This is a genomic window from Streptomyces sp. NPDC002671 (assembly GCF_053592475.1).
Genome location: NZ_JBSFVU010000018.1, coordinates 113,887 through 171,557 on the forward strand (window position 1 = coordinate 113,887; position 57,671 = coordinate 171,557).

Here is a 57,671-nt window from a genome sequence, read left to right on the forward strand (position 1 = left end):
GCCCAGGGCGTTTCCGCCAGGAAGCAGCCGCGAGCGGCCCGTGGCGGTGTCGGTGACCACCACCTTGTCGCTCTTGAGGTCCGGGGAGCTCATGTCGATCACCGCCGCGTGGCCGGCCGTCGAGTCCAGGGCCGCCCGTCCCTGGGGGAGCACTTGGGAACTGCGGCCCGTAGGAGCCATGTCGCGCGGGCCGTCCAGCTGACGCAGTGCCTTTCCGGTTGCCGCGTCCCGGAGGCGGATGGCGCCCGAGGTGTCCATCTCGGCCACCTGCCGGCCGTCCGGCGAGAACTGCAACAGTGCGGCGGGGTCGGGAATTTGGAGGGGGTTCGGCGCCGGCGGCCAGGTGCCCGTGATCCGGAACCCCTGGGACGGGGAGAGGATCTTGGCACTGCCGTCCAGCGCGGACATCACGATGACTCTGCTGTTGTCGTCCTGCCACAGTACGGACGCATAGCCCTGGCCGCCCGTCAGCTGCCCGTTCGACGAGAAGGACTTCCCGCCGGCGCCGGGTGGATCCAGCCCCAGGAGAGTGAGCGTGTTCCCGAAGCCGTCGATGACCGCTCCGGAACGGCCGTTCGGGGACAGGGCGACACGCGGTCCCCCACAGCCGTTGCACGAAGTGGGGATCGTCGTTCCCACTCCCGTCGCGACCCGGGAGTACTGCCCGAGATCCCACAGACTCACCATGTCGCCGGAGGCCGAGAGCAGCCTGGTCCCGTCCCTGCCCAGGAAGGCGAGAGCGCCCTGGGAGACAGTCCCGGCCCCGGTAAGGGAGATGGGTGCGGAAGGTGTCTGGCCCGATGCGGCGGTCCGCGACACGTAGATGGTGCTGCCCACGGCCTCGCCGGCCCAGGAGCCGTCACGGCTGAGCGCCAGCGCCGTCGCCGGATGACCGGCCTGGGTCCGCGCCAGCAAGGCCGGCTTGTCGACGTCGGGCGCGCCCTTGGACGGCCAGATCGGCAGTGTCGGGGATCCGTTGGTGTAGGTGAAGTAGCTGCCGTCCGGGGCGAGGGCGGATGCCTGGTAGGTGACACCGAAGCTGACGGTGCTTCCGGCAGTCCGGGCGAGTGCCGGCAGGGACGTCCGCTGCCAGGAACCGTAGGCGCTCTCGAAGGCCATCACGTTCGCGTCGTCGGAGAAGGCGAGGGCCGTGGCGTCCGAGTCCATGTGGAGCTTGAGGTGCCGGGTGCTCCCCGTGGTCCGGTCCAGCACCCACAGCGTGGGCGGGGCGGCGTACACCCCGGTCGTCGTTGTCACGGCGATGAAGCGTCCCGACGGTGAGACCGCTACTGCCGTGGGGTGCTGCCCGGCAGGTGTCTGCGGGGCCGTGGTCCGACGCGCGGTCGCCCAGACCCGGACCGTGTTGTGGTCGATCGCGGCGACCGTGCCACCGTCGGTATCGGCCGCGAGGGAGGTGACGGATCCGGGCAGTCGGCCGAGTCGCCTCTCCCGGCCGGCCGTCGTCCCGGTGAGCGTCCATTGCCTCACTTCGCCCTGCCGGGTTCCGGCGAGCGCGATATGTCCGTCCGTCGAACTCGCGAGCGCGGAGACCGGACCGCCTGCCTGAACGCTGCCCGCCAGATGAGGGCTGGCGGTGACGCTCTGGAACAGTGCGGTGCGGGTCAGCGGATCGGGGTGGTAGCGGTATGCCTGCACTGCGAACAGCTCGGCAAGCGTGACGTCGCTCGGGAGCAGGCTCAGCGACACCTCGGCGAGTCGATGCGCGGTGGTCAACCGCTGAGTGGCTGCCGCATCCTGCTGCGTCACCACCACTGCGGTGGTGGTGGCGGTGGCCACGAGGGCCAGGGCAATGGCCAGCCGGCCGGTGCGGAATCTGCGGGCGTACCGGTCGGCCTGTCGCAGGGTCGCGGCGAGTTTCACCTCGCCGGGCTCGGGCGCCTGGGTGACGTCGAGCCGGTTCGCTTCGGGTGCCACGAGCCGTAAGCCCTTACGGCGTGCGGCCAGCAGCTTGGCGTTCATGTCGCTCACCTGGAGGAGGCGCCCGCCTCCGTCGAGTGCGCCGGTCACTGCGGTCCGCGGTCGCAGCCCGTAGAAAGCACGGCGAAGCGAGGCCATGCTGGGCCGGCGCGACGGTGGGTATCGCAAGAGGTCGCGCAGGCCGAGCGCGAAGGCTGCGCCGAGGGAGGGGTCCTCGATCTGCGCAGGAGGCAGTGGATCGTCGGATACGACGAGCCGCCACAGCACGCAGCGCCCCTCGCGCCGGGAGCCGACCGCGTTCCATGCGTGGCCCAGCGAGTCGGCGAACTGCCCGTTCGGGCTGCGCACCCCCGCCATCGCCCGGGGATCGGGATACAGCCCAGCGGGGCCCGCAGGGAATTCACGCAGTTCCAGAACGCCGGTGACGCCTTCCTCCGCCTCCGCCGTGTCCTGTCCGGTCGGACCGGCAGATCGCCCGAACACCACCGGCACGCTGACGACGGGCCGCCTGCGCGGTTCTGCCCCTGCCATCAGTAGCGCGGCGAGCACCAGCACGCTCGTCGGACCCGTCCGTTCCGGGTGCTCGACCGTGGTGTCGCAACGGGCCTCAATCCGCTCGATGACGGCTTTGAGTCCTCCCGCGACGCGCGGTGAAAGCCTTTCAAGGCCCTTGCCGGACAGCTGCGCCGGCCCGGGCGCGGCGTCCGCCGAGACCAGCCTGCTCTGCTGCCACGCCTCCGCCAACAGGTTCAGCGCCCCGTCGCGTCCCCGGTCGTGTCCCCCGTCCCGGTCTTCGGCTGCGGTCAGGGCTCTGCCCAGCAGCCACGCGTGGTCAGCCGTCGTCACCGAGTCCGTCGCGCGGCCCGGCACCGTGTCGTTGAGCCAGGCACGAAGGTCCTCGCCGCGGCCGTCGGACAACCAGGACGGATCGGTGAGAACTGCTTCGCTGCAGTACTGCCACCACAGCTGTCGTGCACCGAGCAGCTCCTGCACTACGGCCTGCGGGCTCGTCGCACCCTCGACCACGCGCTCGAGCGCTGCCCGATCCGGCAACGAGACTCGCCGGTCGCTCGACGTCGTCACGACAGCTCACCGTCGATGGCCCTGCGCAGCTCGTCACTGACGAGTTCCCGCACCTGCCGCCAGGCATCGCGGGTTGCCTCGTTGAGCGCCGCGCGAACCGAGGCGGCAACCGTCTGGGCGTCCCAGGCGGTGCTCGAGGCCACCGGAGCCGGAGCATGGGCCGTCCACTCCGTGGACGCCGGGCCGACGGTGAAACCAGGGAGTCGGACCAACGAGGCGGGAGGTCCGAACCGCCGCTGCACCACGGGCACGAGCAGCACCTGCTCACTGCCGCTCGCCGTTGTGTACCGGACCGAGGACACGAGCGGCCGGGCGGCATCGACGCCGTGCAGGACCAACTCCAGCCTGTACTCGGGCCGGACGGTCCCCTGACTGCGCAGCAGGAACCGGGCTCCGCCATCAGGGGACGACGCTTCGAGGATCACGGCGTCACCTCCGGCAGCGGTCAGACCACCGGCTCCCGCCAGCGGAGGCAGCGCGAACCACCCCGGTTCGAGTCGGCCTGCAGGCACCTGGCTCCGGGTGCTCTGCGGGGACGACGGCCTCGCGGAGCCGGCCGGTGCCTCGGGCGTCGGCACCGTGCCGAGGGTCGTGGGAGGCAGGTCCCGGCCGATGAACGACGCCCAGAACCGTTGCCGCAAGGTGTATCCGTCGCGTCCGCGTCCCACTGTTCGCCGGCGGTGCGGCCGGCCCCTGCCGAGGAACGACCTCCAGCTGCGCTGGGCGAGCGAACCGGCGCTCATGAAGCTGTCTCCTCGCGGGCCGGGAGACTCTCCGGAGAACCAGGAGAATCAGCAGGGGACGTCGAGCCGCTCGGCTCTCCGCCGTCCCCGCCGCGGAGGGCACCGGCCACGGTGGTCGCGCTGCCCAACTGGGCAAGGAGCGCGGGCGCGGAGGCGCCCACCGTCACGGCCGCGTACACACCGGTGACCTCGGCATGCAGCAGCCACGCGGCAGCGCCTCCCAGCGCCACGCGGAAGAGCGCGGCGAGCGAGTCCGCGAGCGGATCGACGAACTCGCCGATGGGCGGTAACCGGTCCGCCGCTGCTCTCGCCGCGTGCCGCGCCTGCTGCCAGGCATGCAGCCGCCCGAAGGTGACGACAGCCTCGACGATCAGCCCTCCCCCCGCGCCGCAGACCGTGGCCTCGAACCACGTCAGCATGAGCCCCCGTCCCTCGCCGGCGATCGACACGCGTCGGTCCACACGCGGTGGCTCGCGAGGCCGGCATCATGTCCACACTCACCCGGGACGAGCCCAGGCCCGACCGGAACGACAGCCGACTCTTCTCCCTGGCCACACAGGTCAATGTGCCCCTGCCGCCTCCACACCACATCCGGTCTGCTCGAGAAATGCACGAACCATCCAGGGAAAAGGCACACTTGCGCCGGCCGGACGGGGGGCCCTGTAGAGCTGGCCATGCGCGCCGCTCTGCGTGTCAGTCGGCCTGTCCGATTCCGCCCCTTGCTCTCGCCACTGCTCCAGCCGGGCGGAACGCGTGGCCAGTCGTGGGACACAGCATGCCCCGCGGCAGTTTGGACACCTCTGACGGGTACAAGAGCCTTGGACCGGATTTCGGGTGATGCCGACAAGGGTGCTTTGCGGCCGGGAGTCCTGGCCGCGATACACAGCCGGCGAGTACGTGTTACCGGCGTTGGCACACGAGTCGGCACATGGAGGCGGGTTCATGGGTGGACCAGGCGGCACAGGGCCACAGCCGCCCCCGGTGATCAGGTGGGTGCGGTACGACAGCGGCGTGCTGGCTGTCTCCTGGAGCGGGCCGGCAAAGCCGAGCCCCGTGCCGGCGTATGTGGTGCAGGTATTGAACGGTGAGAGCACGGTGGCAGAGGCCTGGGCCGGGTCGGGGACCAATGCCGCACTGCCGCTCGACGTGACGCCTGGGCAGGCCTACCAGGCCCGCATCGGGATGTACATCGGCAATTCGGGGCCTGAGCTCTCTCCGGAGGTCGCGATCGTCACCGACACCGTCGCGGTCGAGCGGGCCGAGACGGACCCGGTGACCGGCGCCCTGACGCTGTCCTGGAAGGCCGCGGACACCGACGACTTCCTGGTCCGGCTCGTGGTCAACGGCACCGCGCCGGATCCGGAAGTCCCAGTCGCCGGCGGATCCTTCGTCGTCAAGCAGCCACCTCCGACAGGCTCGACGGTGGCGGCCACTCTCGCTCGGATCCGGACCGGCGAGAACCTGGTGTCCATCGGCCCGCACGGCCCCGGGTTCGCGGCGCCGACGGAGCGGCCCGAACTGCTCGAAGCCGAGTTCGACGCCGGCCTGCTCTCGGTGGCCTGGACCGGCGTCCCCACCGCGGACGCCTACTGGGTCACCGTGCTGAACGACCGCGGGGTGTTCTTCCCGGCCACGGAGGTTCACGCGCCCGCGACCACGGTCGAGCTGGAGCCCGGCATCGTCGGCCCCGGCACGTACCGCGTCGTCGTCCAGGCCGTCAACAACGCGGGCTCCGGGCCGCCGTCGGCACCGCTCCAGATCCGGCTCACAGCGCCGGGCGTCACGCGGGTGACGTCGGACGCCGCGACGGTCTCGATCGACGTGGTGCCGCCGGACTTCGCACCCACCGCGTACGACGCCGTGCTCTTCCGCGACGGCGTGCCGGTCCGCCGGGAGACCCTGGGCCCCGCGCCGACGCTGTCACTCACCGTTCCCGAGCCGCTGCCGCGCGGCGCGGCGTACGCGGTGTCGGTCCGCGGGCGGGCCGGGCGCTCGGCCGGCCCGACGGTGACGGCCCCGGTCGTGGCGGCCACGCCGACCGTCGCGTCGGTGGTCTGCGACACGGACCTCGTCGTGGCCGCGACTGCCGGCGAGCTGTCCGAAGGCGTGCCGATCGAGGCGGTGCTGTACGTCGACGGCGTTCCGGGCACGCCTCAGCGGGTGGACCCGGACGGCATCGCCGTGTTCACCGTGCCGGTCGGCGACGTCGCCGTCGCCGTCCGCGGTGTCGACGGCGTGGCAACCGGGCCGTGGTCCGTGCCGCTCCCGGCGCCCACCGAACCGGTCGGCCTCACCTTCGCCCGCGCCGACGGCGGCCGGGTCGCCCTGGCCTGGAGCGGGCCGCCGGACGGGACCTTCCGCGCCGTCGTGGGCGACACCGCTCTCCTGAAGCAAGGCCAGACCGCCGATCTGCCGCTCACCTCAGGCCGGGCCACCGTCACCCAGGTCGCCGGCGTGGCGAGGGGACCGGTGGCGTCCCTCGACCTGGTCACGGCCGGCCCCCGGCTCACCGGCGTGGCCGTCGGCGCCGGGCGGAGCGTGACGCTGGCGTGGACGCCACCGCAGTCGCCGGCGCTGACCGGCGTGCAGCCCGTGGTGCGCTGGGACGGCGCCGAGGTCGAGCTCGCGGTCCAACCGGGCACCGGCGCTCCGATCGTCCTGGCGCTGCCGGACGGCATCCCCAACACCGCCACGATCGCGCTGCGGGGACTGGCCGGCGTCGCCGTCGGCCCACCCGGTGACGCCGCCGCGCTGCTCACCGTCGCGCCGACCGGCCTCAGGGTGGCGTACGACGGCGCCGACCTGCGCGTGTCCTGGGACGCGCTGCCCTCAGCGCTCGTGGACGGGTACCGGGTCAGCACGGTCGTCGGCAAGACCGTGACCACGCTCGGCGACACGAAGGCGACCCGCGGCAGCTGGCCGGTGGAGATCGGGGACACCTCCACCACGGTCGTCGTACGGGCGCTCGCCGGTCTGGCGGCCGGGGCACCGTCGCAGCCCGTCCCGGTGTTCACCGAGGCACTGTTCGCAGGCCCTTCGTACGTCGCGCCGCAGCTCGGTCCGACGCTGACGGCGACCGACATCACGCTCGGGCTGCCGGAGCTGTTCCTGACCCGGCAGACCGGCACCATCGAGCTGCCGCTCGGCTTCACCCTGACGCCGGGCGACTCCGGGCCGTACGTGTACACGTTGCTGATCCCGGCGACCAGCCCAGTGTGGAAGTTCACCGACCGCCCCGACGTGATCGCGCGGTGGGCCGCGCTGCTCGCCCAGCTCCAGCCGGTCGGCATCACTCCGTACGGGGTCGCGGCGCTCACCGAGGCGGTGTCGCGTTCGATGCCACAGACGTTCGACGAAACGCTGTACTTCGCCTACGGACTGCGGTTCGACCGCGGCTACTTCGACCTGCGCCCGGGCATCGTGATGCGCGTCGAGTACGAGGGCTACCAGATCGCGCCGGGCGCCCAGGGCAACCCGTTGTCCGGGTTCATCACGGCCGGCGTCGCCGACTACGAGGTGGCGTCCTACGACAACTCGGGCACCTGGACCAACGGCCTGGACGCCTTCCTCGCCGAGCTCGCGCGGCAGAACGGCGTCGACGTGCCGAATCCGTCGGGGCCGCCCACGGGGCAAGGGCAGCTGTACGGCAGCGCGGGCGCGTTCGACCTGTTCGCGAAGGCACTACGGCTGCCGTACGCGCGCCTGGTCTACCCGAGGACGCTGCTGCCGACGACCACGCCGGGTTCGCTGTGGCCCCAGCAGAACGCCGTTCTGCTGGCGGCCACCACGCTCGGTGCGCTGGACGCGGCCACCGAGAACGTCCGCCGGCAGGACCCGCCCGGCGGTGGCGTCGCCGCGGCCTACCTGCGCGGTCGCGCGGTGGTCCGCGCGATGGTGCGGATCAGCGTGAACGGCGCACCCCGGCTGGTGCCGGTGGGGACGACGCTCGGCAACGTGCTCGCGAGCGAGGGCCGGAGGCCGTCGGACGTCCCCGTGCCGCTGAGCGGTGTGACGATGCACCGGCCGCGTACAGCGGCGGCGGTGGCCGACGGGAAGGCCGGCGACTGGCTGGTCGTCCCTGGCTGGCAGCCGCGCGACCCGGCCGTGCTCAAGTTGCCGCTGCTGCACGGTGATCGTCTCGATCTCGCCACGGGTCTCGGCTGATGAGCGAGCCCACGTTCACCCGTGCCGGAGACACACCGCTCTACTGGGCGGACCCGACGGACCGCGTTGCGGCCTTCCTGGCCTCCGACCCGGGAGCGCTCGGCGACCAACCGACGCTGACCCGGACGTGGGCGGACAGCCGTGGTGCGTACGTCTTCCTCGGCATGCCGGCCACGGACTCGGCTGGGTTCCTGGCAGCGCTGCGGACCTGGCTCGACTACTACGCCCCCCAGGGGCCACCGCGCTTCCTCTGGGTCGCCGACCCGACGGCGCCGCCGACCGCGTGGGTGACGACCGTGCTGACCGTCCGGGCGGGCCGGGACGGGACCTGGGCGGTGGACGGGGCAACCTTCCAACTTGCTGACTACCGGCTCGCGTTGGCCGAGGGCGGGGTGGTCGCTCCCGCGGACACGGCGGCGGGCTGGGGCTTCGCCGTCGCCGACGGGGCCGACTGGTCGGCCGTCACGCTGTACTCGCCGACGGCCCGGTTCCCCGCGCGGCGCACGACCACGCTGCTGTGCATGGCAGCCGGGCACACCGGTGCGTGGCGGTTCGTCGTCGACGCACCGGCCGGCAGCGGGGACGCGTTCGCCGGGCTCGGCGCCGGCCTGCGCTTCTTCACGCCCGGGGACGAGGGCCTCGTCAAGACTGTCCGGTTCGGCGTCGTCCGCCAGCCGGAGGACGTCGGCCTGGAGTTCCACACGCAGATCGATCCGCTGCGGCCACTGGACGGCGAGCGCACCTCGCTGGGCTTCTTCGCACGCACGACGGGCGAGGGCGATCCACCGGCGCTGCCGTCCGGGTACGCCACGGTGCTCGGCCACGGCGTGGACCTGCGCCCGCTCGCCGCCGGAACGAGTACGGCGCGCCCGGCCCGGCTGGTGTTCGACCTCGCTCCGTATCTCTCCGACGAGAAGGCGAACGCCGGCTACTACCTCGTCCCGGACGGGCCGTTCGCCGTCGAGGCCGCGACCGCGGGCTCCCGCGTCATCTGCGGCATGTCCGGTCTGGAATACCTCGGTCTGCCCGCCGAGGGCTGCACGCTGGCGTTCCTGCCCGGGCAGCCGGCCTACGCGCCGCTCGGCCCGGCCCGGACCGGCGCCGACTCGCTCACGTCACACGGGACGACGTCATGGGTGTCGGTCGAGTCGGCCGCCGACTCCGACGTCGTCACGTACTACAGCCAGCCGGAGGACGCGCCGCTGTACACAGTCGGCGAGGAGGCTGCGGCAGGCGGGGTCGACCTGCTGGACTTCTGCGAGGTGCCGGCCTCGACCGCGACCCAGGCTCCCTTCCCGATGGCGCCGTTCCACGGGCTCGCCGACGACGCGGTTCCCGACGCGGTCGCCGTCGAGCAGCTGGCGATCGCACCGACCCGCCGCGCGGTGCTGTTGCCCGGGGAGGGCGGCGAACCGGCACCGGAGGCCGAACAGGTTGTGGCCGTGACGCCGCAGGGGCTGGCCGTGGGGCTGGCACCCGACTTCAGCTGGAGCTGGCTCGGCATCGGCCACGACGGCGGCGCGGCGGCGAAGCCGGACCTGCGCTTCACCACGGTCACCGGCCGGTTCCGGAAGGCGATGCAGACCAACAACCTCTTCCTGGTCCTCGGCAACCCGGCGGAGTTCAACCAGTTCGGCTCGGTCGCGTACGAGCTCACCACGGCGACGCTCGACGTCATCGCCACCATCCCCGTGGACCACGGCGGCGTGCCGGCGAATGTCCTCAACGCGGTACGCAACGCGATGCACGACACCGAGTACGACACCCGAACCGCATTCATCGCCGCACTGGTCGATGCGTGTCCCGGGATCACCGAGGCGGAGCAGCTCGTCTTCCTGCGCTACGGCGGCCGGCTGACGCCGGTCGCCGGGGGCTGGCCGTTCCGGCTCTCCCCGGACAGCTGGCGGGAGTCGACGTACCTCGTCGTCAAGTTCGTACTGGGCCGCTGCATCGCCGACCTGGTGGAGGACGTGTCGACCTGGGCCTGGCCCGAGGCCGCCTCCCGTACCGGCCGGCCGGCGGACGCCCAGGAAGCGATCCGCGGTGTCATCAAGGCGGCGCGGGACGCGCCAGCCGGGTCGCCCTACGCGTCGTTCCTGCAGGTCGTCCAGGACCCGAACTGGACCGGTGTGCTGGCCCTTTCGGCGGAGGTCCCGCTGGACGAGCTGCCGGACGAGCTCCAGGTGCTCGCGGCCGGGATCGACCCGGAGCAGTTCGCCGCGCACCACTTCGGACTGTCGCTCACCCCGTACCGGCGCGCGGACGGGCAGTTGGTCTTCGAACGCTCGGCGATGTTCGGGCTGATCGACTACCAGAACCCCGAGGACCAGTACTTCAGCGAGAACATCCACTACGCCTTCCGCGTCCTGCAGTTGACGGTCGGCGTGCGCAACTCCGTCGTCACGACGTTCACCAGCAAGGCCGAACTGCTCGTCAACCGCCTGTTCGGCGCGCCCGCCCGGCTGCTGCCGACCACGCACGGGAACAACATCATCCTCGACGGCGCGCTCCAGCGCCAACAGCTGCCCGACGGCACCGCGCACGACACGTACGTGTTCTCGATGGCCGAGCAGAACACCTTCCAGCTCGACGGACTCGTGCTGCAGAGTGCGGAGTTGCTGTCGACGCAACTGGTCACCGCGAAGGCGTCGGACCCCAGGTCGGGCAAGGCGACCGTCGACGCCGTCTTCCAGCTGGCGGGCAACCTGCGGTTCCAGGAGCCGGAGAAGTTCGACCCGTTCTGCTGGGGTGTGGACGCGGTCGGCGAGGACGGCTACCTCCGCTTCGGCGGCCTGGCGATCGCCATGTCGTTCGACCTCGGCGATCCGGCCGGAACCACCAGGTTCACACTGAAGGACGGCAACCTCTCGTTCGACCAGGCGAACAGCAGGGCACGCGCACAGTCGCTGGTCGCCCGCTTCCCGATCCGGCTGAACGGACTCATCGCCACGCCCGATCCGCAGCTCGCGACGGGCGCGCCGCCACCGCCGCAGACACCCGCCGACATGGGCTACGTCTCGGTCACCGCGCCGCTCGACCAGTCGACGCTCACCCAGCCGTGGTACGGGCTGGACTACACCGTGGACCTCGGCTCGCTCGGCGCGCTCGCCGGGAGCAAGGCGTTCGCCATCCAGGTGCTCGTCGCATGGAGCCCGGGCACGGCCGACACCGACCCGGGGATCTACCTGGGTGTGCGGCTGCCGGGTGCCGAGGGGCTGCTCGGGGTCAACCTGCCGCTGCAGGGCGTGGTGACCATGGGCTTCAAGTCGGTGGAGTTTCTGGTCGCCGAGGAGCCGGAGCAGCCGCGGACGTACACGCTGCGGCTGCGGGACTTCGCGCTGCGGCTGCTGGGCCTGGCGTTCCCGCCCGGGCACAACGACGTGATCCTGTTCGGCAACCCGGACCAGGGCGGCGCCTCGAAGGTGGGCTGGTACCTCGCGTACGCGTCGGCCGCCGACCCGAAGCGCCTGCCGCCACCGCCGGTCCGGGCGGTGCTGCGTTCCGGCAGAGGAGACTGACCGTGCCGAGTCTGACACTGGTGAAACTGCTGTGGTGCGGTCAGGGCATGACCACCCTCGTCGAGATCTACGACGACGGTGTCGAGAAGGCTGCGGCCGACTACCTCGCGCTGATCGACTGTGGCGGCAGCCCCACCTACGGGAAGGATGCCGTCAACCACATCAAGGACAAGGTCGCGAAGAGGACGACAACACCCAAGAAGCTTGATCTGGTCGTCATCTCGCACCAGGACGACGACCACAACGGCCTGCTAGGCGCATTGGGTAAAGAACTCAAGACAATCGACGCCCGCGTGGACAGCGTGCATATCGGTGGACTCTCTTGGATCCAAGGCAACCAGGATACGGTGACCGAATTCCTCGCAGCCGTTAAGTACCCCGGGCCTGCAGTCAATTTCGGTGCAACGGAACAGAGCAACTATCCCGGCGGGAGCACTGCTCCCACACATATCGCCGTGCACAATGACGTGAAATTTCGCCTCCTGATCTCGAACCTGAACGTCCCCAATGTGACGGACGACATCGTCAGGAACGGGTCATCCGCAGTAGTGGTCGTGGACAACGGGTTCAAAACGGTCGTACTTCCTGGCGACGCGACATTCCAGACGATGCACGCGATCAACACGAAACTGGGCACAACGCAGTTGACACCCCAGGTCGTGGCGCTCGAAATCCCGCACCACGGCGCGCTGCGCACGGCCGTCGAAAACTACACCGCCAAAGGCAAGGAGACGGACTTCACCTGGACGATCGTCAAGGATTTCGCCACCAAGGTGATGAAGCCGAAGAACGTGGGGGCGAGCGCCGGCCCATGGAACACAGACAATCACCCCGTAAAGGAGGTGATCGACGTGTTCATCCCGGAGACCGGCACCGTCACGTCGCACACCTACGTGGCCTTCGTCTTCTTCCAGAAAAAGAGCACGGTCCAGTGGGACACCCTTACAACCGATCGCGCGGTGGAAACCACCATCAAGGAGCTGAAGGTAAAGCAGAAGAAGAGGAAGCGCGGTGCGGCGGCCCCGGAGGCGGGCACCGATTTCCTTGTCGGCCACATCGTGTACAAGCTCACGGCTACCCCGGGCCTGCGGCCGGAGGAGCTGGTGGAATTCCGCCCGTGCGGGACGTTCGGGATGCACGGGCCGGATGAGGACGTCGTCCAGGCCCCGGAACCCTAGGCTAGGCAGGCCATATGTCACTCGACGGCATCTACGAAGCGTTTCGAAACGCTGCATCGTCCGGCCGGCTCCGCGGCGACGCACCCACCGGGCTCTCCGGTCTGCTGGGTTCGCTCGGCGTCGACCAGCTCGAGGTCCGTGATGGCCAGGTGTCCATGGGGCCGGACAGCGTCTGGCTGACGGCCACCACGGACTGTCTCAACACTCCCTGGACCATGCGGCTCACCGGAACTCCGCAGGCCGGGACTGACGTGGCGGCCCTGCGGCTCGAACTCGGCAGCACGGCGGCGACTACGACGTGGACGTTCGAGGATGCGTTCGGCGAACTGCCGGACAGCCGCCGCCCCGCCAAAGGCACCACCGGCGCACTGATCCTCGGGGCCGGCGTGCTCGGCCCGCTCATCCTGGAGCAGCCTGCAGTCACGGCCACGAACGTACCGGCCGGCACGCCACCGCGGCTGTCCGGCACCCTGCTGATGCGCGGCAGTGTCTCGGTGCCCGGCAGCGACATCCTCACCGGGTACGCCGCCTTCCTGGGCGACCGGCTCTACGTCGACGGCTCCGTGACGTTCCTGCCCGACGCGCCGCCGGTCCTCGAACTGCGTGCCGTCGCCCCTGGTGTGCGCCTCCAACTCGCCCAGTTGGACGTCTCCGCGGTCGGTCTGACGCTGACCACGGACTACCCGGACCCGTACCCACTGCCCGCCGCGGGGGCGCGGCGCTCGGCAGTCCTGATGTTCGCCGACGTCACATTGCCGACCAAGCCGGAGGAGATCGTCACCATCAGCGGCCCGCTGGTCTTCGGAGACTATGTCTGGCCGCTGTCCATCGATTTCGCCACCCCGCTCGGGCTGGAACAGGGAATCCAGGCCCTGATCGCGATGACCGGCGCGGACGGCACGGACTTCACGCTGCCCAGTGGCATCGCGCCGATCGACGTGTTCGGCCTGAAGGGCCTCGGCTTCGGCATCCTGCCGGCTTCCGGCAACCCCGGCCCCGGCCTGTCGTACACCACGGTCCGCATCGAGTCGAAGGAGCCGTGGGACCCACCGGTGCCCTTCCTGACCATCGAGCAGGTCGGCACCAGTTGGGTGTTCAGCTTCGATCCGTCCGGCCGGACGCTGGTCACCGGTGCGGTCTACGGAACGATGCGGTTCGGCGAGAAGAGACGCTCCTCGTTGGGCGCCGCGGGCCCGTACGTCGTGGCGGCGGAACGTGGCAGCCTGACCGGAGCAGGCCTGGACGACATCGTGGTGGCCGTCCAACTGACGCTGCCCGACCTGGCGTTCACCGCAACCACCAAGGAGCCGTTCGACATCCCGATCTCGCAGGTGTTCCGCGCCTTCTTCGGCGGTGACGGACCGCCCGTGGGCGCCGGTCTGACCTGCGATTCACTGAACATCTACGCCTCGCTGCTGCGCAAGGAGTACTCGGCCGCGCTGGCCGTCAGCGGCGACTGGCCCATCAAGGCCGGCAACGTCACCCTTGCCTTGATCGGGTTGCAGCTGCAGGTCCAGGTATCGCAGAACAGCGTCTCCGGCCTGATCGTCGGCAAGGGCGAGATCGCGGTTCCAGACGCTGCGCCGATCGAACTGCTGGCTCGGGCGGAGTACCCGGGCGACGGTGCCTGGGTCTTCGGTGCGATGATGGCCGGCGCCGTCGACCTCCCGCGTCTGGTCTACGGCCTGCTGGGCCAGAAGCCGGCCCCGTGGGTGGACGAGATCGCGATCGAACTCGCCGACCTCGGCGTCCGGTTCAGCACCGCACCCGGCTACCCGTACGCCGCCTCCGGAACCCTTCGGGTGACGGTCGGCGAGACGCTGCTCGGCATGACCTTGCGGCTGCTGCTGACTGCCGACATCGAGCGCAGCCTGCGCACCACGCCCGCTGACGAGCACCTGGCGATCGCCCTTCGCGGCACCCCGCTGGTGGAGCCGCTGACGGTGCTGACCGGAAGCCTGTCCGGATCCTTCACGCTCAACAAGCTGGAGATCACCGCCTCGGTGTCGGTCACCGACGCGGGCAAGGACTACACCTTCGAAGTCGCCTACGGTGAACTCTCCTTGAGCGCGGCGACGTCCTGGATCGGCGAGGGGACCGACCGACACCGGATCCTCACCCTCCGCCTCACCGGCACACTCGGCGAGCTGGTCACGTCCCTCGTCTCGCTGGCCAACCCGAACGCGACGTTCCGGCTCGACCCGCCCTGGGACTTCCTCAACAGCATCAACCTCACCGGTCTGGAGCTGACCATCGACCCGACCAAGCAGAGGGTCGCCGTCAAGCACGACCTGAAGCTGGACCTCGGATTCGTCAAGATCCAGTCCGTCGGCCTGAGTTACGACCGCTCGACCGGAAGCCCCGCGGTGAACATCGCGCTCGACGCCCAACTGCTCGGGGACAGCGCCGCCAAGCCGCTGACCTGGGATCCGGTCACCCAGGCACCGCCCCAACCAGGCGGCCTGGGACAGAAGTTGTTCTCGCTGCGCTACCTGGGCCTGGGGCAGCACGTCTCGCCGAAGAACCTCACCCAGTACACCAGTATCTCCGCCGTGGTCGACGCGATGGTCGCTGCGATGCGACCGGTGAATCCCGCAGCCGGCAAGCCGCCGATCAACCCGGCGACGATGGTGTTCGACGCGTCCAGCCAGTGGCTGTTCGGCATCGATGCCACATTCATGGACACGGTCGCGGTCAAGCTGGTGATGCACGACCCGGACCTGTACGGCATCCTGCTGGCGCTGAGCGGTCCGCGGGCGGGCTCGCTCGCCGGGCTGAGCTTCGAGCTGCTGTACAAGAAGGTCACCGACGACATCGGAGTCTTCCACGCCCGGCTGCAGATCCCCGACGCCTACCGGCAGTTGCAGTTCGGCGCGGTGTCCGTGACCCTCGGCGTGATCACCGTGGACATCTTCACCAACGGCAACTTCCGGATCGACCTCGGATTCCCGACAGACCGCGACTTCACCAACTCGTTCGCGATCGAGGCCGGTATCTTCAACGGCCGGGGCGGCATCTACGTCGGCGTGCTGAACGGCGCCACCTCCAGCCGGGTTCCGCGCATCACCAACGGGACGTTCAGCCCGGTCCTCGAACTCGGTGTCGGCCTGTCCATCGGCGTCGGACGCACCTTCCAACGCGGCCCGCTCCAGGCCAGCATGTACGTCAACCTCGTGGTGATCTTCGAAGGCGTGCTGGCGTGGTTCCACCCCGACGAGGACGGCAGGAGCACCGAGCTCTACTACGCGTGCCGGGGCACGGTCGGCATCGTCGGCCAGCTGTACGCGACGGTCGACTTCAAGGTCGTCCGGCTCGACCTCAACCTGCAGATCTCCGCGATGGCGACCGTCGAACTGGCCGCGTACCGGGCGACCGTCGTGGCACTGAAGCTGTCGGTGCGGGCCAGCGCCAGCGTGAAGATCCTGTTCATCACGGTCTCGTTCTCGTTCTCGCTGACGCTGGAGACCTCGTTCACGATCGGCTCCGACAGCACGCCGCCGTGGCGGCTCGCCCCTGGCGTCGCCCGCCGCAGCCTCACGGCCCGCAGAGCACTGGCCGCGTTCGCGGCAGCGGAACAGCCGCCGTACCGGCTGCACTTCGACCCGAACGCGCACGTCTTCCCCGACGGCCGACCGCGGACCGCGGACCTCACGCTCGTCCCCGCCTACACCATCGCGAACGTCCCGGTCGACTGGACCGGCCGGACGCCGCCGTCGAACGACGAGCCCGACTACCGACTCGTCGTCATGCTGCTCGCCGACAACGCCGTCCCGGTGGACGCGGTCACCATCGCCCACACCGAGCGGCCCGACGTGTCGCGCAACCCGCGCGCGGACACAGCCGCCGACACGTCGTTCAACCGGCTCGCCGACGGCCTGCTGCGCTGGTCCCTCGACGCGCTCGGCGTCTCCTCGCCGACGGTCACGCTCGACGAACTGCTGGAGCTGGTCGAGCAGTTGGCCCTTGTCGAGGCCGAGAACGACGGCTTCACCTGGACCAACATCCAGGGCTTCCTCACCAACAACATCCACCTCCGGATCAGCGGCACGCCGACGGGTGACACGGCCGACGACGTCTCCGGGACGCCGTTCCCGATGATCCCGGTACTGAAGTGGACCTCGACCGGCCTGCCCGACCCGGCGGACCGGGACCGCGACTTCGCGACCTACCAGCAGATCGACGCGACGTACGAGGCCGAGGCGGTCGCGTACTTCGCCGAGCTCGACCCGGTCCCGCCGGGCGACCGCGCCTCCTCCCTCGCCGTGGCGGATGAGCCCAGCGCATCCATGGCGACCTTCGTGCTGCGCGACTACCTGCGCATGGTCGCCCGCGCCACCGCGCAGGCCGCCGTGAACCTGCTGACCGTGTTCCCCCACGAGGTGAAGGAGAAGGACTCGCTCCACTCCATCGCGGCGAGCTTCGGGACGGCCACCACGCCGTACGAGGTCGCCGCCCGGGACAGCGCGGACCGCCTCGCCTCGTCCCTCGGCGTATCGGCGGCCGAACTGCTGGCACTCAACCCCGGCCTGCCGGACCGGCTGACCGCCGCGCAGGCCGGTGACACCCTCACGGTCACGCTCGGCGTCACGGCACAGTCGATCGCCGTCGCAAACCCCAACTGGCCCGTCGCCGCGGACACCTCGGTCACCCTGGGCACGTTGCCGGTGCAGCTCGGCGCGGGCCAGTCGCTCGGTCAACTGGCCCACGCCTACCAGGCCGACCCGGCCGCGCTGCTCGACCACCTGCGCGACGCCACCCCGCTGCTGCGCGCCGGTGCGACCGTGCCGCTGCCCGGGTTCGTGCACGCCGGGCTGTCCGTCGACGACACCGCGGCGGTCTTCTACGTCCGGCTCGGGCTGACGCAGCCGGGCGAGGTGCCGCTCGCCGACTGGTACCAGCAGGCGATCGACCGGCTCAACGGCAACCCGGCGCAGCCGCTGCCCCCGACCCTCAAGGTGCCCGACGCCTACCAGAGCACCACCACCCTCACCTGGACCACCCTGCCCGGCGACACCGTCCTCGATGTCGCCGCGTACGCCGCGCTGATCCAGAACGTCGTGCCCGGCACGCCGTTCGCCGACTGGCTGGAGGCGGTACGCAGGGCGAACGAGCCGGTGGACCCGGAGGGCGTCCACCTTCCGGCCGACGCCACGGCCATGGTCCTGCCCAACGACACGCTCCGCTCGCTCCAGGACCGGCTCCTGCTCCCCACGGATCGGTTCGACACTTACGCCGCCGCCGCGGACGCGCTCGTACCACTGGCCACCGTCGAGGTGCCGGGCGCGGTCGGCACGACGGCCTCCGGTCTCACCCTGCTGACGCTGGCCCAGCGGTACGGGCTCGGACTCGCGGACCTCGCCGAGCGGATGGCCTTCGACACGGGCGTGCTGGCCGCCCAGCCCGAGCGGCGGCTCACCGTGCCCGACGTGCCCGTGATGGCCGTGGACGAGCTCATCACCGCGATGCACGACGGCCCGGCCATGTCGACCGTGAGCGGCCAGGTCGCGCGGTTCGCGCTGGGCGGGTTGCGTCTGCCCGCGCCGGTCCGGGTCGACGGCGAGTACCACGCCGTCGGGCCGATGACCGGTGGCTACGAGCTGATCGGCCAGCAGGTCACCGGCCCGCCGCCGCCCCCGGCCGGTTCAAAGGACCCGGTCGTGACCATCACCGTCGACAAGGCTGTGCCCGCCGACTGGCTGACCTTCGCCGACTCGGCCGTACACGAGGGCGTGATCCGGCTCGACGCCACCGAGGCCGACAAGGCGGTCATCTCGATCACCGCCGCCGACCTGCGGGACAAGTACCCGGCGACCGGTCTGGTGCCCGTCATCGAGAGCCCTCTCGCGGCCCTGCCGCTTTCGCACGAGATCGGCGCACGCCACGCCGTCACGCAGGTGATCCCGTGGCAGACGACCACCGCCGTCCAGCTACCCACCGAGCCCTCCGGCCCACCCTCCCTGTGGCCGCTGCCGAACGACCTGATCGCGCGCGCCGGGTCGGACCGCAGCGACTCGGAGTTCCTGCTGGAGCAGACGACACCTCAGACCGGCGCGGACGCCCGCTACACGGAGCTCGGCTCCTACGCGTGGGCGACGCTGGTCTCGTTCGCCGTCCGCCGCGTTCCGGGCCTCCCGGGGACGGTCGAGGTGCTCGGCGCTGACACCGCCGACCGGCAGCGGATCGCGCAGCTTCTGGAGTACCTGCGTAGCATCCCCGAGAAGCCGGCGACCGGCGCCTTCCCACCGGCGCCGCCCGGCGAGCACCCGCTGCTCACCCTGCTCTGGAAGCTGCCGCCGTCACCCGGCCTCAGCCCGGGTCTGACCTCGACACCACTCGTCGCCGACCGGACCTTCATCGTCCAGACGAACCTGTCCACCGAGACGCGCAGCGGTCCCACGGCCGAAAGCGCCACCGCGGGGCAGCACTTCGCGGCCCTCGCCGACTGCGAGCGGTTCCTGACGCTGCTGTGGGAGTGCAGCGTCGTGGGCGGTGGCGGCTACTGGATGCAGTACCGCGGCGAGGTGCCCGACTCGATCTTCGACCAGGACGGGCTTGCCCAGCTGTCGCTGCTGGTCCAGCTCTCGTCGCAGAGCGCTGCCGCACCGGACCGGCACCTGTTCGCCTTCACCAACGTCGCGGTGGTCGGGGACGGGGTGGATCCGGCGTCGGTCGCGCTCGCCGCGCGCGCGGTGAACCCGCCCGAGCTGCGGCCCGCCGCCTCGGTCGACCCCGGTCAGGTCGGGTTCACCGCGCGGTTCGCCAACCCGCAGGCCGACGACACCCCGCAGGGCCGGCTGCGCCGTCTGTACGGGCTGCTCGGTTTCCAACTGGACCCGAAAACGGGCTTCCGCGGCAGCGGCGAGGGCCGGGCGGTGTCACCGAAGCCGGCGGACGGTACCGACGAACTCGGGTTCCTGGTGGCGAGCGAGGCTGCCGAGGAGGTCTGGGACCTGACCCGGATCGTCGACATCAGCCGGTTCGCCGTAGAGCACGGCCCGGCCGTGCCCACGGCACCGCCCCCCGAGGGCAACCCGTACGCCGGCATCACCGCAGGCGCGAAGAGCCAGGTCTCGGTGTGGTTCGAGGACGTGTTCGGCAACCGGTCGGGCAGTCCGGACCAGACCCCCGTGCCCGTCCGCTACACCGACCCGGTCATCGGCGTCGGCGCCTGGCCGTCGACCACCCTCCGCTACACCGTCGAGCCATCGGGCGTCCTGGCGGACCTCGCCGTCGACGTCGGCCTCCAGGCCGTCACCTACCAGCCGGGCGCAGCCGACCCCGGCAGCGCCGCCGCCGACGCGGCGATGCGCGACCGGGACCGCCTGGTGCCGGTCTACTACCAGGTCATCCAGCCCGACATCCGGGCTGCGCTGCTCACCTCGCTCCAGCAGAAGCCCGGATCGGCGCCCACCCCGCTCCCCGTCGACATGGTCGTGCTGACCCGGTACGTCATCGGTGCCCACGCGCTGCTCGACTCGCTCGCAAAGATCGCTTCGGCACCCGCCGCCGACGCCGCGACCCTCGACAGCCTCTGCACCACGTACGGCGTCGGCTTCGACGAACTGGGCGCGGCGAACGCGGACGCGGTCATCAGCGCCGTCCTCGACGCCGGTGAACTGGCGGTACCGGTGAGCGCGGCGTTCCGCAACCAGGACACGATCGCCGGGTTGTGCGCCAGGGTCGAGCCCTCACTCGACCCGGAACAGGTGCTGCTCGACGAGGACAACACCGTGCTGCCGCTCAACCCGTCCGCCGAGCTCGTCACCCCGCCGCGCAAGGCGGTGGTGCCGCCCGACTCACCGCAGGCGGGCGAACTCGCGGCGGCGCTGCGCTGCACCCTCAGAACGCTGGTGACGGCCAATCAGGACCGCCCAGGGCTGCTCACCCCGGGGTTCGTCTTCGACTGCAACGGTGTCAAGGTCCAGGTCTCGTTCGACCGGCCGGCCAGCGAAGCGACGCTGGCGGGCGTCGAGTCGGCGTTCCGGGACCTCGGTGTCCCGTTCGACGCCGCGCAGGTGGTGTCGCTGAACGCGGACAAGCCGGGCATGTTCCGTGCGGGCGCGTCCCTCGAGGTCACCGGCTACCTGGTCGAGAGCGGCGACACCCTGCGCGACAACCGGGCAGGCCTCACACCCGACCAGCTCGCGCCCCTGAACACCACGACCGTCGACCTCTTCACCCCGGGCACCCCGGTGTTCCTCACCACGACGCCGACGCCCGTGCCGGCGGGCGACACGCTCGGGCACTTCGCCGCCGTCAACGCCACCACACCCGGCGAGCTGCTGCGGCACAACGGCTCGGTCGCCGTCTCGGCCGGCTCTCCCCCGGTCGTACCCGGGATGTGGGCGTGGCCTGCGGACCCCGACGCCCTGCGGGTGCCGTACACCGTGCGCGAGGGCGACTCGCTCGCCGTCCTCGCCGCACACTTCCCCGGTGCCGGCCTGGTCGAAGTCAACGCCGGGATGCCGGAGACCATCGCGTCCGGCGTCACCATCACGGTCGGCAGCAAGTCGGTGACGACGGCTGCGCCCGCCTCGTTCGCCGAGGTCTGCGCGCTGTTCAGCCCGCCGGTCGACCTCGCCGCACTCGCCGCGGCAATCGGTGAGCGGACCGACGTGCTCGCGACCGGAGCGCTGCTGGTCTGCCCGCCCGGCGTGCTCCCCGCGCAGTCCGCAGCGGCCGGAGTGACACCGCAGGAGGCCGCCCAGCGGTTCGGCGTCACCGCGGTCGCGCTGCTCGCCGCGAACGCCGGCACGCCGGGTCTGCTGCTGCCAGGGCAGGTGCTGCGCGGGCAGCAGCCGGGCGCGGAGGGCACCGCGCCCACCGAGACCACCGCGGCCTGCGACACGCTGACCGCCGTGGTCGCGAGGTTCCGTCGCCGCGGCGTGACGACCGGCATCGAGGCCATCGTCACGGCGAACGCCGACACCGGATTCCTGCGCCCCGGCGCGCGCGTGGTGGTCCCACCGGCCACTGCCCGCCTGACCGGCCGGCTCGGCAAGTCGACGCCGGACGGCGTCCAGTGGTCGTTTCCCGAGCCCGTCTTCCCGGTCACGGTGGCGCTGGATCTCTTCCGCGAGCCCACACTGGTCGACCCGGCACTCGCCGCGTCCGCGACGCGCGAGGCGACCGCCGTCCCCGCCGGCCGCAGCACCGACCCCGCCCAGAACGATGCGCTCACCCTGGCGGCGTTCGCCGAGCAGGTCCAGCGCGCGGTGCCGGTGCTGCGGCTGGCGACGGCGCCGGGCCGGACGTCCGACACCGATGTCTGGGCAGTCGTCTTCGGCACCGGTGGCATCGAGAGGGTCAGCATCGAGCCCCCGATCGAGGTCGCCGGCACCATGCAGCCGCGCACCTTTGCGATCCGCCCGCTCGCCACCACGCTCATCGCACGGCAGCAGGTGTACACCCCCGGGTTCGACGTCCGGACAGGTCTGCTGACCGAGGGGCAGACCCGCGACTACCAGGGCATCGACCTCGAGCTCTGGGCGCAGGGGTTCCTCGCGGACGTGGAGCTGCTGCTGTCGGCCGCGTACGTCCAGGGTGCGTACGAACTGGGCCGGAACGTGCTCGACGAAATCATCGGCATCAAGAAGACACTCGCCGGGGCTGTCGCGGCGGGCCTGGACTACGTCCTCGCCGGGGAGGCGCCGGACGCCGGATCCGATCCCAAGCGCGCGGCGGCTGTCGAACAGCTGCGCCAGGAGCTGCTCGTCTCGCTGACCCGCGGCTACGCGACCTCGGCCGTGGTCCAGTACGACACCAGCGCGGCCTCCCCGTGGGCCGACCAGTACGCGCGGCTGTCCGGTAACCCGGTCGTCGGCTACGAGAACGTCCCGGCACACCTGCGGACCGCGACGGTGTCGAACGGCAAGGTCCCGCTCGCCGACGGCGACTCGCAGATCAGCTTCCTGGTCACCGTCCCCGACGTGGCCGCGCACGCCGCGCTCGACCTCACCCTGGACTTCTCCGGTGTCGAGCTGGAGTTCGGGATCGAGCGGGAGATCGAAGGCTACGACCGGTCCGACTGGCTCACCTTCGTCACGCCGCTCGCCTCCGGCTCGGTGCCCGCCCTGAACTTCGACCTCGGCGCGCCGCGGGTGCCGATCCCGCTGCGCGCGTATCCGCCGATGCCGATCCTGCTCGACCAGCACGCCGACGTCCCCACCTCCGCCGCCGGGCTCAGCGACGCACTGTACTGGCAGTACCGGTTCTCGGTGCAGCACCAGTCGGCCGAGCAGGACACCGTCGAACTCCGGGTCACCTACAACCAGTCGAGCCGCACGCCCGCCGGCGCACCGGACGACGACTTGTTCGGTGCCCTGGCGCAGTACACCGCGGTCTCCGCTCCGCTGCTCGGCCTGCTCGCCGGGCTGACCGACTGGGAAGGCGCCGACCCCGACAGACGCACCGCCATGACGAACGCGCTGGGCACGTACCGGACGCTCGCCGCCGCCGTCGCGCAGGCCTGGACCGCGCACTGGGCAGCCGGTCCCGCGCCTGTGCGGGTGAGCGCAGCCACGGCGGGTGGACCGGTCCCGCACATCTACCGGTACGCACTCGGTCTCGACGCCGAGAACGGCTGGTACGCGACGCTGCGGCTGACCCGCACGGTGGAGTCCGGCCCGGGCGAGGCGGGCTGGCCGGAGAAGATCGTGTGCGTCACGGCGGCCGGTGAGCGCCACGAGCTCACGCCCGTCGATCCGGAGGTGTGCGGGTGCGCCGACGCCGACCACTGCCGGTGCTACGCGTTCCCGCTCCAGGCGGTCGAGGCGTTCACGCTGCTCACCTTCGAACTCAGCTTCCCGCGCGTCCACATCGCGGCCTACCAGAGCGCGTCGGCCAGTGCCCAGGTCACCCGCAACGCGCAACTGCTCGGCGAGGGCTGGCCGGACACCGTGCCGTCCTTCGTCTACCGGACGCCGGAGGTCGGCTACTCCGAGCCGGTCGTACCGTTCATCGACCTCACCGGCGCCATCGCCATCGGCCCCTGGGGTCCGCCCGACCACAATCCGCTCGCGCCGATGTTCGACACTGTCTTCGACGCCGACCCGGCCGGTCGGACGGTCGCGATCGGCGCGCGGTACGAGTACACCCTCGTCGCCTGCGACCAGCCGGTGTCGGCGCTGCTGCCGGTCGTCCAGTCGACCGTGGGAACGTACGGCTCGGCAACGGTCCCGACGCTCACGCAGGCACTCGTCGACTGGAGCGGGCGCGAGCAGCCCGCGACGGAGGGCGGGGCCTGGGCCTTCCGGCTCAGCCTCTACTCCTCCGTCGACCCGTCACTTCAACGGCCCGTGTTGCAGCTCAAGCACCTGTCGTCCGAGCTCCGGGACCGCTGAGTCCATGCCTTCGGCTGCTGTCATGTCTCCAGGATCAGTTGCAGCAGCTCGCGCAAGCTCTCGCGCTGCTGCGTGGTGAGCCGGGCCAGGGGTTCGGCGGCGAAGGGCATGCGGGCGCGGAGGTCGGCGGCGACCGTGCGCCCGGCCGTGCTGGCGGCGACGCGCTTGACGCGGCGGTCACCCGGATCGGGGCTGCGCTCGACCAGGCCGCGGGACTCCAGCCGGTCGATGATCACGGTCACATTGGACGGTTCCGCGTGCAGCCGGTCCGCGATGTGGCGCGTCGGGACGGGATCCCCGGCGGCGAGCAGCGCCTTGGCTTGGAGCGGGGTCATGTCGTGGGCCGCCGCCGCGGCCTCGGACTCTTGGGTGTAGCGGCGGTTGATGGCCGCGAAGAGGCCGACGATCTCCCTGGTGAGCTCATCCGGTTGGTTGGACATGACACCCAGCCTACCGATGTGCTTGACATCATGAAATATCTCGACGCATAGTTATGACTCATAGTAGTCATGGATCATAAGTAAGGCAGGATCATCCCCGATGAGCACCAAGACCGTCTTGATCACCGGCACCTCCTCCGGCATCGGCCTGGCCACCGCCGTCGCCGCCGCACGCGGCGGCTGGCGCGTGATCGCCACTATGCGGGACACGGCCAAGGCGGGCCCGCTGCTGGCGGCGGCCGAGGCAGCCGGGGTCGCCGTCGACGTCCGGGCCCTGGACGTGACCGACCCGGCCACGGTCCAGGAGTGCCTGGCCGGCCTCGACCGGCTGGACGCGCTCGTCAACAACGCGGGCGCGGGCCACGTCGGCACCCTGGAGCAGGAGAGCGTCGAGGACGTGCGCGCCGTCATGGAGGTCAACTTCTTCGGCGTGCTGCACGTCACGAAGGCCGCCCTGCCCCTGCTGCGGGCGAGCAAGGGCCGTGTGCTGACCGTGACCAGCGTCGGCGGAGTGATCGGCCAGCCCTTCAACGAGGCGTACTGCGCCGCCAAGTTCGCGGTCGAGGGCTTCATGGAGTCCCTCGCGCCGGTCGCGGCCACGGTCGGCGTGTCCGTCAGCGTGGTCGAGCCGGGTGCGGTGGCCAGCGAGTTCGTCAGCAACGTGGGCCTGGGAGACGACGCACTCGAACAGGCCGGGCCGTACGCGCCGGCCCTGTCCGCCTATCTGGACCGCACCCGCGGCGCCTTCGCCAACGCGCAGACGCCGCAGGATGTGGCAGCGCAGATTGCCGACCTGCTCGCGGCCGAGCGCCCGGCCTTCCGGGTGCTCACCTCCGACACCGCGCGCGCCTTCGCCGGGACGAAGCTGAAGGACCTCGACGGCTCGACCGTGCAGGCGCTGACCAGCACGTGGGTTGCCTAGAGAACGTATCCGGCAATTGATCGCCAGGAGTGAGCTCGGACCCCTACGGCCGGCCAACGCAGGGCTCGTTCCTACGGTTGGCCGGCCTGCTCCTTCCGCTACGCCCTGTACCGGTAGCGGATCCGGCCGCGGGTGAGGTCGTAGGGGCTGAGTTCCACGAGCACCCGGTCGTACGGGAGGATCTTGATGTAGTTCTTCCGGATCTTCCCGCTGATGTGGGCGAGCACGGTGTGCCCGTTCTGGAGCTCCACCTTGAAGGTGGCATTGCGCAGGCACTCGATGACGGTGCCTTCGACTTCTACGCCCCCTGCTGCTTTTGTCACGGTCTCTCACTTCTCCCGTTCGGTGACGGTGTAATTGGTAGGAATCGAATGCGGCGTCAGCGGCGGACGAGCTCCAGCGTCCTGGCCGCGCGCCGGGCGCCGATGCTCTCGAACAGGGCCGTGGCCGCCGCATTGGACTCGTTCACCTCAGCCCATGCCGAAGCGGTCCCGGAGCGGTGCAGCGAACCCAGCGCGTGGGCCAGCAGCGCCCGGGCGATACCGCGGCGATGCCTGTCGGCCCGGACGGCGATCAGCCCGATCCGTGGCTGCCGGATCAGCGGCGCCACCCGGACCAGTCCCACGTACTGGCCGAAGTGCCGCGCCACCGCGTACTTCGACGGGTCGACCAGGGTGGTCCCCGCCGGGCAGGGCAGCACCTCGGCCGGCATCGTGTGCCATCCGACGGCGGCCTCGACCTCGTCGCGGATGATGCGGTCCAGGGCGCGCAGCGGGCCTTCCTCCGCCTCACCGGAGGGCACGATCGTCACGCCTGACGGGGGCCGCATCGAGCCGAGCCCGGTGACCTGCGGGTCGGTGGGGACGAGATAGCCCCACTCGCGGCGTCCGGCGGCGAAGCCGACCCGCTCCCAGGCGGACCTCGAATCGTGGTCGGCCTCGTCGACGACGGTGTACAGCGGTGTGGGCAGGTCCGCCAGCATCGCGTCGGCGATGCGGTCGAAGACCGCGCCGTGCCACGCGTCGATGCTGATGAAGAGCCGCCCGTCGGGTCGTCGCGAAGCGTCGCCGCGGCCGACCGTCCGGTCATCCTCCACGGCGTGCCACTGCATGTCCGAAACCCGCGTGACCGCGACCGCGTGGTTGCCCGCACCCGAAGGGGAATGCACAAAGTTCACAGGTGTTGCCTCTCAGGAGTGCCTTGTCTGAGGCGCTCCCGGCGACACCTACGTCAATCGCCCACCGTGACGAAAAGGGGGAGCACCCACACGGATACAGCCTTCATGGGTCTCACCTCCTCGCGTTGTCTCACGGCTGCCCAGACGGTACCAACGGAGGCCGGTCGGCCCAACCCATTTAAATCCAGCCGGGGATCGGGCGCTTGACACTGCGGCAACGGCCAGCCCTGATGGGATGATCGCAAACGGCTTCAAGGGGGGTCTGTGGATCTCGGCTCAGTGATCATCGCTGTGGCAGGTGTGGCCGGCACACTGGGTGGGTCGTTTCTCACCCAACGAGTCGGCGAACGGGCAAAACGTCGGGAGATAGAGCTGATTCGCGACCACGACGAGGCTCGCGAGAACCTGCTCCTCCGACGCACCTGCTACGTGGAGCTCAACCGGGACGCCCGTCAGTTCACCACAGCGCTCAACCACCATCTGCATGTCATGCGGGAACGCAGCATCGAGGAACCGGACAGGAACGCGCTCGATGAAGCAAAGAGGATCCATCGCGATCGGTACTCCGAAGCACAGATGATCGCCCCCGGCGAGGTGCTCGCACGTGCCAGTGCGGTCAATCAAGCCCTGAACAAGGTCTACGGCCAGGTCAAGCGCCTCGAACGCGGAGAGCCCGCGCCCGGGGAGACGCCGGCCACTGCGGCCCGGGCCCAGGCGGAGATCTGGGACATGCTCCGGGCCATGAGGAGCGCCATGCGCCATGACCTCGGAGTGCACTCACAGAGTGACGACGAGACCACGAGGTGAGCTCACGGCTGAGAGCTGACCAGTGGCGGCCGTCCCGGGCAAACAGGCCACGAGTATCAATTTTCACCTGAAGTTGGTGCTCTGCGCCTAATGCCCGTCTTGCGGTCGACTCCTAGCGTCGTTCTCAGGGACGCGATCAGACGCGATCCGATTTCCGCAGCCCGGAAGGAACGCAGCATATGAACGCGACACACGGCATGGCGGAAGGCATGGGCGAGGGCGTCCTGGGCGCTGTGGGCCCGAACGGGAACGGGCAGGTGGTACAGCCGCCGGTGCTGGGCGGCCCCGAGCACTCCGACTACTACCTGCTGGGGGACCTCCTCACGGAGGAGCAGCAGCGGCTCAGGCACGAGGTGCGGGACTTCATGGACCGGGAGGTCATTCCGGTGATCAACCCGTACTGGGAGCGTGCCGAGTTCCCGCACGAGCTAGTGCCCAAGCTGGCGGAGCTGGGTATCGCGGGCTTCCAGATTCCGGGCTACGGCTGTCCGGGGATGAGCAATGTGACGGCCGGGATCGTGATCCTGGAGCTGGCCCGCGGCGACCTGAGCATGTCCACGTTCATGGGGGTCCACTCGGCCCTGGCCATGACCTCCATCGCCCTGCTGGGCTCGGAGGAGCAGAAGCAGCGGTTCCTGCCCCCGATGGCGCGGATGGAGAAGATCGGCGCGTTCGGCCTGACCGAGCCGGCCCACGGCACGGACGTGGTCAAGCTCCAGACGGAAGCCCGCCGGGACGGTGACTCCTACGTGCTGAACGGGTACAAGCGGTGGATCGGCAACGCCACCTTCGCCGACTACGTCATCATCTGGGCCCGCGGGGACGACGGGCACGTGGGCGGTTACATCGTCGAGAAGGGCACGCCCGGGTTCGACGCCCAGGCCATCGGGGGCAAGACGGCGCTGCGCTGCGTGCAGAACGCCCAGATCTCCATGAAGGACGTCCGGGTGCCGGCCGGGAACAAGCTGGCCGACGGCAAGACCTTCCGGGACACCGAGCAGGTCCTGCTGGCCTCGCGGTACTGCGTGGCCTGGGAGTCGATCGGCGCGGCCATCGCGGGCTACGAGACGGCCCTGGCGTACGCCAAGGAGCGCAAGCAGTTCGGGATGCCGCTGGCCGCCTTCCAGCTCATCCAGTACCGGCTGGCGCGGATGCTGGCGGACATCACCGACATGGTGTGCATGCAGTTCCGGCTCGCTCAGCTGATGGACGAGGGCAAGTACTCGATGCCGCGGGTGGCCCTGGCCAAGATGCACTACACCGAACGGGCTCGGGCCATCCTCTCCGACGCCCGCGACATGCTCGGCGGCAACGGGATCATCCTCGACTACCACGTGGCCCGGCATCTGTGCGACATCGAGGCCATCGACACCTACGAGGGCACCGACACGGTTCAGGCACTGATCGTCGGCCGTGACATCACCGGATACAACGCCTTCGCACCCGCGGCGCCGGCGCCGGCCCACTGACTCGCCCGGCCGTCGCACCGGCGCCCCGGCCCGCCGGGGGTGCCCACCGGCGTCGCGCGCGAGCCGCGCCGAGAAAGGATCCGTCATGGCGGACACACCTCTGCTGGAGGGACTCCACGTCGTGGACATCGCCAGCTTCATCGCCGGCCCCGCCGCGGCCACGATGCTCGGCGACTTCGGCGCCGATGTCGTCAAGGTGGAACCACCCCACACCGGCGACGCCTATCGCGCGCTCAGCCGCGTCCCTCCCAACCCCCGCGTCGACGGGGTCAACTACCCCTGGCAGCTGGACAACCGCAACAAGCGCAGCATCGCCCTCAACCTCAAGTCGCCCGGCGCCAGACCCGTACTGGAGCGGTTGGTGAAGTGGGCCGACGTGCTGGTCACCAACTTCCCGCCCCGCACCCGGGCCAAGCTGGGCCTGGACTACGACGACCTGGCCCCCCTCAACCCCCGGCTCGTGTACGCCGACGTCACCGGCTTCGGCGAGGAGGGCCCGGACGCCCACCTGCCCGGCTTCGACGTGACCGCGTACTGGGCGCGCAGCGGCCTGATGGACTACACGCGCCAGCACGACGGGGCGCCCGCGATGCCGGTGTTCGGATCGGGCGACCACCCGACGGCCGTCTCCCTGTACGCCGCCATCATGACCGCGCTGTACCGGCGGGAGAAGACCGGCGAGGGCGCCCGCGTCACGGCGTCGCTGATCGCCGAGGGCGCCTGGGCGGCGAGCATGTGGCTGCAGGCCGCACTCGTCGGCGGCAAGGCCCCCCGGCCCGCCGACCGGACCGACCCGCCGAACGCGCTCGCCAGCGCCTACCGCACGGCGGACGACCGCTGGCTGCTGCTGGCCTTCGCCAACGAGGACAAACAGGTCCCCCTGTTCCTCCAGGCCATCGGCCACCCCGAGGCGGCGCAGAACCCGGACTACGCCGACACCCCGAGCCGCCGCGCCCACTCGGCAGAGATCGCCGCCCTGCTCGACAAGAACTTCGCGACCCGGACCCTCGCCGAATGGCGCGAGCTGCTCGACGCCGCCGGCCTCACCTACGGAGTCGCCCAGACGATCGAGGAGTTCGCCCGCGATCCCCAGCTCACGGCCAACCGCATCCTCGTCCCCATCGAGGACGGCAGCGCCGAACCGCACCTGACCGTCGACAGTCCCGTACGACTGGACCAGGAGCGGAAGGTCCCGCCGCGCCCCGCCCCCGACCTGGGCGAACACACCGACGCGGTGCTCCACGACCTCGGCTACGACGACGCCGCGATCGCCGAGCTGCGTGGTTCGGAGGTGGTCGGCTGAGGGCGCGGCCCCGAAAGGAACGACACGGGGGACACGTGGAGAGAAGAAGGGAACCGGCATCATGACCCAGGCTTCGGGCACCCCCGCGGTGCGCACCGAGCAACGAGGCAGCGTCTTCGTGATCACCATCGACCGGCCGGTGGCCCGCAACGCCATCGACGGCGCCACCGCGCGGGCGCTGGCCGCCGCCGTCGACGAACTCGAGTCACGCGACGAACTTCTGGTCGGCATCCTCACCGGAGCCGGCGGCGTCTTCAGCGCCGGCATGGACCTCAAGGCCTTCGCGCGAGGAGACACCCCTGTCGTCGAAGGACGGGGCTTCGCGGGCATCACCCGCATCAACATCAAGACCCCGCTCATCGCCGCCGTCGAGGGCTACGCGCTGGGCGGCGGCACCGAGATGGCCCTCGCCTGCGACATGATCGTCGCCGCCCGGGACGCCATCTTCGGCCAGACCGAGGTCCACTACGGCATCGTGCCCCCCGAAGGCGGCATGGTGCGCCTGCCCGAGCGCATCCCCCGCAACATCGCCCTGGAACTCCTGCTCACCGGCGACCCGCTGCCCGCCCCGCGCGCCGAGCAGCTCGGCCTCGTCAACCACCTCACCGAGCCGGGTGAGGCACTCACCCAGGCCATCGAACTCGCCAACCGCGTCGCGCACAACGCCCCGCTGGCCATCGCCGCCGTCAAACGCGTCGTCAACGAGCGGACGGCCTTCAGCGACCAGGACGCCCTGCGCGAGCAGGACCAGTTCGTCGAACCCGTGCTCGCCTCCCTGGACGCGAGGGAAGGCGCCCTCGCCTTCGCGCAGAAACGCTCACCCCACTGGCAGGGCCGCTGAGGAGCCATCATGAACGGCACTCCCGCCGTCCCCCGCTCCGCTCCGGGGCCCTGGCAGAACGTCACGGTCGTCGGGGCAGGGGTCATCGGTGCTTCGTGGACCGCTCTGTTCCTCGCCAAGGGACTGACCGTAACCGTCAGCGACCCGCTGCCCGACGTGGACAAGCAGGTGGGCAACCAACTGAACGAGGCCGTCCCCGCGCTGCGCGCGCTCGGCCTGCCCACCGACGGTCTGGACCGTAATCTGCGCTTCGAGGCCGACCTCGAGCGGGCGGTCGCGAACGCGGACGTCGTCCAGGAGAACGGCCCTGAACGCCTGGAATTCAAAAGGGACTTGTTCGCCCGCATCGAGCGGGCCGCCCCTGCCGACGCTCTGCTGCTGAGCTCCACCTCCGGCATCCGCGCCACCGACATCGCGCAGGCACTGGAGCAGCCCGGACGACTCGTCATCGGCCATCCCTTCAACCCTCCGCACCTCGTCCCGCTGGTGGAGGTCGTCGGGGGTGAGAAGACCGATCCGGATGCCGTGCAGCGCGCCGTCGACTTCTACACGGCGCTCGGCAAGAAGCCGCGCGTGCTGCGCAAGGAGGTGCCGGGTTTCGTCGCCAACCGGCTGCAGGCCGCGCTCTTCCGTGAGGCGGTAAACCTTGTCCTTCAGGGGGTGGTGACCGAGTCGGAGCTCGACGAGATCGTCACGTCCTCCATCGGCCTGCGGTGGGCCGTCGCCGGCCCGTTCCGCAGCTTCCACCTCGGCGGCGGCCCCGGCGGCCTGCCGGCCTTCCTGCAGCACCTCGGCCCCGCGCTGGAGAGTCAGTGGCGTGACCTCGGCAGCCCCCAACTCGACGTGGCCACCGTGAAGTTGCTCTCCGAGCAGGCTCGCTTCGGCGCGACCGTCGAGGAGTTGCAGACCGCGCGGGACGCGGCGCAGATCAAGGTCATGCGCGTCCTGGACGAATGAGTTATTCGGGCTGGGGGTTCTTCCTGAGCAGCACCGAGCCCAAGTGCTCGACGGCGAGCAACGCGACGTCCAGATCGGTGCGCCGTTCCTGGACCGTGTGTCCCATGGCCTCCTCGGCCTTGCGGATGCGGTACTGCACCGTGTTCCTGTGCAGAATCTGCCTGCTTGCGGCGGCGGTGTAACTGCAGCCCGTGTCGAGGAAGACCCGCAACGTCTCCCGCAACCGTGCGGAAGGCTCGTCGTCGTCGGCCAACGGCCCGAGTACGCTCCACACCCACATGCGCAGGTCGTCGATGTCCGCACTCATCATGGCGATCGGAGCGACCCGCGCATAGGTCGTGCAGCGGCAGTCGGCCATCGCGGCAAGCTCCTGTATGCGCAGGGCCTGACGGTGCGTACGGCGGAATCCCTCGATGCCCGGCTCCACGCTCCCGGCGCCGACCCGCACGGAAGGGTCGGTGTCCTCGACCGCACTCGACAGCCGTGTCCAGGAAACGCAGCCGCGTGAGCCCAACGGCAGCCAGGCCCAGGCCGCGGTTCCGCCCTGCGGGACGAACAGCGGCCTGGCGGGGCAGTGGAGCTTCCGCGCGAGGTCGCTGGTGAACCGGTCGAGGCGGGCCACTTCGGCACTGTCGTGTGCGGACGCGGGCAGCCAGGCCACCAGCCCCAGGTGATGCTGGCGCAGCCGGTAGCCGAGGGCCGACTCGGCCTGATCGAGGTCGACTTCCCGCTCGGCGAGTATGTCGCGCACGCGTGCTGTCGTCCGCCCGGCGCACTCGTTCGGCAGCCAGAGGTCCCGTTCCCGTTGGTGGACCTCGACGAGCTGCTCGGTGATCCGGTCGATGTAGTCGAAGCTCAGCGCCAGCATGCGCGAGGTGGTCGCGGCGGAGGTCTCCTCGTCGCCGCACTGGCGATGAAGTTCCTCAAGGCACGCCTGCAGGAAAAGCCGGTGCCCGATTCTGTAGGCCCTGATCAGCGCATGGACGGGAGTATCGCGCTGGGCCAGTCTCCTGGCGTATTCGTGGGCCGCCGCGGGTGCTTCGACGGTGTCCAGCGGCAGGTCGTACTCGAAGACGTCCAGCAGTGTCGCGACATTCGCCGTCATGCTGGCCTGCAGGAGCCCGACGACGCTGCCGTCGCCTCTGAGCGGCCCGATTTCGGACATCAGATGTTCCCGGATGCCGCAGCCGACGTCGGACAGGCGTGACCTCATGTTCGCCGCGACGACGGACAGCACCTTCTCGGTCTCGGGAATGGCCCCTGCCATGTCTGTGAGCCCGTCCCCCTGCGCGCTCATGTCGATTTCCCTTCGACTGCGAGCTTCTTTCAGGGGACCACACACCATCGGGAAGCGCAGCTCGGAACCCCCTCACTGCCTGCCCGGCTCGGCCGGTGGCACGATGTCCCGCTTGAGGATCTTGCCCGTGGGTCCCTTGGGCAGCGCGTCCGCGATCCACACCTTGCGCGGATACATGTAGGCGGCGACCCGGCTCTTGACGTATTCGCGCAGCTCCTCGGCGGTTGTTCGGGTGCCCGGCTTGAGAACGACCGCCGCCCCGACCTCCTCACCGAGATCGGGGTCGGGCAGGCCGATGACCGCGGCCTCGGCGACCGCCGGATGCTCGTACAGCACATTCTCGATTTCGCGGGGGTACACGTTGTTTCCGCCCCGGATGATCATGTCCTTCGACCGTCCGACGATCCAGAAGTATCCGTCCTGGTCGACCCGGCCGAGGTCCCCGGTGTGGAACCAGCCGTCCCGGATCGCGGCGGCGGTCTCCCCGGGGCGCTGCCAGTACCCCTTCATCACGTTGTGCCCGCGGATCGCGATCTCGCCGACTTCCCCCTGCGGTACGTCCTTCCCGTCGTCGTCGACCACCCGCATCTCGACGCCCCGGATCGGGGTGCCGACCGAACCGGGCCTGGGCCCGGCCTGCAGGGTGTTGAACGAGGTGACAGGCGAGGTCTCCGACAGTCCGTACCCTTCGAGTACGACGCAGTGGAACGCGGCCTGGAAGTCGTGCAGCACCTGGACCGGCATCGCCGCGCCGCCGGTCAGGGACAGCCGCAGCCGGGACACGTCGTAGGCGTTGTGGTCGGGCTGCCCCAGCAGCCTGCTGAAGATCGTCGGCACTCCGGCGAAGACGGTCACGCCGTGACCGTCCAGCATCGCCAGCGTCTTTTCGGCGTCGAAACGCGGCAACAACGTGACGCACGCGCCCGAGGCGATGGTGGCATTGAGGGCGCAGGTCTGTCCGAAGGCGTGGAACAGCGGCAGCCCACCGAAGATCACATCGTCGGGAGTGAGCTGGAGCAGCTCGTTGGCCACGATGTCGCAGTTGCGGGTGAGGTTGGCGTGGGTCAGTTCGGCGCCCTTCGGCTCACCTGTGGTTCCCGAGGTGTAGAGCACCACGGCGGTGTCGTCGTCGTGCCGGTCGATCATGCCGTCGGCAGACCGTCCGGGTGCAGGGAGCTCGTCGAACCCGCCGGCGTCGACGATGACCGCCTCGGCGCCGGTCTGCTGGGCGCCGGCCCGCGCCTCGTCCGCGAATTCGTGCCAGGCGAACAACAGCCGGGCCTGTGAGTCGCCGAGGTAGTAGGCGACCTCCCGAGACTTCAGCAGAAAGTTCATGGGAACGACGATGCCGCCGGCCCGGAGCACGCCGAAGTAGGCGACCGCGAACTCCGGGACGTCCGGCAGCATGATCCCGACCCGGTCTCCCGGTCTCACACCGCGCTCACGCAGCAGTTCGGCCATACGGGCGCTTCGCTGGTCGAGCGTCCGGTACGTGACGATGTCGTCCCCGAGTCGCAGCGCGGCGCGGTCCGGGTGAGACCGGGCGCTGTTCACCACATGCGATGCGAGGTTCATGCAGGATCCACTCCTCAGCACCCTGGGTCTTCGGCCGTGCAGCCCCAGAGGGATCGGGAGAGCTTTCCTCAGGGCGACGCTACGCCCCGGTACCGGCGCCACGCCACCGCACAGCGACACCGGCGAGACCCGGTCGCACGCCGTAGCTCAAGGAAGCCGCCCGCATTCGGCCTGGAAATCCGCCTGCTGCCGCGTGCGGATAATGCCTCCCGTGACTACTGGTCAGTCGGCGGCAGCAGAACAGGGCGCGGCCGGTGAGGGAATGCTGGAGCGCAACGGGTCGCCACGCAGGCCGTAGCGCTCTCCCTCGGCTCGCAACCGCGGCACCCCGTTCACCCGAGCTCGCGCATCCGGCGGATCGGGCTCGCGAGGAGGATCGCCGGGCTGACCGCGGAGAGTACGGCCATGAGCGCGAAGGAGGCGCGGGTACCCCACAGGGCGGCGACACCTCCCGCGGCCAGCGCGCCGAAGGGGACCGCGCCCCAGGAGATGAAGCGGACCGTCGCCATCACGCGCGGGAGCAGTTCCGGGGGTGTGGCGGTCTGCCGGTGGGTGCGGGTGACGATGCTCGTCACCACCACGGCCCCGGCGAAACCGGCCTGCCCCAGGGCGAACAGGCCGAGTGCCATGGAGTGGCCGGCCAGTGGCATCAGCGCCGCGAAGCACGGGGAGACCACCGCGGCCCAGCGCAGCGCCCGGCCGCTGCCCAGGCGTGCGACGATCCGGGGCGTCAGCGCCGCACCGACCAGGGTGCCGACGCCCTCGGCCGCGATGAGTATCCCGACCAGGGCGGGCGGCGCGTCGAGGGTGCGGACCAGGAAGACCGGGGTGAGCGCCATCATGCCGCCGATGACGAAGTTGATGGCGGTCGCGTCGGCCGTACAGGGGCCGATGACGGGGTGGCGGGTGACGTACCGCCAGCCCTCGCGGATCATCTCGCCCATGCCGCGGCGCGGGCCCTCCTGCGCGGGGTGCGCAACCTGCGGCAGGCTGCCCATGAGTGCGGCCGAGACGAGGTAGCTCACCGCGTCGACCACGATCGACGTCGCCGCGCCGAGCAGTTGGACCAGCACGCCGCCGAGGGACGGGCCACCGAGTTGGGTCGCCGCCCTGGTCCCCGAGGTGAGGCTGTTCCGGGCGGTGAGCTCCTCCTTGCTGACGATGGAGGGCAGGAAGGTCGAGTTGCCGACGTCGAAGACGACCGACGCCAACCCGGCCACCAGGGCCACGACGATCAGCTGAGCCAGGCTCAGGACGCCGAGCGCGGCAGCCACCGGCACCGAGGCCACCGCAGCGGCCCGGACCAGATCCATCGCCACCTGCGTCCCGCGCAACGGCAGGCGATGCACGAGGACTCCGGCCGGGAGGCCGACCAGGAGCCAGGAAGCGAAGGAGGCGGCCGTGATCAGGCTGGCCTCGAACGCCGAGGCGTGCAGCACCAGTACAGCGAGCAATGGCAGGGCCACCCCCGTCACGGCGTCGCCGATCCCGCTCACTGTGGACGCACCCCAGTACCGCCAGAACGCCGCCGCGCGCGACGCGCTGTCCGGCTGCTTCTCCTTCTCTCCCCGCCCCTGCACCGCCGTCGTCATGCCCGCCCCCTGCGACCGCCGAGTGAGTCTCTTTAGGGAACTGACTATACTCATGGATCATGCGATACACAGAGCTCGGCGACCCGGACTGCGCGATCGCGCAGTCGCTGACGGTGGTCGGTGACCCGTGGACGCTGCTGCTCATCCGCGATGTCGCGGGCGGGACGCACCAGTTCGACGCGCTCCGGGACGGACTCGGCATCAGCCGCAAAGTACTGACAGAGCGTCTGAAAGCCCTTGTCGCCGACGGGGTACTGGAGAAGCGTCTCTACAGCCCACGCCCTCCCCGGTACGAGTACCACCTGACGCCGGCCGGACACGGCCTGCTACCGGTCCTCGTCGCCCTCCAGGACTGGGGCGCCCGCCATGTCATGGGCGACGGCAGCCTCTCGGCCACCAGCGCGACCGACTCCGCCGAGACCCGACGCGTGCACGCCCTGGTGGGGCGTCGGCTCCCCGAACTCGAACTCGCCGGCCCGGAAGGCGTGCCGGTCGACCCGGTCTCCACGGACCGGGCCTGGACGGTCCTCTACTGCTTCCCCGGTGCCTACGCACCCGGCGGGCACGACTACCCGCCCGGCTGGGGCCAGATCCCGGGCGCCCGCGGCTGCACGCTGGAGTCGTGCACCTATCGCGACCGGATGGCGGACTTCGCCGAGCGCGACGTGACGGTGCACGGAGTCAGCACGCAGCGCCCCGACCAGCTCGCCGCCTTCGCGGAGCACGAGCGGATCGCGTTCCCGCTCCTGTCCGACGCCGACCTCCAGCTGGCCGCAGCGCTGCGGCTGCCCACCTTCCGCGCAGCGGGCGTGGACCGGCTCAAGCGGCTCACCCTCGTCCTCGACCCCTCCCGCACGGTGCGCGGCGTGCTGTACCCGCTCGACGACCCGGCGGGTTCCGTCGACGACGCCCTGGCGCTCGTCGACTCGCTGACCGGGGCGTGACAGCTCTGCCCGCCGAGACGCGGAAGCAGGGGGCGGGGTCGGGAAGAGCCCGGTCCTGCTCGGCCCCAGCGCCGCCCTGGCCGGCGCCCTCGTCCTCGCCGCGGTCGTGCCTGACGTGAGAGAGGGCGAGATCGGTGTGAGACTGGGCAGGAAAGAGGTGATCAATGTGTCGGACCCTCCGCATGCGTCGCCCGGTCCCGACACCGCCGTCGATGAATATCGGCTGGAAGAGCTGATCATCGAGGCGCAGACGGCCCTGCCCTTCGAACTGCCCGACCTGGCGAACCGGTGTGCCTCGGCCCTCGGCCTGGACACCGCGCTGATCTACCTCGTCGACCTGCAACAACGGCTGCTCATCCCACTCGACGAGTCCATGGAGCCGCTGCCGGTGGACCGCTCGCAGGCCGGCTGGGCGTACCGCACGGTATCCCCGCGAGTGGTCGAGGCCGACGGCGGCCTGATCGTGTGGATGCCTCTGGTCGACGGTGCGGAGCGGCTGGGCGTGCTGGGGATGCGGACCGCCTCGCTCGACGGGGTGCGGATGCGCCGCAGCCGGATGCTGGCCCATCTGTTCGCCATGCTGATCACTTCCAAGCGCGCCTACAGCGACTGGCTCGCCGCCCGCGCCCGCACCGCGACCATGGGGTTGCCCGCCGAGATGCTGCGGGCCTTCCTGCCGCCCCACACCGTCGGCAGCAGCAGGTGCGTCTCGACCGCGGTCCTGGAACCGGCGTACGAGGTCGCCGGCGACGCCTTCGACCACTCGGTGGTCAAGAACATACTGCACACCATGATCCTCGACGCCATGGGTCACGATCTGACCGCCGGCCTGACCACGTCGGTCGCCATGGCCGCGGCGCGGAACGCCCGCCGCGGCGGTGGCGACCTGGCCGACACCGTCGCCTCCGTCGACGAGGCGCTCGCCAAGTGGCTGCCCGACCAGTTCTGCACCGGCGTGCTGTGTCGGCTCGATGCCGAGACCGGGGTGCTGCGCTGGGTCAATTGCGGTCACCCTCCACCGCTGCTGATCCGTATCGAGCGGGTGCTCGCCGGTGTGCTGGACAGCCCGCCGCAGCCGCCGATCGGTCTGGCCGGCCCACTTGCTCCGGCAGCCCGGCAGATCCACGAGACGACACTGGAGCCGGGCGACTGCGTCCTGCTCTACACCGACGGTGTCGTGGAGGCTCGCGACGCGGACGGTGCGGAGTTCGGCCTCGACCGGTTCACCGACTTCATCATCCGCTCCAACGCCGCCGGCCAGCGCCCGGCCGAGGTGCTGCGGCTGCTCAACCACGCCATCCTCGACTACCAGCGCAACCAACTGCGGGACGACGTGACCATCCTGCTCTTCGAATGGCGCCCGCAGTGCTGGTGACCGGAACAACCGGGACGTTGCCCGAAGGGGCAATCCGCGCTGCCTCCTCCCGACACGGCCGGGCCTGGACGGGAACCGGCGCCGCCCGCGACGCTTGACGCTCGAGGCGGACGTCCGGCATTCCGCGGGGAGCGGCAGATGCGCGCATACGATCAGGGACTGCGCCGTCCGCTACACCGCCCGTGGTCCTCCCACGGCGGCCCGACGACCCGCCGAACCACCCACCGGGCGGCGCACCGGACCACAGCACCGGCACACCCGAGGCCCCATCGCCCCAGGTGCCGCCCCGGCCGGACACTCCCCCGCGGCGCCCCGGCCGCCCCTGCCCGAGCTGCCGCGCCGAGAATCCGCACGAACGGCGGTTGTGCGTACGCTGCGGGGCCGTGCTCGACCCCGCGCAACCACCCGGCCAGGCTCCCCGGCCCCCGTGGTGGCGCCGGATCCTGCCGAGCCGCGAGCGGCGCCCGCTGGCCGCCGGGAGCCGGCCCAGGCTCCGGGTGCGGCGCCGACCCCGACTGACGCTGCCGGTCCTCCTGATCGTCCTCGTCGTCGCGGCATGGCTCGCCCGTGCCCAGCTGACCGAGCTGTTCAACTTCGCCGAGGACAGCACCGGTGATCCGAAGCCCCTGCACCCCGTACACGTGCGCGCCTCCAGCCAGGCGCCGTCCCACCGGGCGCAGGCGGCCTTCGACAGCCTCAACAACCGCTACTGGGCCCCGGCCGCCCGGGGCTCCGGCACGGGTCAGTCCCTGGAAGCCGACTTCGACCGCCCGGTGCGGTTGCGGGAACTCCTGGTCACTTCCGGGATTTCGACGAAGTCGGACGAGTACCTCAGCCAGGCCCGGCCGTCGAAGATCACCGTCACCCTTGTCTCCTCGCAGGGCAAGCACACCACCGAGAAGCTCAACCTCAACGACGCGCCCGGCCAGCAGAGCTTCGAGGTCCAGGGGTCGGATGTGACACAGGTACGGCTGACGGTGAACGCCGCCTACGGCACCCGGCCGGACCGCCGGGTGGCCATCGCCGAGGTGGAGTTCTTCGGACGCCAGTGACGCACCGGCCGCGCGCCGCAGTTACCACGGGCGGACGAGGACGGTGCCGACCTTGCCGGGCCGTACTGCGTGTTCGACGGCGTCGGCCAGCTCGTCCAGGCCGTATGCGGCAGCCACCTCGATCTGGTCCCTGAGCCCCAGCGCGATCAGCTTCGCGGCGGCGACGTCGGATGCCCGCCTCTCGGCGGAGACCTCGTACAGCCACCGGCCGATGCTCTTGCCCCGCAGCGTCAGCGACTTGTGCAGCAGCTGCGACGCGTGCACCGAGATCGGCTCCTCGGCAATCTGCCCGTAGCTGACCAGCTTCCCGCCCGGCGCCAGCAGGTCCAGAAGGCTCTCCGCCAGCTTCCCGCCGATCGGGTCGAAGGCCACACTCACCGGACGCCCGCCGGCCGCACCGCGTACCTCGTCGGCCCAGCCCCGACGCTCTGTCGACACGACCGGCACGTCCGGGAACCGCTTGCGCAGCTCGGCGGCACCACGATCGCTGCGAACGACATTGATGAGCGCCAGGTCGTGGACTTCACACACGCCGGTCACCAGCCGCCCGACCGACGAGCCCGCGGCGGTCTGCACGAGCAGGCCGTCGTATCCGAAGGCCTGGTGCTCCTCCGCCTCACGGCGCAGCATCACCGCGGTGAGCGGATTCACCAGCATCTGCGCGGCAACCGCGTCCGACAGCTCGTCCGGTACGGCCACGACCACCTCGGCGTCCGCCACGATCCACTGGGACCAGGCACCTGGCTGAGGGAAGACCGTTACGCGCCCGCCGACCTCGACGCCTGGGGCCACACGCGTATTCGGGCCGATGGCTTCCACCACGCCCGTGGCCTCGACACCGGCGGGAACCGGCTGTACAGCTTTCCCCGGGTAGGCTTCGACGGCCTGAAGGTCACCAGGGTGCACCGGGAACGCAGTCGTACGGATGAGAACCTGACCGCCCTTCAGCGCTGCCGGCTCCGGCTCCTCGATGACGGTCAGGACGTCGGCAGGCGACCCCCCACGGGCGTAGACGACACGACGGTTCATGGTTCTCCTCCCGCGCGCCGGGTGTGCGCAGAGCTCGAACAGGGCGTCAGCCGACGTCCTGCAGCAGCATGTGCTTCGCGCTGAGTGCACCGTCCAACTGCATCAGCCGCCCGCCCTCACGCAGGCCGCCGAGGTCCAGGGCGGCGAATCCGAATTCGTCCAGCAATCCGGCCACGGCTGCCTTCGCATCTGCGTCGTCACCCGCGTAGAAGGCCACTTGCCGGCCTTCGGCGTGCCGGGGGTCCGCGGCGATGAACGGGGCGAACAGGGTGTTGAGAGCCTTCACGACCCGAGCGCCGGGAAGGTGCTCGGCAACCCACTCGCTGCCCGTGAGGTCACCGACGTCGTACCGGCCCCGCCAGGGGTTGGCCGCAGCGAACTGATTCGTGGTGTCGACGACGATCTTCCCGGACCAGTCGGTGAGGCCGGTCAGTTTCGGCACGGCGAAGAACGGCACCGAGAGAAACACGAGCTCCGGCTTCGCTGCTTCCGCGGCCGTCCCGGCACGGGCCATCGGCCCCAGCTTGCCCACGACGGCTTCGAGGGTCTCCGGGCCCCGGCTGTTGCCGATGACTACCGCACGGCCGTGGCGGACGGCCTTGTCGGCGACCGCCTGGCCTACCGCTCCTGCGCCCAGTACGCCAATGGTGCCGTGTGTGGTCATGGTGCTGTTCCTTGATCGTGTACAAAGAAGCGCAGCCTGTGTACACATACTGTCACCTGCGGTGCAGCGCCACATCACGTGCAGTTCGTGGTGGCGCTCTGCGCACGGCTGAGCAGCGGCGTTTCGCTTCTCTGTCGGCGCTTGAGCGCCGAGCGTATTTCTACTCCAGCAGCTTTCACCTGGTGCAGTAGCTTGCCAACGCCCCTTCAGGAACAACCAGTTGCCGTAGAGCAGAACAATCGAAGGATCGCCCATGCCCCGCGAAGCGCCGTACCTCGCAGTAGCCGACGTGCTACGTGAACGGATTCTCGCGGGAGAGTGGGAGATCGGGGAGCGCCTGCCGTCCCGGGCACGGCTCGCCGTGGAGTACGGGGTTGGACGCAACGTCATGCAGAGGGCCATGGACCGTTTGATCATCGACGGTCTCCTCGAAGGACGCGCCGGCTCGGGCACGTACGTTCGCATCCCGCGTGAGCGCCTGCGGCTGGTCCGCTCGCGACACCGCGAACGCGGGAAGGGCTCTCCCGCCTGCTCCGGCATGAGGGAGCGGGGCAGGGCCGACGCCTGGGATTCACACAGCCAGGTGCGCGTTCCCGCCCCCGGAGCAATCGCCGAGCGGCTTGCCATCAGTCCCGGGGACCTCTGCGTCCATACGCACTACGAGTTCCTCGCCGAGGGGCAACCCGTCCAGCTCTCCGAATCCTGGGAGCCGATGGCCATCACGGATGGCACGCCGATCGTGCTGCCCGAGATGGGTCCTCTGGCGGGAAAGGGGGTGGTCGAGCGCATGCGCTCTATCGGAGTGGTCGTCTCGACTGTGGTCGAGGTGCCGCGTCCGGCTCGTGCCACCCAGGCGCAGGCGAACCTCCTGGGGATCAGCGTGGGGGACCTCGTGCTCCAGATCGAGCGCACCATCTACGACACGGACGGACGTCCGGTAGAAACGGCCGACATGGTCATTCCGGATGTGCGCCGGGAAGTGGTCTACGAGTTCGGAATCGACAGCAGGGATTCGCATGCCAAAAACCTCCCGACGTGGCCTCTTAAGTGATCCGGACTTCAGGCGATTGTTTGCCGCCACCGCACTGGGTCAACTGGGCGACCGCATCATCTTTTTGGCGTTGCCTTTGGTTGCCATCGCAGCATTGAATGCCGATGAGTTCCAGGTCGGACTGCTTGCCGCGATGACAACGGCAGGCTCACTCCTGGTCGGGCTGCCGGCAGGCGCGTGGGTGGACCGCATGCGCAAGCGATCGGTGATGATCAGCACTGATCTCCTCCGCGCACTGGTCCTCTCGACGATACCGGTGGCATGGCGGGCCGGCCTGCTCACCCTCTGGTGGCTCTACGCGGTCGCCCTGATTCACGGAGTGTTGACCGTCTTCTTCGATGTCGCGTACGTCAGCTACCTCCCGCACCTGGTGGGACGCGGCAATCTCGTGGAAGGAAACTCAAGACTGTCGGCAATACGCTCGGTGACCAGTATCAGCGGGCCGACAGCGGCAGGGCCACTGGTCGGCCTGGTGGGCGCCCCTGCAACGCTTTTGGCGAGTTCGGCCGGGATGGCCATGTCGGGGCTGCTCGCGATCACCATCCGGAAACGCGAACAGAAACCAGCGTCGAGCGAGCACCCACAACTGGGTCGCGAGATCAGGGAGGGGCTGAAGTTCGTCCTAAAGCATCCCATCCTGCGTGCAATCATGTTCGGGGACGCGGTATTCAACCTCTTCCTGGTCATGTATCAAAGCATGTTGCTGGTCTTTTTGGAGCGGGAGACAGGTCTCCAGCCCTTCGGCATTGGCCTCGTTCTGTCGGAAATGGGTTGCGGTGCCTTGCTCGGGGCACTGATGGCAACCACGATCTCAAGGCGGATCGGGCATGGTCCGGTCATCTGGATCGCATCAGTGGTCACCTGTCCGTTGACCATCCTCATGCCGTTGGCGCGACCAGGTTGGAGCGTATACGCAGCTGCGATCGGACTCGCGACTCTTTCGCTGGGCGGAGTCGTCCGTGTCGTCGCTCAGTCGAGCTTCCAGCAGGCCCTGACGCCGGATCGGCTTCTGGGCCGGATGAGCGCAACGGCTCGATTCGTGTCCTGGGGCGGCATTCCCCTCGGTGGGCTCTTGGGTGGAGCCCTGGGCTCAGTGTTCGGAGCAACAGGCACCTTGTGGATCGGCGCAGCCGGTATGACGCTGAGTGCCCTCCCCACCCTCTTGTCGCCGCTTCGAACAATGCGCACACTGCCGACGGAAAAGGCCCCCGAACTTGCGCGCCGCAGCGATAACGTCTCGACCTGACAAGCCATCACCGGCCCCGAGCGACACAGCGTCGCCGGAAACGCCAGGGCCCGGGCGACGGCCGAGGGGATCCTCGTCGTCGTCCGGGCCGGCTCCCGCCGAGCAGGCGGTGTGTCGGTGCGTCAGCTGACGCTGACCGCGCTCCAGGCCGCCGCCACGGTGGCGTACTCGGGGCTGGTGGCGCCGTAGAGGTCCTTCGCCGCGTTCAGAGTCGCGGTGCGGGCGCCCTTGTAGTCCGTGGTGGAGGTCATGTAGACGGTCAGCGCCCGGTACCAGATGGCGGAGGCCTTCTGGTTGCCGATGCCGGTGACGGTGGAGCCGTTGCAAGTGGGGCTGTTGTAGGAGACGCCGTTGATGGTCTTGGCGCCGCTGCCCTCGCTCGCGAGGTAGAACCAGTGGTTGCCGACGCCCGAGGAGTAGTGCACGTCGAGGCGGCCGACCGACTTCGACCAGCAGTCGGCGGAGCGGCCGTCCAGGGACGGCTTGTCGAAGCGGCGCAGCCACGGCGGGGTGGACTGGTCGCTGAAGAGGTAGTCGGGGGTGTCGACCGGGTTGTTGGCGTACCACTCGACCATGGTGCCGAGGATGTCGCTGGTGGCCTCGTTCAGGCCGCCGGACTCACCGCTGTAGCGCAGGTTGGCGGTGGCCGAGGTGACGCCGTGGGTCATCTCGTGGCCCATGGTGTCGAGGTCGACCTGCTCGGGGTCGGTGGTGCCGTTGCCGTCGCCGGTCATCATGCAGAAGCAGGAGTCCGACCACTGGGCGTTGTCCCAGTTGGTGCCGACGTGGACGAAGACGGTGGCGCCGCGGCCGTCGTTCTTGATGCCGTTGCGGCCGAAGGTGTTCTTGTAGTAGTCGAACGTCTTCGCGGTGTTGGCGTGCGCGTCGACGGCGGCGGTGGCGCGGTCGGTGGAGAACTTCTTGCCGTCGCCCCAGATGTTGTCGGCGTCGGTGAACAGGGTGCCGGAGGAGCTGTTCAGGGACGAGGACGAGGCGTTGTGCGCGTCCTTGGTGATGTGGCCGCGCACCGGGTCGATCAGGGCGAAGGTGCCGTTGGCCTGCTGGGTGGTGTCGATGCTGACGTCACCGGTGTACTCGGAGTGGCCGGTGCCGGTCGCCTCGTGCTCGGCGTCGTAGTTCTCGATCGCCGCGCCGGTGGTGGCGTCGGTGACGAAGATCTCGCCGTGCGGCTGGCCCTTGTCGCCCAGGCCCTCCACGGTGGTGCGCCAGGCCAGGCGGGGGTTGCCGTCGGCGGCCCACACGATCAGCTGGGGAGTGGACTTGGCGTTGCGCACCAGCCCGTGCGAGCGCTTCAGAGCGCCGGCCGCGGCGCCTCTGGCGTTGACGGCGGGAGTGACGGACTTGAGCGCAACCTTGTGGGCCTTGGCACGGCTGGATCCCTTGAGCGAGCCGTCGGCCTTCTGGTGGACGACGAAGTCGCCGCCGACGACCGGGAGGCCGCGGTAGGTCCGCTCGAAGCGGACGTGCTGGGTGCCGTCGGCGTCGATCACGACGTCCTTCACGTGGAGCGTCTGGCCCGCGCCAAAACCAAAGGTGTCGGCGTGCCGGGTCACGTTCGCCTTGGCCTGGGATATCGCCGTGTCACGGACGGAAGTTCCCTGCTGTACGGCATTGGTCTGCGAGTGCGCAGGTATGGCCATCGCACCCGTGGTGATGACGCCGGCTGCAACCATCGCGGAAAGGGCAAGAAGGGGACGGGGCATGACGGGGTGATCCTTCGCTCGTCGTGGGGTGACGACGTCCTTGGACGTTGACGCGAAGTGTTCACCAGGTGGCATGTTCCTGACGTGATCCCATCTGGGATATAACTGCGGAGCTATAGGGCAGGCAGAACCGGGGCCCGGCCGGTCACTTGCCCTCGCCGAGGGCGAACTCCTCGCCCCCGCCCTCCCACCAGGTCAGGTACTGCGGCCGCTGCTGCACCAGCGACAGATAGGCCGCCAGCAGACGCTCACCCGCCGCGTCGGCGAGCTCTGGCGTAACCGATTCCGTGTTCCAGGCCAGCACGAGCCGCCGGTGGAACGGCACGTCCACGAGCGGCCGTTGCACGGTGCCCTGGGCGGGGACATCGGCGGTCGGCCATACGCCGCAGACGGCGCGCCGGCCGGCGACCAGGACCTGCGCCACGGACAGGTCCGGCGTCACATGGGCGATGCGCGGAGTGAATCCCGCTGACTGACAGGTGAGATGAAGATACGCGTGCACACCGCTCTCATCGGCCTCCGGCATGACCCACTCCTCCCCCGCCAGTTCATGGAGCCTCACCATCTCCCGGCGCGCCAGCGGATGGTCCTCGGCGAGCAGGACGAAGACCGGCTCGCGGAGCAGTGTGCGCGTCGCCACCGACTCGCCGACCGGGAGGGGGAAGCCCGGGAACTCGCCGAACACCGCGATGTCGCATTTCGACTGGCTCAGCGACTTCACCAGGGTGTGCACGGAGCGGCGGGCGTCTATGGAGAGCCGCCGTTCCGGGACGAGTTCGAAGAGGGCGGAGACCAGCAGGGACACCAGGGGGCCGGCGGTTCCGCCCGCCCGCAGCGGGGCGGCGGCCTGCCTGTCCGCCTCGGCCGCCGATCGCGTGTGCTCGCGCAGCCGGTCGAAGCCGACGACGAGGTCACGGGCGCAGCGCAGAACGTATTGTCCGTTCTCGTTCGGCTTGACCCCGTCGGCGCTGCGGATGAAGAGCGGGCCGCCCAGCTCGTGTTCGATTCGCTTCAACTGAGCGCTCGTGGCCGGCTGCGAGAGTTGCAGCCGTGCGGCGGCCCTGCGGATGCTGCCGGCCTCGGCGATGGTGAGCAGAATACGGAGGTGTCGGAACTCGAGGTGCATGAACACTCCCCGCTCAGCGCAGGGGACTCATGCACCCCCCGTGACCTGCAGAACCAGCTGCCCGACGGCATGGTGACCAAGAATCCGACGGGCCCGTGGCGGCGGCAAGCACGGGACGGTAACACCTACGTGCGAACGCTACGGCGTTTCACCGGAATCACGGCGACAGTCTGCGTATATCGGCACGTTGCGTGAGGGATTCGTGAGCCGCGAGCTCTTCAGGGGTCCCCACGAATGCCGGGCCGGTGCCCGGCGGGAGGAGCGCGACGACCATGGCGACGGCCTCTTCTGCGGTGGCCGCGGGGTGAGCCTTCTAAACGGTTCGCTGAATTGCGAAATTTTGCAATTGGTTAGATGCTATGTTCGCTGTGCTCGCAGGTAGCCGCGGGCACAGCTTCTACGTGTCCGCCCCGATGGGGCTCTGCGAGGGAAGCGAGGGGTCGTGTCGGTTCCGCTGTACCAGGCGAAGGCGGAGTTCTTCCGGATGCTGGGGCACCCGGTGCGGATCCGGGTGCTGGAGCTGTTGCAGGACGGGCCGAAGCCGGTCCGGGATCTGCTGGCCGCCGTAGAGGTGGAGCCGTCCAGCCTGTCCCAGCAGCTGGCGGTGCTGCGCCGCTCGGGGATCGTCACGTCCACCCGTGGGGGCTCGACCGTCGTCTATGAACTGGCCGGTGGTGACGTCGCCGACCTGATGAGGGCCGCGCGACGGATCCTGACCGAGATGCTGACCGGGCGGAACGAGCTGCTGGCCGAGCTGCGGGACGCCGAGGTCACCGCCCGATGAGCATGACCGCTGACCGGGCGTTCCGGACCCGGATCACCTCGCTGCTGCCCTCCCGCACGGATCTGGCGCAGATACGACGTGATCCGCGCCGGGACCTGCTCGCCGGGCTCACCGTGGCGATCGTGGCGCTGCCGCTCGCCCTCGGCTTCGGTGTCTCCTCCGGGCTCGGCGCCGAGGCTGGTCTGGCGACCGCGGTGGTCGCCGGCGCACTCGCCGCCGTGTTCGGAGGGTCGAATCTGCAGGTGTCGGGGCCGACCGGCGCGATGACGGTGGTCCTGGTGCCGATCGTCGCCCAGTACGGCGCGACCGCCGTGCTCACGGTGGGGCTGATGGCCGGCGCCATGCTCGTCGTCCTCGCCGTGCTCAGGGCCGGGCGTTATATGCGGTACGTGCCGGCGCCCGTGATCGAGGGCTTCACGCTCGGCATCGCCGGCGTGATCGGGCTCCAGCAGGTGCCGAACGCGCTCGGCGTGCCCAAGCCCGACGGCGACAAAGTGCTCGTCGTCGCCTGGCACGCGGTCGAGGAGTTCGTGAAGGCGCCGCACTGGACCGCCGTCGCTCTCGCGGCCTGCGTGGTCGTGCTCATGCTGGCCGGTGCCCGGTGGCGGCCGACCGTGCCGTTCTCCATCGTCGCCGTGATCGCCGCCACGGTCGTAGCCCAGGTCGCCCACCTGGACGCGAAGCCGATCGGCGGCCTGCCCTCTGGACTGCCCGCACCCTCCTTCTCCTTCCTCCACCCCGGCTCGCTCGGCTCGCTGCTCGCCCCGGCGGTGGCGGTGGCCGCGTTGGCCGCGCTCGAGTCGCTGATGTCCGCAGCCGCCGCCGACGCGATGACGGTGGGACAACGGCACGACCCGGACCGGGAGCTGCTCGGCCAGGGTCTGGCCAACATCGCCGCCCCGCTGTTCGGCGGCGTCCCGGCCACCGGAGCCATCGCCCGAACCGCCGTCAACGTCCGCACGGGTGCGGGCTCCCGGCTGGCCGCCCTCACCCACGCCGCCGTCCTCGCGGTGATCGTCTTCGCGGCGGCTCCCCTGGTGTCGAAGATCCCGCTGGCGGCGCTCGCAGGCGTCCTGCTGGCCACCGCGATCCGCATGGTCGAGGTCGGCTCGCTGAAAGCGATGGCGAAGGCGACGCGGTCCGATGCGCTGATACTCGTCCTGACGGCAGCGGCGACGCTGGCGCTGGACCTGGTGTACGCGGTGATCATCGGCCTGGTCGTCGCGGGAGCCCTCGCCCTGCGGGCCGTGGCCAACCAGGCCCGTTTCGGCCAGGTGCCCCTCGACCAGGGTGATCACAGCGCCGAGGAGCACCAGCTGCTGGCCGAGCACATCGTCGCCTACCGCATCGACGGGCCGCTGTTCTTCGCCGCCGCGCACCGCTTCCTGCTGGAGCTGACCGAGGTCGCGGACGTCAGGGTGGTCATCCTGCGGATGTCGCGGGTGTCCACGGTGGACGCCACCGGCGCCCTCGTCCTGAAGGACGCGGTGGAGAAGCTGCACCGGCGCGGCATCCTCGTCCTGGCCTCCGGCATACGTCCCGGCCACCGGCAGGTCCTTGACTCCGTCGGTGCCCTCGGCCTGCTGCGACACGAGGGCCGGGAGTACGCCACCACGCCTGAGGCGATCCGCGCCGCACGCGGTCACCTGGAGACGACCGGAGTCCTGCCCGCCACCCCCGCACAGAAGACGAGCCCGAAGAAAACCGACAGCAGCGAGGAACGAGCCCGATGAGCACGCCTGCCAGCACTCCGCGCATGATCGAGGTCTCCGGCGCGGAGGCGCTGTGGCTACTGGAAGCAGCGGAGCTGGGGCAGCTGGTGTTCATGCAGCGTGAGCTGGCCGTCGTACGGCCCGCCCGGCACGTGTGGGAGTACGGCCGGCTGGTCGTGCGCACCCCCGTGCAACCGGCCGCGATCCCGCTGAGCGCCACCTATCAGACCGACGAGATCAAGGCCGCGACCGGCACCGGCTGGACGGTGACCGCCTCCGGGCCGGTTGAGCTGATCGCCGATCCCGACGAGGCCGCCCACTACCGGCGCACGCTGCCCGGCTGGACGCACGGCCCGCACGACACCCTCGTCCGCCTCCGCCCCCAGACGGTCACCGGTTTCCGCCTCGTCCGGGGGACGGAGAGCCGATGACCACGCAACTGGAGGCGCTGCCGCACCGCCACGTCCTCACCCTGCCCGCCGTGCCGGCAGCCGTCCGCCTGGCCCGCGAGACCGCCGAGCAGGTCCTGGTGGAGTGGCGCATCGGGCTGCGGCACCCCACCGTGGATCCCGCCCTGCTGATCCTGAGCGAGCTGGTCACCAACAGCGTCAGGCACGCCGCCGTCCTCTCCCCGCAGCTCACCGTGTTCTACGCCGCGGGCAGGGACTGCCTGGCCTTCGGCGTCCACGACCGTCACCCTCATCAGCCCCCGCTGTACGCGTCGGTCACCGGCACCCACACCGGCGGCCTGGGTACCGTGATGGAACTCGTCCTCGGCTGTGGCGGGACCGCGGTCGTCCGGGCCGACGCCGACGGCAAAGGCAAAAGCGTCTGGATCACATTGCCCCTGTGACCCCCGGCCCACCCCGCCCCGCCCCGCCCACAGCAGCACAAGGAAGTTCCACCCCCATGACCATCGACTGGCGCTACACCATCGAGGAAAACCTCGGCGTCCTCTCCGTCGCCGGCTATCTCGGCCCGGACGCGGTGCGCCGCTTCACCGGCGCTATCGGCTGGGTCGTCGCCCGCGGTACCGGGCCGGTCGTCCTGGACCTGACCGAGCTGCGCGGCTGGTCCGCCGAGGGCCAGCTGGCCATCACCGAGACCGCACGCCGCCTCGCCGCTTCCGGCCGGAGCCTGGAGCTGGCCGCCATCCCCGCCGACGGCTCGCTGGTCCCGGCCGCCGACTGCCCGGACATCCCGGTGCACTGCGACCTGGCGGCCGCCCTCGCCGCGCACGGCCGAGGCCCCTCCACCCCGGCGGACGGGCAGCAGGAGTGGCGCACCGACGGCTGGCCCGCCTGACCCCCGCGTTCGTATCAGCTCACTGAGAGAAAGACACTGGTCCCATGAGTGAAACTCTTCCCCCCTGCCCCGAGTGCTCCAGCGCGTACACCTACGAGATGGGTGCCCTCCTCGTCTGCCCCGAGTGCGGCCATGAGTGGTCGCCGTCCCACGCATCCGCCGAGGCGGGCGGGGAGAAGGTCGTCAAGGACTCGGTCGGCAACGTGCTCGCCGACGGCGACACCGTGACCGTGGTGAAGACCCTGAAGGTCAAGGGCAGCCCGACCGGCATCAAGGCAGGCACCAAGGTGCGCAACATCCGGCTCGTCGACGCCGTGGACGGCCACGACATCGACTGCAAGGTCGAAGGTTTCGGTGCCATGAAGCTGAAGTCCAGCGTGGTCAAGAAGGTCTGACCCCTGACCCGCCCCTCCTTCACCGCTGAATACGAGCAGCCTGGCGGCCTGGCTCCTCGGCGCGGGTTCAGTTCTGCCCGTGCCGCACGCGAGGATGGGACACATGTTCTTGACGAGTGGATGGATGCGATGCCGAGTGAACCGGCCGGTCAGACCGCGCCGTACCGGGGAAGGGGCGGCACGGTGAGTACGCCGCTGTACCAGCTGAAGGCCGAGTTCTTCAAAACGCTCGGCCACCCGGCCCGCATCCGTGTCCTGGAGCTGCTGAGCGAGCGCGAGCACGCGGTCGCCGAGATGCTGCCCGAGGTGGGCATCGAGCCCGCGCACCTGTCCCAGCAGCTGGCCGTACTGCGGCGGGCGAACCTCGTGCGCACCCGCAAGGAGGGATCGAACGTCTACTACTCCCTGGCCAGCCCCGAGGTCGCGGAACTGCTGCGGGTGGCACGCTCGATCCTCTCCGGCGTACTGGCAGGCCAGGCGGAACTGCTCGCCGACCTGCGGGCGGCCCAGCCGGAGGGGAAACCGCCGGCGTAGTGACGGCCGGCGTCGCGCACGCCGGGGCGGCTGAGTGGGCGCGCCATCGGGTTCGCAGTGCCCACCTCCCCGGGAGACAGCAGCAGCCGACGCAGTTCCTCCCCGCCGACGCGGGGAGGTGCCGCGACGGGCCGTCCAAGCAGCCAGTCCCCCTTCACGCAGGGTTCCGGGTCGGACTCAGGAGCCCGAAGGGGCCTTGTAGAGCCGTACCGTGGAGGCGATCTTCCGTATGGTCGCGTCCGGTACCTCGTCGGGCACGTTCTTGGCGCCGAAGAACGACCAGGAGACCAGGTCCCCCGCAGCGTTCTTGAAGGCGAAGGTCCATGCCTTGCCGTCCGTGTCGCACTTCTTCGACTTCTTCACGCCCACGGACCAGGCAGTGCCCAGCCTGCCGGTGAGGCCGGAGTTCGTGGTGAACTCCTCGACGGTGCCGGACTTCACCTTCGTCTTGTCCGGCTGCGCGTACCCCCCGTACACCCAGGTCTCCGGGTCCGAACCAGCGATCTCCTGAGTGCTTCCGTAACCGTGGTTGCCCCTCGTACCCACCTGGGCCAGCGGCGTGTCCTCCACCGTGCCGTCCCGGTCCTCGTCCGAGGAACACCACTTCTTCTTCAGCATCGCGACATTGCGTATCGCGATGAGGGGTTTGTCGTCCGGGTCCCCGTCCTTGGAGACATACGAGACCCAGTCGGCGGACTGGACCCCCCACTGTGGCGGGACGTCGAACGCGATTCCCTGGGTCGAATTCGTCACGACCGTCCAGCCCTTGATCGTGGCGGTCGAGGTGTCGGAGTCCCGGGGACCGGCAGAACTTTGCGACGGCGACGCGGTGTTGGTCGGCTTGGGGTCGGGCTCGTCGTTCTTGTGGCCGCCGAGCACCAGGAATCCGGTGACGCCCGCCGCAACCACGACGGCCGCCGCGACGATGGCGGCGACGAGTCCGGTCCGGTTCCGGCCGCCACCCGTCGGCGGGGGCACGGGTGCGCCGGCGGCCGGCTGCGTGGGCAACTGCCAGGGCTGAGGCTGCCCGTAGGGGTTCGGCTGGTACGGTCCGGGACCGGGCTGCTGGTACGGGTTCGACTCGCGTCCGACCGGGGGCTGCTGCGGGTACTGTCCGCCCCCCGGCGACTGCTCTCCTGGCCACATGCGCCGTAACGATACGGCACCCGCTTCCAGCGAACGACCAAGGGGATCCGGCCGTTACCAATTTGCCGAAGTGACGTATACGTGCCGACTGGTCGAAGACAGCCGGCACCGAGCCGGCAGCCCGCGTCCCCTCACCCGACGCTTTCGCCACCGGCCGCGGCTGAACGGAAGGCCGCTGCAGCCGGCCGGATGAGGCCCATCTGGCGTCTCAGAAGGCCGAATTGGCGAACCAGTGGGCCAGCAGCTGCTCATCCCCCTCGTGGGCAAGGGACTTGGCCGTGTAGGACAGGCGGCCGTAGACGAGCAGGAGCAGGTCGGCCGCGGTTCCCCGGACGGTCGCGTCGGCGGTGGCCGTGCTCGGGTGGGCCGTGTCGAGCCCGAAGCCGTCGGGCCGGAGGCGGACGAGCCAGGTGTCGTCCCCGTCCGTGGTGTCGAAGCGGATGGTCTTGTCGGGTCCGCGCAGGTCGGCCACCTTGGGGGCGAAGAAGGTGGCGAAGGGCAGGTTGACGAGGAACTCGTCGATCCCGTCGACCGCGAGCGGGCGGTCGATCGAAGGCCGCAGGCCGAGTGCCAGCTCGGCGTCGGCCCGGTGCAGCAGGGTCTCGAAGAGCATCCGGCGTGCCCAGAAACGGGCGTGCTGGTCGGCACCCCACGCCCACATCGGCAGGTCCGGGTCGGTGTCCGCGAAGGCGCCCGCGGCCACGGTCGCGCTCTCGGCCAGCCAGTCCACGTATCCGGCCTGCTGTTCCGGCAGGCGAAGGTCCACGTCACGGCTGCGCGGGGGTTCCTGGATGCGCGCCCGCAACAGGACCGAGAACCAGCGCTGGACGCTGCCGGCGTGCTTGACGAGGTCGGCCAGGGTCCAGCCGGGGCAGCTGGGGACCGCCGTGGCCAGGTCGGCGTCCTTCACCACTGCGACGAACCTGGCGGTCTCCGCCGCGACCGCCGCGCGGTGATCGACCGAGGTGACTTCGGACGCGTGGTCGGTGTAGTCGCTGTGGTCGGGCGTCTTCATCTGGACATGCCTTTCGGAGAAGCTGCGGGTTCGACCGGACCGAACCGGCAGCGGTGACTGGAACGGAGCAGGGTCACACTAGTTCGGTACCGGGTTCCGACTCCGCATGAACCCCTGGCTCCGACGACTGCGAACGCCGTAGAGAGCCGCACGGTCAGAGCGTGATCTCAGAATCGAAGACCGTCCTCGAACCGCTCGACCAGCTCTTTGTAATCACCGGGCAGCACCGTCCCGAGCCGGGTCTCAACGCCGAGTTCGGGACCAAGAACTCCCGACGAAATGATCTTCGGGGTGGTTGGATTGCTCCGGGCCTGGCGATCTGGTGGTGCGGAGTGGCGCGGCGCGGGTTGGTGCCGGCATGACGACAGGGAGAAACAGTGGAACGCATCGGGATCATCGGCGTGGGCGAGATCGGCCGGGCCATCGTGGTCGGCCTGTGCGACGGCGTCGAGGAGCCGCCGGAGATCTTCCTCTCGCCGCGAGGGGCCCGTACCGCCGCCGAGTTGTCCCAGCAGTTTCCGAACGTGCAGGTGTGTGGTGACAACCAGGAGGTGGTGAACCGCTCCGAAGTGGTGATCGTTGCCGTCCGCCCTCAAGACCGCTCCGAGGCCCTCGCCGGACTCCAGGTCGGCAGCGGCAGCGTCGTGGTCAGTGTCATGGCCGGAGTCGGCCTCAGCGAGCTGCGCGAGACGCTCGGCACCGGCGCCCCTCTGGTGCGTGCCATCCCGTTGCCCGCCGTGCGCGAGCGCCGGTCCGTCACTGTCACCTGCCCGTCCCACCCGGCGGTGGACACCCTCTTCGACCGCCTCGGCGGGGCGCTCCCCGTCGCGGACGAAGCGGCCTTCAGCGTCTTCTCCGCGCTGACAGCCACGCTGACCACCCATTACTGGTACCTGGCCACGCTCACCGCCTGGGCCTCCCGGCAGGGCATTCCCTCCGAGGATGCGGACCGCTACATCCGCAGCCTTTTCCAGGGCGTCGAGCACGCGCTGGGCGACGACACACGCTCCCTGCATCAGCTCGCGGGCGACTACGAGACACCGAACGGAATCAACGAGCGCATCCGCACCACGTGGTTCGACACGGCCAACTCCGAGACTCTGACCAAGGCACTTGACGCGCTCCTCTCCGACCTCAAGTAGCCACATCGGAACAGGCACCCCAGGGGTGCGGCTTGATGTGTGGAAGAGTCAGACGCCATTGCCCACGCCGGCCACACGAGGACGAGCCCTGTGGTCGAAAGGATCAGGAGTCGTTCCGTGTCCGATGAGATCACGCTGCGCCCGGTGACCGCCGACGATCTCGACCTGTTCGAGCGCGAGTTCAACGGGCCGGAGGGGACCGGCCAGTACCAGTGGTTCGGCTTCGGTTCACCGGCCGGCCTGCGCCGGCAGTTCGCAGAGACCGGCCTGCTCAGCCCCGACGGCGGCGTGCTCTCCGTCGCGGAAGCGGGCCGGACGGTGGGCCGGGTCGAGTGGTTCGCCAGCACCTGGGGGCGGCCCGCCACCTCCACCTGCTGGACCCTGGCGATCGGCCTGGTGCCGGCCGCGCACGGTCGCGGCATAGGCACCCAGGCCCAGCGACTGCTGGCCGAGTACCTCTTCGACCACACCAGGGCCGAACGGCTCCAAGCCTGGACAGACTGCGCCAACCTCGCTGAGCAGCGTGCGTTGGAGAAGGCGGGCTTCGTCAGGGAGGGCGTGCTGCGCTCCGCGCAGTGGCGCGGCGGCCAGTGGCACGATCAGGTGATCTTCTCCAAGCTCCGCGGGGAGCGGTCCGGCGGCGAACTGAGGTGAACAGCTGCGTGCTTCGGGGAGTTGGGCATCTCAGGACGGTCGAGCAGCCAAAGCACGTAACCCGTGTGAAGTTGTGCCCACGGGTTGTCCGAACGGTGAGCAATGTCGAGTCTGGCTCGCAATCACGCTGGACGACGAGATCGACAAGATCGACGAGTTTGGCCCTGAGCGCTTCGTCATGGTCACCGACCGCCTCCCACCCCAGGAACCTGAACCCGTCACACCTGATTGGACTCAAGGCGTCACACCAGGGCCATGTCCGAAATGACAGTTATGAGAGCTGTCGGTACGTTCATCGCAGGTCGGTCGCCCGGCCGACGTCCGTGAGACAGAGAGAAGTGACATGCCCCCGCGTACTTTTGCTGTGGTCGGCATCGGAGTAGGCGCGACCGCCCTTGTAGCCGCCGGCGTCACCTACGCCTCGACCGCCGGATCCTCCCCGGCATCCCCGTCTGTCCACCGGGCGGCCCAGCCTGTCCACCGAGCGGCCCACCCTGTCCACCGAGCGGCCCAGCCTGTGCAACGAGCCGCTCCTGACACGGCTCCCTCGGGCGGCAGCGGCGCAAGCGGGGAGAGGAACGAGGGCCGCGACGGCGGCGGACGCGACTACGGCCATAAAGAAGTCGGATGGATCTACTTCAACGAACGTTCGTACTCCGCCGCCGCCGAGGGCTGCATCACTGCGACCAGCTCCAGCAGCTTCAGTGTTGTCAATGACAGCCGGAAGACCATCGAGGTCTTCCGAGGCTTTGCCTGTGACGGCGGCGCTCCGGTCGCCATCGTGGGTCCCCACGGCGAGACCCATGGCACTGTGACCCGTACCGACCACGGGGGGGTATTCGGTGACGATGGTGTCGTGGGCAGCTTCCTGGTGGCCAGGGACCACGACGAGTGGTGACAGCGCCGCCCGGCGCACTGTCAGGTGGCTCTGGCCCAGGTTGTGGCGCAGGGTGGATATGTCAAGCAGGCATTTCGCCGTTGCGTACCACGCACCCTCGAAGCACGGGAGAGACGACGTGCTCACCGTTCCCGCCTATGCCGCGACGTCCGCGACCGAACCGCTCGCCCCCACAACCGTCGAACGACGGGACCTGGGCCCGCACGACATCCTGATAGAGATCAAGTACGTCGGTATCTGCCACTCGGACATCCACAATGTCCGGAGCGAGTGGGGCCCGGCGTCCTACCCGGTGGTCCCCGGCCACGAGATAGCCGGCGTCGTCGCCGAGGTCGGCTCCGAGGTCACCGGGTACGCTCTCGGCGACCGAGTCGGCGTCGGCTGCATGGTCAGCTCCTGCCGAGCGTGCGAACCCTGCCTGAGGGGCGAGGAACAGTACTGCCTGAACGGCAACACCCTCACGTATGGCTCCGTCGACGAGGACGGAACCCTCACGCAGGGCGGATACTCCACACACATCGTCGTCAACGACGACTTCGTCGTCCGTATCCCCGACGCCCTCGCCCTGGACGAGGCCGCTCCACTCATGTGCGCGGGCATCACCACGTACTCCCCGCTGCGCCGCTGGGGCGCAGGCCCTGGCAAGAAGGTCGCGGTCGTCGGGCTCGGCGGGCTCGGTCACATGGCGGTCAAGATTGCCCACGCCCTGGGTGCAGAGGTCGCTGTCCTGTCCCAGTCGCTGAAGAAGATGGACGACGGCCTGCGCCTCGGCGCACGCCAGTACTTCGCCGCCAGCGACCCGGCCACCTTCGAGCAGCTCGCCGGTGCATTCGATCTCATCGTCAACACAGTCAGCGCGCGAGTCGACCTGGACTCCTACCTCGGGCTGCTGAAGCCCGGCGGAGCCCTGATCAACGTCGGCGCTCCCCCCGAAGCGCTCTCACTGAACGTGTTCTCCCTGGTCATGCACGGCCACATCTGCGCCGGGTCACTCATCGGCGGCATCCGCGAGACCCAGGAGATGCTCGACTTCTGCGGCGAACACGGCATCGGCGCCGAGGTCGAGATCATCCCGGCCACGAAGATCAACGAAGCCTTCGAGCGGATGCTCGCTTCGGACGTGCGCTACCGCTTCGTCATCGACACCTCGACGCTCGCCTGAGCGGCGACCGTACGAAGGGCTGCCGCAGCGGAACAGGCAAGGCTACGGCGGGCTTGGCCTACAGGGCTGGGGAGGGTGTCCGGCCCGTCGCTACGGGGGAGAGCTACGGGCCGGACCTCCCCACAATGACACACGCGGCAGTTGCCGCGGGCTCTCTTGGGGATAGTCAGCACCGGCGTCCGGAAGGTCGCGGCGGTCCAGAAACTGGCCGAAGGCCTCCGGCCGTCCCACGGCATGCCGCACCCGTCAGCCCGTGGGACCGGAGCGGGAACCGGTGGGCTGTGGGAACACCCGTGACTGCTTGACGATGCCGAACGCGAAGTCGGACTCGATGGACGCGATGCCTGGGATCGCGTGCAGCGGGCCG

Annotated in this window: 42 protein-coding genes and 1 pseudogene (2 of these 43 only partly in view); 26 read left to right on the forward strand and 17 right to left on the reverse strand. The window is 70.0% G+C overall.

What is annotated here, in order from left to right:
* The 3 genes in view from ACWD35_RS26805 to ACWD35_RS26815 are tightly spaced (each overlapping or abutting the next) and all read right to left on the reverse strand, a layout consistent with a single transcriptional unit that may run on beyond the window.
* On the reverse strand, nucleotides 1-3,021 hold the 5' portion of the coding sequence (locus ACWD35_RS26805; protein WP_451353836.1) for a WD40 repeat domain-containing protein. Its footprint begins 462 nt before the window's first position; 3,021 of the gene's 3,483 nt are visible here — the first part of the coding sequence; its start codon is at nucleotides 3,019-3,021; its stop codon lies off the left edge, out of view.
* Nucleotides 3,018-3,764, reverse strand: a complete 747-nt coding sequence (locus tag ACWD35_RS26810; protein WP_451353837.1) for a hypothetical protein — start codon at nucleotides 3,762-3,764, stop codon at nucleotides 3,018-3,020. Before ACWD35_RS26810 ends, ACWD35_RS26805 begins: the two co-directional genes overlap by 4 nt.
* Nucleotides 3,761-4,183, reverse strand: a complete 423-nt coding sequence (locus ACWD35_RS26815; protein ID WP_451353838.1) for a hypothetical protein — start codon at nucleotides 4,181-4,183, stop codon at nucleotides 3,761-3,763. The genes ACWD35_RS26810 and ACWD35_RS26815 overlap by 4 nt, the downstream gene beginning before the upstream one ends.
* A 676-nt stretch (nucleotides 4,184-4,859) precedes the next feature.
* Here ACWD35_RS26815 and ACWD35_RS26820 point away from each other — a divergent pair.
* Genes ACWD35_RS26820 through ACWD35_RS26835 form a run of 4 tightly spaced genes read left to right on the forward strand, consistent with a single transcriptional unit; the run spans nucleotide 4,860 to nucleotide 23,966 of the window.
* Nucleotides 4,860-7,928, forward strand: coding sequence for a hypothetical protein (locus ACWD35_RS26820; protein WP_451353839.1), 3,069 nt, complete (start codon nucleotides 4,860-4,862; stop codon nucleotides 7,926-7,928).
* Entirely contained in the window at nucleotides 7,928-11,446 is a 3,519-nt protein-coding gene (locus ACWD35_RS26825) for a hypothetical protein (protein WP_451353840.1), read from the forward strand. Before ACWD35_RS26820 ends, ACWD35_RS26825 begins: the two co-directional genes overlap by 1 nt.
* A 2-nt stretch (nucleotides 11,447-11,448) precedes the next feature.
* Nucleotides 11,449-12,624, forward strand: a complete 1,176-nt coding sequence (locus tag ACWD35_RS26830) for an MBL fold metallo-hydrolase (protein ID WP_451353841.1) — start codon at nucleotides 11,449-11,451, stop codon at nucleotides 12,622-12,624.
* A 14-nt stretch (nucleotides 12,625-12,638) separates the two neighbouring features.
* On the forward strand, nucleotides 12,639-23,966 hold the full coding sequence (locus ACWD35_RS26835; protein WP_451353842.1) for a LysM peptidoglycan-binding domain-containing protein: 11,328 nt from the start codon (nucleotides 12,639-12,641) through the stop codon (nucleotides 23,964-23,966).
* Between the two features lie 20 nt (nucleotides 23,967-23,986).
* Here ACWD35_RS26835 and ACWD35_RS26840 read toward each other — a convergent pair whose 3' ends face one another.
* Complete coding sequence (locus ACWD35_RS26840) at nucleotides 23,987-24,406, reverse strand: MarR family winged helix-turn-helix transcriptional regulator (protein ID WP_451353843.1); 420 nt, start codon at nucleotides 24,404-24,406, stop codon at nucleotides 23,987-23,989.
* Nucleotides 24,407-24,506: 100 nt separating this feature from the next.
* Between ACWD35_RS26840 and ACWD35_RS26845 the strand changes: the two genes are divergently transcribed.
* Nucleotides 24,507-25,328 (forward strand): SDR family oxidoreductase, encoded by an 822-nt coding sequence (locus tag ACWD35_RS26845; protein WP_451353844.1) that lies wholly within the window; start codon nucleotides 24,507-24,509, stop codon nucleotides 25,326-25,328.
* A gap of 98 nt (nucleotides 25,329-25,426) precedes the next feature.
* Here the strand turns inward: ACWD35_RS26845 and infA are convergent, their stop codons facing one another.
* The gene (infA, locus tag ACWD35_RS26850) at nucleotides 25,427-25,651 is read right to left on the reverse strand and encodes a translation initiation factor IF-1 (protein WP_362922832.1); all 225 of its coding nucleotides are present in this window, start codon (nucleotides 25,649-25,651) and stop codon (nucleotides 25,427-25,429) included.
* A 56-nt stretch (nucleotides 25,652-25,707) separates the two neighbouring features.
* A complete protein-coding gene (locus tag ACWD35_RS26855; RefSeq protein ID WP_451353845.1) occupies nucleotides 25,708-26,505 on the reverse strand; it encodes a GNAT family N-acetyltransferase in 798 nt (265 codons plus the stop codon).
* A 264-nt stretch (nucleotides 26,506-26,769) separates the two neighbouring features.
* On the opposite strand from ACWD35_RS26855, the gene ACWD35_RS26860 reads away from it, so the two are divergent.
* The 5 genes from ACWD35_RS26860 to ACWD35_RS26880 all read left to right on the forward strand — a co-directional run bounded on the left by ACWD35_RS26860 (nucleotide 26,770) and on the right by ACWD35_RS26880 (nucleotide 31,882).
* On the forward strand, nucleotides 26,770-27,312 hold the full coding sequence (locus tag ACWD35_RS26860) for a hypothetical protein (protein WP_451353846.1): 543 nt from the start codon (nucleotides 26,770-26,772) through the stop codon (nucleotides 27,310-27,312).
* 179 nt (nucleotides 27,313-27,491) lie between these two features.
* Complete coding sequence (locus tag ACWD35_RS26865; protein ID WP_451353847.1) at nucleotides 27,492-28,781, forward strand: acyl-CoA dehydrogenase family protein; 1,290 nt, start codon at nucleotides 27,492-27,494, stop codon at nucleotides 28,779-28,781.
* An 85-nt stretch (nucleotides 28,782-28,866) separates the two neighbouring features.
* Complete coding sequence (locus ACWD35_RS26870) at nucleotides 28,867-30,084, forward strand: CaiB/BaiF CoA transferase family protein (RefSeq protein ID WP_451353848.1); 1,218 nt, start codon at nucleotides 28,867-28,869, stop codon at nucleotides 30,082-30,084.
* Between the two features lie 61 nt (nucleotides 30,085-30,145).
* Entirely contained in the window at nucleotides 30,146-30,925 is a 780-nt protein-coding gene (locus tag ACWD35_RS26875; protein ID WP_451353849.1) for a crotonase/enoyl-CoA hydratase family protein, read from the forward strand.
* A 9-nt stretch (nucleotides 30,926-30,934) separates the two neighbouring features.
* Nucleotides 30,935-31,882: a 3-hydroxyacyl-CoA dehydrogenase NAD-binding domain-containing protein gene (locus tag ACWD35_RS26880; protein WP_451353850.1), complete on the forward strand. Its 948-nt coding sequence runs from the start codon at nucleotides 30,935-30,937 to the stop codon at nucleotides 31,880-31,882.
* Between the two features lies 1 nt (nucleotide 31,883).
* On the opposite strand, the gene ACWD35_RS26885 is transcribed toward ACWD35_RS26880, so the two are convergent.
* The 3 genes from ACWD35_RS26885 to ACWD35_RS26895 all read right to left on the reverse strand — a co-directional run bounded on the left by ACWD35_RS26885 (nucleotide 31,884) and on the right by ACWD35_RS26895 (nucleotide 36,346).
* Complete coding sequence (locus ACWD35_RS26885; RefSeq protein ID WP_451353851.1) at nucleotides 31,884-33,179, reverse strand: PucR family transcriptional regulator; 1,296 nt, start codon at nucleotides 33,177-33,179, stop codon at nucleotides 31,884-31,886.
* Nucleotides 33,180-33,251: 72 nt separating this feature from the next.
* The gene (locus ACWD35_RS26890; protein ID WP_451353852.1) at nucleotides 33,252-34,754 is read right to left on the reverse strand and encodes a long-chain-fatty-acid--CoA ligase; all 1,503 of its coding nucleotides are present in this window, start codon (nucleotides 34,752-34,754) and stop codon (nucleotides 33,252-33,254) included.
* Between the two features lie 332 nt (nucleotides 34,755-35,086).
* Nucleotides 35,087-36,346, reverse strand: a complete 1,260-nt coding sequence (locus ACWD35_RS26895) for an MFS transporter (RefSeq protein WP_451353853.1) — start codon at nucleotides 36,344-36,346, stop codon at nucleotides 35,087-35,089.
* A gap of 59 nt (nucleotides 36,347-36,405) precedes the next feature.
* Between ACWD35_RS26895 and ACWD35_RS26900 the strand changes: the two genes are divergently transcribed.
* The 3 genes from ACWD35_RS26900 to ACWD35_RS26910 all read left to right on the forward strand — a co-directional run bounded on the left by ACWD35_RS26900 (nucleotide 36,406) and on the right by ACWD35_RS26910 (nucleotide 39,717).
* Complete coding sequence (locus ACWD35_RS26900; protein ID WP_451353854.1) at nucleotides 36,406-37,290, forward strand: winged helix-turn-helix transcriptional regulator; 885 nt, start codon at nucleotides 36,406-36,408, stop codon at nucleotides 37,288-37,290.
* A 157-nt stretch (nucleotides 37,291-37,447) separates the two neighbouring features.
* Nucleotides 37,448-38,665 (forward strand): PP2C family protein-serine/threonine phosphatase, encoded by a 1,218-nt coding sequence (locus tag ACWD35_RS26905; RefSeq protein WP_451353855.1) that lies wholly within the window; start codon nucleotides 37,448-37,450, stop codon nucleotides 38,663-38,665.
* A 383-nt stretch (nucleotides 38,666-39,048) separates the two neighbouring features.
* Nucleotides 39,049-39,717, forward strand: coding sequence for an NADase-type glycan-binding domain-containing protein (locus ACWD35_RS26910; protein WP_451353856.1), 669 nt, complete (start codon nucleotides 39,049-39,051; stop codon nucleotides 39,715-39,717).
* A 21-nt stretch (nucleotides 39,718-39,738) separates the two neighbouring features.
* On the opposite strand, the gene ACWD35_RS26915 is transcribed toward ACWD35_RS26910, so the two are convergent.
* Nucleotides 39,739-40,746 carry a zinc-binding dehydrogenase gene (locus tag ACWD35_RS26915; protein ID WP_451353857.1) on the reverse strand — a complete coding sequence of 336 codons (1,008 nt, stop codon included), beginning with the start codon at nucleotides 40,744-40,746 and terminating at the stop codon, nucleotides 39,739-39,741.
* Between the two features lie 46 nt (nucleotides 40,747-40,792).
* Nucleotides 40,793-41,410: an NADPH-dependent F420 reductase gene (locus ACWD35_RS26920; protein ID WP_451353858.1), complete on the reverse strand. Its 618-nt coding sequence runs from the start codon at nucleotides 41,408-41,410 to the stop codon at nucleotides 40,793-40,795.
* Nucleotides 41,411-41,663: 253 nt separating this feature from the next.
* Here ACWD35_RS26920 and ACWD35_RS26925 point away from each other — a divergent pair, with 253 nt between their 5' ends.
* Together ACWD35_RS26925 and ACWD35_RS26930 are read left to right on the forward strand one after the other, a co-directional pair.
* On the forward strand, nucleotides 41,664-42,461 hold the full coding sequence (locus tag ACWD35_RS26925; protein WP_451353859.1) for a GntR family transcriptional regulator: 798 nt from the start codon (nucleotides 41,664-41,666) through the stop codon (nucleotides 42,459-42,461).
* Nucleotides 42,427-43,707, forward strand: a complete 1,281-nt coding sequence (locus ACWD35_RS26930) for an MFS transporter (protein ID WP_451353860.1) — start codon at nucleotides 42,427-42,429, stop codon at nucleotides 43,705-43,707. Before ACWD35_RS26925 ends, ACWD35_RS26930 begins: the two co-directional genes overlap by 35 nt.
* 122 nt (nucleotides 43,708-43,829) lie before the next feature.
* Here the strand turns inward: ACWD35_RS26930 and ACWD35_RS26935 are convergent, their stop codons facing one another.
* From ACWD35_RS26935 to ACWD35_RS26945, 3 genes and pseudogenes are all read right to left on the reverse strand, one after another.
* Complete coding sequence (locus ACWD35_RS26935) at nucleotides 43,830-45,431, reverse strand: M4 family metallopeptidase (RefSeq protein ID WP_451353861.1); 1,602 nt, start codon at nucleotides 45,429-45,431, stop codon at nucleotides 43,830-43,832.
* A 145-nt stretch (nucleotides 45,432-45,576) separates the two neighbouring features.
* A complete protein-coding gene (locus tag ACWD35_RS26940) occupies nucleotides 45,577-46,557 on the reverse strand; it encodes a LysR family transcriptional regulator (RefSeq protein ID WP_451353862.1) in 981 nt (326 codons plus the stop codon).
* Between the two features lie 157 nt (nucleotides 46,558-46,714).
* Nucleotides 46,715-46,849 (reverse strand): annotated as a pseudogene (locus ACWD35_RS26945) (hypothetical protein); the annotation flags it as partial.
* Nucleotides 46,850-46,999: 150 nt separating this feature from the next.
* On the opposite strand from ACWD35_RS26945, the gene ACWD35_RS26950 reads away from it, so the two are divergent.
* The 7 genes from ACWD35_RS26950 to ACWD35_RS26980 all read left to right on the forward strand — a co-directional run bounded on the left by ACWD35_RS26950 (nucleotide 47,000) and on the right by ACWD35_RS26980 (nucleotide 51,287).
* On the forward strand, nucleotides 47,000-47,341 hold the full coding sequence (locus tag ACWD35_RS26950) for an ArsR/SmtB family transcription factor (protein WP_451353863.1): 342 nt from the start codon (nucleotides 47,000-47,002) through the stop codon (nucleotides 47,339-47,341).
* Nucleotides 47,338-49,074, forward strand: coding sequence for a SulP family inorganic anion transporter (locus ACWD35_RS26955; protein ID WP_451353864.1), 1,737 nt, complete (start codon nucleotides 47,338-47,340; stop codon nucleotides 49,072-49,074). Before ACWD35_RS26950 ends, ACWD35_RS26955 begins: the two co-directional genes overlap by 4 nt.
* Nucleotides 49,071-49,484 (forward strand): pyridoxamine 5'-phosphate oxidase family protein, encoded by a 414-nt coding sequence (locus ACWD35_RS26960; RefSeq protein WP_451353865.1) that lies wholly within the window; start codon nucleotides 49,071-49,073, stop codon nucleotides 49,482-49,484. Before ACWD35_RS26955 ends, ACWD35_RS26960 begins: the two co-directional genes overlap by 4 nt.
* The gene (locus ACWD35_RS26965) at nucleotides 49,481-49,906 is read left to right on the forward strand and encodes an ATP-binding protein (protein ID WP_451353866.1); all 426 of its coding nucleotides are present in this window, start codon (nucleotides 49,481-49,483) and stop codon (nucleotides 49,904-49,906) included. The genes ACWD35_RS26960 and ACWD35_RS26965 overlap by 4 nt, the downstream gene beginning before the upstream one ends.
* A gap of 56 nt (nucleotides 49,907-49,962) precedes the next feature.
* Nucleotides 49,963-50,358: an anti-sigma factor antagonist gene (locus tag ACWD35_RS26970; protein WP_451353867.1), complete on the forward strand. Its 396-nt coding sequence runs from the start codon at nucleotides 49,963-49,965 to the stop codon at nucleotides 50,356-50,358.
* A gap of 44 nt (nucleotides 50,359-50,402) precedes the next feature.
* Nucleotides 50,403-50,753, forward strand: coding sequence for a zinc ribbon domain-containing protein YjdM (locus ACWD35_RS26975; RefSeq protein WP_451353868.1), 351 nt, complete (start codon nucleotides 50,403-50,405; stop codon nucleotides 50,751-50,753).
* A 183-nt stretch (nucleotides 50,754-50,936) separates the two neighbouring features.
* The gene (locus ACWD35_RS26980) at nucleotides 50,937-51,287 is read left to right on the forward strand and encodes an ArsR/SmtB family transcription factor (RefSeq protein ID WP_451353869.1); all 351 of its coding nucleotides are present in this window, start codon (nucleotides 50,937-50,939) and stop codon (nucleotides 51,285-51,287) included.
* 177 nt (nucleotides 51,288-51,464) lie between these two features.
* Here ACWD35_RS26980 and ACWD35_RS26985 read toward each other — a convergent pair whose 3' ends face one another.
* Nucleotides 51,465-52,433 carry a hypothetical protein gene (locus ACWD35_RS26985; RefSeq protein WP_451353870.1) on the reverse strand — a complete coding sequence of 323 codons (969 nt, stop codon included), beginning with the start codon at nucleotides 52,431-52,433 and terminating at the stop codon, nucleotides 51,465-51,467.
* A 208-nt stretch (nucleotides 52,434-52,641) separates the two neighbouring features.
* Nucleotides 52,642-53,448, reverse strand: a complete 807-nt coding sequence (locus tag ACWD35_RS26990) for a maleylpyruvate isomerase family mycothiol-dependent enzyme (RefSeq protein WP_451353871.1) — start codon at nucleotides 53,446-53,448, stop codon at nucleotides 52,642-52,644.
* A gap of 377 nt (nucleotides 53,449-53,825) precedes the next feature.
* Here ACWD35_RS26990 and ACWD35_RS26995 point away from each other — a divergent pair, with 377 nt between their 5' ends.
* From ACWD35_RS26995 to ACWD35_RS27010, 4 genes are all read left to right on the forward strand, one after another.
* The gene (locus ACWD35_RS26995) at nucleotides 53,826-54,590 is read left to right on the forward strand and encodes an NAD(P)-binding domain-containing protein (protein WP_451353872.1); all 765 of its coding nucleotides are present in this window, start codon (nucleotides 53,826-53,828) and stop codon (nucleotides 54,588-54,590) included.
* Nucleotides 54,591-54,707: 117 nt separating this feature from the next.
* The gene (locus tag ACWD35_RS27000) at nucleotides 54,708-55,244 is read left to right on the forward strand and encodes a GNAT family N-acetyltransferase (protein ID WP_451353873.1); all 537 of its coding nucleotides are present in this window, start codon (nucleotides 54,708-54,710) and stop codon (nucleotides 55,242-55,244) included.
* A 517-nt stretch (nucleotides 55,245-55,761) separates the two neighbouring features.
* A complete protein-coding gene (locus ACWD35_RS27005) occupies nucleotides 55,762-56,142 on the forward strand; it encodes a hypothetical protein (RefSeq protein WP_451353874.1) in 381 nt (126 codons plus the stop codon).
* Nucleotides 56,143-56,260: 118 nt separating this feature from the next.
* On the forward strand, nucleotides 56,261-57,304 hold the full coding sequence (locus ACWD35_RS27010; protein WP_451353875.1) for an NAD(P)-dependent alcohol dehydrogenase: 1,044 nt from the start codon (nucleotides 56,261-56,263) through the stop codon (nucleotides 57,302-57,304).
* A gap of 246 nt (nucleotides 57,305-57,550) precedes the next feature.
* Here the strand turns inward: ACWD35_RS27010 and ACWD35_RS27015 are convergent, their stop codons facing one another.
* Nucleotides 57,551-57,671 carry the final stretch of an Lrp/AsnC family transcriptional regulator gene (locus tag ACWD35_RS27015; RefSeq protein ID WP_451353876.1) on the reverse strand. 362 nt of this gene lie beyond the right edge of the window, so 121 of the gene's 483 nt are visible here — the last part of the coding sequence; its start codon lies off the right edge, out of view; the stop codon is at nucleotides 57,551-57,553.

Bases quoted from the DNA above. Each gene is read 5' to 3' on its own strand.
- ACWD35_RS26900 (WP_451353854.1), top strand. From the start codon at position 36,406: ATGCGATACACAGAGCTCGGCGACCCGGACTGCGCGATCGCGCAGTCG.
- ACWD35_RS26865 (WP_451353847.1), top strand. From the start codon at position 27,492: ATGAACGCGACACACGGCATGGCGGAAGGCATGGGCGAGGGCGTCCTG.
- ACWD35_RS26930 (WP_451353860.1), top strand. From the start codon at position 42,427: ATGCCAAAAACCTCCCGACGTGGCCTCTTAAGTGATCCGGACTTCAGG.
- ACWD35_RS26895 (WP_451353853.1), bottom strand. From the start codon at position 36,346: ATGACGACGGCGGTGCAGGGGCGGGGAGAGAAGGAGAAGCAGCCGGAC.
- ACWD35_RS26955 (WP_451353864.1), top strand. From the start codon at position 47,338: ATGAGCATGACCGCTGACCGGGCGTTCCGGACCCGGATCACCTCGCTG.
- ACWD35_RS26915 (WP_451353857.1), bottom strand. From the start codon at position 40,746: ATGAACCGTCGTGTCGTCTACGCCCGTGGGGGGTCGCCTGCCGACGTC.
- ACWD35_RS26885 (WP_451353851.1), bottom strand. From the start codon at position 33,179: ATGAGCGCGCAGGGGGACGGGCTCACAGACATGGCAGGGGCCATTCCC.
- ACWD35_RS26985 (WP_451353870.1), bottom strand. From the start codon at position 52,433: ATGTGGCCAGGAGAGCAGTCGCCGGGGGGCGGACAGTACCCGCAGCAG.
- ACWD35_RS26875 (WP_451353849.1), top strand. From the start codon at position 30,146: ATGACCCAGGCTTCGGGCACCCCCGCGGTGCGCACCGAGCAACGAGGC.
- ACWD35_RS26890 (WP_451353852.1), bottom strand. From the start codon at position 34,754: ATGAACCTCGCATCGCATGTGGTGAACAGCGCCCGGTCTCACCCGGAC.
- ACWD35_RS26815 (WP_451353838.1), bottom strand. From the start codon at position 4,183: ATGCTGACGTGGTTCGAGGCCACGGTCTGCGGCGCGGGGGGAGGGCTG.
- ACWD35_RS26810 (WP_451353837.1), bottom strand. From the start codon at position 3,764: ATGAGCGCCGGTTCGCTCGCCCAGCGCAGCTGGAGGTCGTTCCTCGGC.
- ACWD35_RS26940 (WP_451353862.1), bottom strand. From the start codon at position 46,557: ATGCACCTCGAGTTCCGACACCTCCGTATTCTGCTCACCATCGCCGAG.
- ACWD35_RS26960 (WP_451353865.1), top strand. From the start codon at position 49,071: ATGAGCACGCCTGCCAGCACTCCGCGCATGATCGAGGTCTCCGGCGCG.
- ACWD35_RS26990 (WP_451353871.1), bottom strand. From the start codon at position 53,448: ATGAAGACGCCCGACCACAGCGACTACACCGACCACGCGTCCGAAGTC.
- ACWD35_RS26920 (WP_451353858.1), bottom strand. From the start codon at position 41,410: ATGACCACACACGGCACCATTGGCGTACTGGGCGCAGGAGCGGTAGGC.
- ACWD35_RS26970 (WP_451353867.1), top strand. From the start codon at position 49,963: ATGACCATCGACTGGCGCTACACCATCGAGGAAAACCTCGGCGTCCTC.
- ACWD35_RS26975 (WP_451353868.1), top strand. From the start codon at position 50,403: ATGAGTGAAACTCTTCCCCCCTGCCCCGAGTGCTCCAGCGCGTACACC.
- ACWD35_RS26840 (WP_451353843.1), bottom strand. From the start codon at position 24,406: ATGTCCAACCAACCGGATGAGCTCACCAGGGAGATCGTCGGCCTCTTC.
- ACWD35_RS26965 (WP_451353866.1), top strand. From the start codon at position 49,481: ATGACCACGCAACTGGAGGCGCTGCCGCACCGCCACGTCCTCACCCTG.
- ACWD35_RS26925 (WP_451353859.1), top strand. From the start codon at position 41,664: ATGCCCCGCGAAGCGCCGTACCTCGCAGTAGCCGACGTGCTACGTGAA.
- ACWD35_RS26845 (WP_451353844.1), top strand. From the start codon at position 24,507: ATGAGCACCAAGACCGTCTTGATCACCGGCACCTCCTCCGGCATCGGC.
- ACWD35_RS26870 (WP_451353848.1), top strand. From the start codon at position 28,867: ATGGCGGACACACCTCTGCTGGAGGGACTCCACGTCGTGGACATCGCC.
- ACWD35_RS26935 (WP_451353861.1), bottom strand. From the start codon at position 45,431: ATGCCCCGTCCCCTTCTTGCCCTTTCCGCGATGGTTGCAGCCGGCGTC.
- ACWD35_RS26825 (WP_451353840.1), top strand. From the start codon at position 7,928: ATGAGCGAGCCCACGTTCACCCGTGCCGGAGACACACCGCTCTACTGG.
- ACWD35_RS26880 (WP_451353850.1), top strand. From the start codon at position 30,935: ATGAACGGCACTCCCGCCGTCCCCCGCTCCGCTCCGGGGCCCTGGCAG.
- ACWD35_RS26835 (WP_451353842.1), top strand. From the start codon at position 12,639: ATGTCACTCGACGGCATCTACGAAGCGTTTCGAAACGCTGCATCGTCC.